This window comes from Microvirga sp. jy35 (genome assembly GCF_056148915.1).
In genome coordinates, this window is the sequence record NZ_JBWBEW010000002.1 from 278,853 (window position 1) to 326,837 (window position 47,985).

At 61.5% G+C, this 47,985-nt stretch carries 47 protein-coding genes and 2 pseudogenes (1 of these 49 cut by a window edge); 27 read left to right on the forward strand and 22 right to left on the reverse strand.

Annotated elements, in window-relative coordinates:
- The 4 genes in view from AC0QTX_RS03070 to lpdA are tightly spaced (at most 5 nt apart) and all read left to right on the forward strand, a layout consistent with a single transcriptional unit that may run on beyond the window.
- Window positions 1-42 carry the end of a thiamine pyrophosphate-dependent enzyme gene (locus AC0QTX_RS03070; RefSeq protein ID WP_474602351.1) on the forward strand. Its footprint begins 1,191 nt before the window's first position, so 42 of the gene's 1,233 nt are visible here — the last part of the coding sequence; its start codon lies beyond the left edge, outside the window; its stop codon occupies window positions 40-42.
- Between the two features lie 3 nt (window positions 43-45).
- Window positions 46-1,059 carry an alpha-ketoacid dehydrogenase subunit beta gene (locus tag AC0QTX_RS03075; protein WP_474602352.1) on the forward strand — a complete coding sequence of 338 codons (1,014 nt, stop codon included), beginning with the start codon at window positions 46-48 and terminating at the stop codon, window positions 1,057-1,059.
- Window position 1,060: 1 nt separating this feature from the next.
- Entirely contained in the window at window positions 1,061-2,389 is a 1,329-nt protein-coding gene (locus AC0QTX_RS03080) for a dihydrolipoamide acetyltransferase family protein (protein WP_474602353.1), read from the forward strand.
- A 5-nt stretch (window positions 2,390-2,394) separates the two neighbouring features.
- Window positions 2,395-3,792, forward strand: a complete 1,398-nt coding sequence (gene lpdA / locus AC0QTX_RS03085) for a dihydrolipoyl dehydrogenase (RefSeq protein WP_474602354.1) — start codon at window positions 2,395-2,397, stop codon at window positions 3,790-3,792.
- Between the two features lie 33 nt (window positions 3,793-3,825).
- On the opposite strand, the gene AC0QTX_RS03090 is transcribed toward lpdA, so the two are convergent.
- The 4 genes from AC0QTX_RS03090 to AC0QTX_RS03105 are packed head-to-tail and all read right to left on the reverse strand — an operon-like array spanning window position 3,826 to window position 9,568.
- Window positions 3,826-4,872, reverse strand: coding sequence for an adenylate/guanylate cyclase domain-containing protein (locus AC0QTX_RS03090; protein ID WP_474602355.1), 1,047 nt, complete (start codon window positions 4,870-4,872; stop codon window positions 3,826-3,828).
- On the reverse strand, window positions 4,869-5,246 hold the full coding sequence (locus tag AC0QTX_RS03095) for a response regulator (RefSeq protein WP_474602356.1): 378 nt from the start codon (window positions 5,244-5,246) through the stop codon (window positions 4,869-4,871). Before AC0QTX_RS03095 ends, AC0QTX_RS03090 begins: the two co-directional genes overlap by 4 nt.
- Entirely contained in the window at window positions 5,243-8,440 is a 3,198-nt protein-coding gene (locus AC0QTX_RS03100; protein ID WP_474602357.1) for a response regulator, read from the reverse strand. Before AC0QTX_RS03100 ends, AC0QTX_RS03095 begins: the two co-directional genes overlap by 4 nt.
- A 24-nt stretch (window positions 8,441-8,464) precedes the next feature.
- The gene (locus AC0QTX_RS03105) at window positions 8,465-9,568 is read right to left on the reverse strand and encodes a branched-chain amino acid ABC transporter substrate-binding protein (RefSeq protein ID WP_474602358.1); all 1,104 of its coding nucleotides are present in this window, start codon (window positions 9,566-9,568) and stop codon (window positions 8,465-8,467) included.
- 474 nt (window positions 9,569-10,042) lie between these two features.
- On the opposite strand from AC0QTX_RS03105, the gene AC0QTX_RS03110 reads away from it, so the two are divergent.
- A complete protein-coding gene (locus tag AC0QTX_RS03110; protein WP_474602359.1) occupies window positions 10,043-11,524 on the forward strand; it encodes a mannitol dehydrogenase family protein in 1,482 nt (493 codons plus the stop codon).
- A gap of 82 nt (window positions 11,525-11,606) precedes the next feature.
- Here the strand turns inward: AC0QTX_RS03110 and AC0QTX_RS03115 are convergent, their stop codons facing one another.
- Together AC0QTX_RS03115 and AC0QTX_RS03120 are read right to left on the reverse strand one after the other, a co-directional pair.
- Window positions 11,607-12,581: a S8 family serine peptidase gene (locus tag AC0QTX_RS03115; protein WP_474602360.1), complete on the reverse strand. Its 975-nt coding sequence runs from the start codon at window positions 12,579-12,581 to the stop codon at window positions 11,607-11,609.
- A gap of 449 nt (window positions 12,582-13,030) precedes the next feature.
- The gene (locus tag AC0QTX_RS03120; protein WP_474602361.1) at window positions 13,031-13,603 is read right to left on the reverse strand and encodes a hypothetical protein; all 573 of its coding nucleotides are present in this window, start codon (window positions 13,601-13,603) and stop codon (window positions 13,031-13,033) included.
- Window positions 13,604-14,087: 484 nt separating this feature from the next.
- Here AC0QTX_RS03120 and AC0QTX_RS03125 point away from each other — a divergent pair, with 484 nt between their 5' ends.
- From AC0QTX_RS03125 to AC0QTX_RS03145, 5 genes are all read left to right on the forward strand, one after another.
- A complete protein-coding gene (locus AC0QTX_RS03125; RefSeq protein WP_474602362.1) occupies window positions 14,088-14,495 on the forward strand; it encodes a DUF1236 domain-containing protein in 408 nt (135 codons plus the stop codon).
- A gap of 171 nt (window positions 14,496-14,666) precedes the next feature.
- On the forward strand, window positions 14,667-15,158 hold the full coding sequence (locus AC0QTX_RS03130) for an RNA polymerase sigma factor (RefSeq protein ID WP_474602363.1): 492 nt from the start codon (window positions 14,667-14,669) through the stop codon (window positions 15,156-15,158).
- A 30-nt stretch (window positions 15,159-15,188) separates the two neighbouring features.
- Window positions 15,189-15,938, forward strand: a complete 750-nt coding sequence (locus AC0QTX_RS03135; RefSeq protein ID WP_474602364.1) for an anti-sigma factor — start codon at window positions 15,189-15,191, stop codon at window positions 15,936-15,938.
- A gap of 106 nt (window positions 15,939-16,044) precedes the next feature.
- Window positions 16,045-16,401, forward strand: coding sequence for a DUF1236 domain-containing protein (locus tag AC0QTX_RS03140; RefSeq protein ID WP_474602365.1), 357 nt, complete (start codon window positions 16,045-16,047; stop codon window positions 16,399-16,401).
- A gap of 57 nt (window positions 16,402-16,458) precedes the next feature.
- Window positions 16,459-17,193 carry a LuxR C-terminal-related transcriptional regulator gene (locus AC0QTX_RS03145; RefSeq protein WP_474602366.1) on the forward strand — a complete coding sequence of 245 codons (735 nt, stop codon included), beginning with the start codon at window positions 16,459-16,461 and terminating at the stop codon, window positions 17,191-17,193.
- A 68-nt stretch (window positions 17,194-17,261) separates the two neighbouring features.
- On the opposite strand, the gene AC0QTX_RS03150 is transcribed toward AC0QTX_RS03145, so the two are convergent.
- From AC0QTX_RS03150 to AC0QTX_RS03170, 5 genes are all read right to left on the reverse strand, one after another.
- Window positions 17,262-18,092 (reverse strand): NAD(P)-dependent oxidoreductase, encoded by an 831-nt coding sequence (locus AC0QTX_RS03150; RefSeq protein ID WP_474602367.1) that lies wholly within the window; start codon window positions 18,090-18,092, stop codon window positions 17,262-17,264.
- A 39-nt stretch (window positions 18,093-18,131) separates the two neighbouring features.
- Window positions 18,132-18,815 carry a 4-carboxy-4-hydroxy-2-oxoadipate aldolase/oxaloacetate decarboxylase gene (locus tag AC0QTX_RS03155; RefSeq protein WP_474602404.1) on the reverse strand — a complete coding sequence of 228 codons (684 nt, stop codon included), beginning with the start codon at window positions 18,813-18,815 and terminating at the stop codon, window positions 18,132-18,134.
- Between the two features lie 5 nt (window positions 18,816-18,820).
- Window positions 18,821-19,543 (reverse strand): PIG-L deacetylase family protein, encoded by a 723-nt coding sequence (locus AC0QTX_RS03160; protein WP_474602368.1) that lies wholly within the window; start codon window positions 19,541-19,543, stop codon window positions 18,821-18,823.
- 30 nt (window positions 19,544-19,573) lie between these two features.
- Entirely contained in the window at window positions 19,574-20,662 is a 1,089-nt protein-coding gene (locus AC0QTX_RS03165; protein ID WP_474602369.1) for a 4-oxalomesaconate tautomerase, read from the reverse strand.
- A gap of 95 nt (window positions 20,663-20,757) precedes the next feature.
- Window positions 20,758-21,717 carry a LysR substrate-binding domain-containing protein gene (locus AC0QTX_RS03170; protein ID WP_474602370.1) on the reverse strand — a complete coding sequence of 320 codons (960 nt, stop codon included), beginning with the start codon at window positions 21,715-21,717 and terminating at the stop codon, window positions 20,758-20,760.
- Window positions 21,718-21,863: 146 nt separating this feature from the next.
- Between AC0QTX_RS03170 and AC0QTX_RS03175 the strand changes: the two genes are divergently transcribed.
- The 17 genes from AC0QTX_RS03175 (at window position 21,864) to AC0QTX_RS03255 (ending at window position 37,270) form a co-directional block, all read left to right on the forward strand.
- A complete protein-coding gene (locus tag AC0QTX_RS03175) occupies window positions 21,864-22,745 on the forward strand; it encodes an amidohydrolase family protein (RefSeq protein ID WP_474602371.1) in 882 nt (293 codons plus the stop codon).
- 33 nt (window positions 22,746-22,778) lie between these two features.
- Window positions 22,779-23,765 carry a Bug family tripartite tricarboxylate transporter substrate binding protein gene (locus AC0QTX_RS03180; protein WP_474602372.1) on the forward strand — a complete coding sequence of 329 codons (987 nt, stop codon included), beginning with the start codon at window positions 22,779-22,781 and terminating at the stop codon, window positions 23,763-23,765.
- A 48-nt stretch (window positions 23,766-23,813) separates the two neighbouring features.
- Window positions 23,814-24,572 carry an alpha/beta fold hydrolase gene (locus tag AC0QTX_RS03185; RefSeq protein WP_474602373.1) on the forward strand — a complete coding sequence of 253 codons (759 nt, stop codon included), beginning with the start codon at window positions 23,814-23,816 and terminating at the stop codon, window positions 24,570-24,572.
- A 4-nt stretch (window positions 24,573-24,576) separates the two neighbouring features.
- Window positions 24,577-24,930 (forward strand): extradiol ring-cleavage dioxygenase, encoded by a 354-nt coding sequence (locus tag AC0QTX_RS03190; protein ID WP_474602374.1) that lies wholly within the window; start codon window positions 24,577-24,579, stop codon window positions 24,928-24,930.
- On the forward strand, window positions 24,930-25,796 hold the full coding sequence (locus AC0QTX_RS03195) for a class III extradiol dioxygenase family protein (protein ID WP_474602375.1): 867 nt from the start codon (window positions 24,930-24,932) through the stop codon (window positions 25,794-25,796). The genes AC0QTX_RS03190 and AC0QTX_RS03195 overlap by 1 nt, the downstream gene beginning before the upstream one ends.
- 4 nt (window positions 25,797-25,800) lie before the next feature.
- On the forward strand, window positions 25,801-26,115 hold the full coding sequence (locus tag AC0QTX_RS03200) for a YciI family protein (RefSeq protein ID WP_474602376.1): 315 nt from the start codon (window positions 25,801-25,803) through the stop codon (window positions 26,113-26,115).
- Window positions 26,116-26,179: 64 nt separating this feature from the next.
- Window positions 26,180-27,355: an ABC transporter substrate-binding protein gene (locus AC0QTX_RS03205; RefSeq protein WP_474602377.1), complete on the forward strand. Its 1,176-nt coding sequence runs from the start codon at window positions 26,180-26,182 to the stop codon at window positions 27,353-27,355.
- A 175-nt stretch (window positions 27,356-27,530) separates the two neighbouring features.
- A complete protein-coding gene (locus tag AC0QTX_RS03210) occupies window positions 27,531-28,613 on the forward strand; it encodes an aromatic ring-hydroxylating dioxygenase subunit alpha (protein WP_474602378.1) in 1,083 nt (360 codons plus the stop codon).
- 8 nt (window positions 28,614-28,621) lie between these two features.
- Window positions 28,622-29,596 carry a PDR/VanB family oxidoreductase gene (locus tag AC0QTX_RS03215; RefSeq protein WP_474602379.1) on the forward strand — a complete coding sequence of 325 codons (975 nt, stop codon included), beginning with the start codon at window positions 28,622-28,624 and terminating at the stop codon, window positions 29,594-29,596.
- Window positions 29,597-29,634: 38 nt separating this feature from the next.
- Window positions 29,635-30,396: a GntR family transcriptional regulator gene (locus AC0QTX_RS03220; RefSeq protein WP_474602380.1), complete on the forward strand. Its 762-nt coding sequence runs from the start codon at window positions 29,635-29,637 to the stop codon at window positions 30,394-30,396.
- Window positions 30,397-30,438: 42 nt separating this feature from the next.
- Entirely contained in the window at window positions 30,439-31,614 is a 1,176-nt protein-coding gene (locus AC0QTX_RS03225; protein WP_474602381.1) for an ABC transporter substrate-binding protein, read from the forward strand.
- A gap of 70 nt (window positions 31,615-31,684) precedes the next feature.
- Window positions 31,685-32,539, forward strand: a complete 855-nt coding sequence (locus AC0QTX_RS03230) for a branched-chain amino acid ABC transporter permease (protein ID WP_474602382.1) — start codon at window positions 31,685-31,687, stop codon at window positions 32,537-32,539.
- A gap of 19 nt (window positions 32,540-32,558) precedes the next feature.
- A complete protein-coding gene (locus AC0QTX_RS03235; RefSeq protein ID WP_474602383.1) occupies window positions 32,559-33,593 on the forward strand; it encodes a branched-chain amino acid ABC transporter permease in 1,035 nt (344 codons plus the stop codon).
- A gap of 1 nt (window position 33,594) precedes the next feature.
- Window positions 33,595-34,347 carry an ABC transporter ATP-binding protein gene (locus AC0QTX_RS03240; protein ID WP_474602384.1) on the forward strand — a complete coding sequence of 251 codons (753 nt, stop codon included), beginning with the start codon at window positions 33,595-33,597 and terminating at the stop codon, window positions 34,345-34,347.
- Complete coding sequence (locus AC0QTX_RS03245) at window positions 34,340-35,074, forward strand: ABC transporter ATP-binding protein (protein ID WP_474602385.1); 735 nt, start codon at window positions 34,340-34,342, stop codon at window positions 35,072-35,074. The genes AC0QTX_RS03240 and AC0QTX_RS03245 overlap by 8 nt, the downstream gene beginning before the upstream one ends.
- Before the next feature lie 24 nt (window positions 35,075-35,098).
- The gene (locus AC0QTX_RS03250) at window positions 35,099-36,232 is read left to right on the forward strand and encodes a 5-methyltetrahydropteroyltriglutamate--homocysteine S-methyltransferase (RefSeq protein WP_474602386.1); all 1,134 of its coding nucleotides are present in this window, start codon (window positions 35,099-35,101) and stop codon (window positions 36,230-36,232) included.
- A 75-nt stretch (window positions 36,233-36,307) separates the two neighbouring features.
- Entirely contained in the window at window positions 36,308-37,270 is a 963-nt protein-coding gene (locus AC0QTX_RS03255; RefSeq protein ID WP_474602405.1) for a catechol 2,3-dioxygenase, read from the forward strand.
- Window positions 37,271-37,311: 41 nt separating this feature from the next.
- Here AC0QTX_RS03255 and AC0QTX_RS03260 read toward each other — a convergent pair whose 3' ends face one another.
- From AC0QTX_RS03260 to AC0QTX_RS03310, 11 genes and pseudogenes are all read right to left on the reverse strand, one after another.
- On the reverse strand, window positions 37,312-37,929 hold the full coding sequence (locus tag AC0QTX_RS03260) for a helix-turn-helix domain-containing protein (protein ID WP_474602387.1): 618 nt from the start codon (window positions 37,927-37,929) through the stop codon (window positions 37,312-37,314).
- 168 nt (window positions 37,930-38,097) lie between these two features.
- Window positions 38,098-39,027: a hydroxymethylglutaryl-CoA lyase gene (locus AC0QTX_RS03265; protein ID WP_474602388.1), complete on the reverse strand. Its 930-nt coding sequence runs from the start codon at window positions 39,025-39,027 to the stop codon at window positions 38,098-38,100.
- Window positions 39,028-39,030: 3 nt separating this feature from the next.
- Window positions 39,031-40,254 carry a CaiB/BaiF CoA transferase family protein gene (locus tag AC0QTX_RS03270; protein WP_474602389.1) on the reverse strand — a complete coding sequence of 408 codons (1,224 nt, stop codon included), beginning with the start codon at window positions 40,252-40,254 and terminating at the stop codon, window positions 39,031-39,033.
- Entirely contained in the window at window positions 40,251-41,246 is a 996-nt protein-coding gene (locus tag AC0QTX_RS03275; RefSeq protein ID WP_474602406.1) for a branched-chain amino acid ABC transporter permease, read from the reverse strand. Before AC0QTX_RS03275 ends, AC0QTX_RS03270 begins: the two co-directional genes overlap by 4 nt.
- A gap of 5 nt (window positions 41,247-41,251) precedes the next feature.
- Window positions 41,252-42,139 carry a branched-chain amino acid ABC transporter permease gene (locus AC0QTX_RS03280; protein ID WP_474602390.1) on the reverse strand — a complete coding sequence of 296 codons (888 nt, stop codon included), beginning with the start codon at window positions 42,137-42,139 and terminating at the stop codon, window positions 41,252-41,254.
- A gap of 3 nt (window positions 42,140-42,142) precedes the next feature.
- Window positions 42,143-42,850 carry an ABC transporter ATP-binding protein gene (locus AC0QTX_RS03285; RefSeq protein ID WP_474602391.1) on the reverse strand — a complete coding sequence of 236 codons (708 nt, stop codon included), beginning with the start codon at window positions 42,848-42,850 and terminating at the stop codon, window positions 42,143-42,145.
- A complete protein-coding gene (locus tag AC0QTX_RS03290) occupies window positions 42,840-43,592 on the reverse strand; it encodes an ABC transporter ATP-binding protein (RefSeq protein WP_474602392.1) in 753 nt (250 codons plus the stop codon). Before AC0QTX_RS03290 ends, AC0QTX_RS03285 begins: the two co-directional genes overlap by 11 nt.
- Entirely contained in the window at window positions 43,589-44,260 is a 672-nt protein-coding gene (locus tag AC0QTX_RS03295; protein WP_474602393.1) for a glutathione S-transferase family protein, read from the reverse strand. Before AC0QTX_RS03295 ends, AC0QTX_RS03290 begins: the two co-directional genes overlap by 4 nt.
- Before the next feature lie 86 nt (window positions 44,261-44,346).
- Window positions 44,347-45,534, reverse strand: a complete 1,188-nt coding sequence (locus AC0QTX_RS03300; RefSeq protein ID WP_474602394.1) for an ABC transporter substrate-binding protein — start codon at window positions 45,532-45,534, stop codon at window positions 44,347-44,349.
- A 120-nt stretch (window positions 45,535-45,654) separates the two neighbouring features.
- A pseudogene (locus tag AC0QTX_RS03305) lies at window positions 45,655-47,119 on the reverse strand (aldehyde dehydrogenase).
- 626 nt (window positions 47,120-47,745) lie between these two features.
- A pseudogene (locus AC0QTX_RS03310) lies at window positions 47,746-47,985 on the reverse strand (dihydrodipicolinate synthase family protein); the annotation flags it as partial.

Below are 47,985 nucleotides of genomic sequence, written 5' to 3' on the forward strand. Positions count from 1 at the left end.
CCGCCTCATTTGCGGCGTCAGCGTCAGCAGGCGGGGGTCTGATCCATGGCACGCATGACGATGATCGAAGCCATCCGGGATGCGATGGACGTGATGATGGTGCGCGACGAGCGTGTCGTGGTCTTCGGGGAGGATGTCGGCTATTTCGGCGGTGTCTTCCGCTGCACGGCAGGTCTCCAGCAGAAATACGGAAAGACCCGGTGTTTCGATGCCCCGATCAACGAGGCTGGCATCGTAGGAGCAGCCATCGGCATGGCGGCCTATGGACTTCATCCCTGCATCGAGATCCAGTTCGCCGATTACATGTACCCGGCCTATGATCAGATCGTGTCCGAGGCGGCCCGCCTGCGGTATCGTTCCAACGGCGAGTTCACCTGTCCGCTCGTCGTCCGCATGCCGACCGGTGGCGGTATCTTCGGCGGACAGACGCACAGTCAGAGCCCTGAAGCCCTGTTCACCCATGTGTCTGGATTGAAGACCGTCGTGCCGTCGAACCCCTATGATGCCAAAGGCCTCCTGATCGCAGCCATCGAAGATCCAGATCCGGTAATTTTTCTTGAGCCGAAGCGGCTTTACAATGGACCGTTCGACGGTCATCACGACCGCCCGATCACGCCCTGGTCCAAGCACGACCTCGGGGAGGTTCCGAGCGGTCATTTCGCATTGCCGCTCGGCAAGGCGTCCATCGTGCGTGAGGGGGCAGCTGTGACCGTTCTGGCCTACGGGACGATGGTCTACGTCGCCCAGGCAGCCGCGGCGGAGACGGGCGTCGACGCGGAGATCATCGATCTACGCACTCTGCTTCCTCTCGACATGGAGACGATCATTGCGTCCATCAGGAAGACAGGTCGCTGCGTGATCGTCCATGAGGCGACGCTCACGTCGGGCTTCGGAGCGGAGTTGGCGGCGCTCGTCCAAGAGGCCTGCTTCTTTCAGCTCGAGGCGCCGATTGCCCGCGTGACGGGATGGGACACGCCGTACCCGCATGCGCAGGAATGGGACTACTTCCCGGGGCCTGCCCGTGTCGGGCGCACGCTCGTCGAGACGGTGGAGGCCTGACATGAGTGAGCACCTGATCAAGATGCCCGATGTAGGCGAGGGAATCGCCGAGGCCGAACTCGTCGAATGGCACGTCAAGGTCGGCGATCTCGTGCGCGAGGATGCTCTGCTCGCAGCGGTGATGACGGACAAGGCGACGGTGGAGATTCCCTCCCCGGTCGATGGCGAGGTTCTGTGGCTCGGCGCGGAGATCGGCGATGTGGTGGCGATCGGATCTCCCCTGATCCGCCTGAAGACAGGAGACGCGGAAAGCGCTGCTTCCGGTCGTGATGCGGCCGAACAGGCGCCCGAAGCGCCTGTTCGGCCGAAGGATATCGAGGCACAGGCCGATGGCGCGGTCAGAACCTCGGATGCCATCGTCGAAAAGCAGGCGAGAGAAACTCCGCAGTCTCGGCCTGTCGAAGCCCCGCAGAGCCCGCCTGTGAGAGTACACCGCCCATCCGTCTCTCGCATGGAGGGCGACAGGCCGATCGCCTCCCCGGCTGTCCGACTGCGAGCCCGCGAAGCCGGGATCGACCTGAGGCAGGTTCCAGGATCTGGCCCCGCCGGCCGGATCACCCATGATGATCTTGATGCGTTCCTCACCCACGGTCCGCAAGTCGCCAGAGCCCAGGGTCTGGCTCAGGACACCTCGGTCCAGCACGTCAAGGTGATTGGATTGCGCCGCAAGATTGCGGCGAAGATGTCGATCGCAAAGTCGCGGATCCCACACATCACCTATGTGGAAGAGGTCGATGTGACTGCTCTCGAGGATTTGCGGACGACACTCAACGCGAGCAAACGATCCGACCGGCCGAAGCTGACCCTGCTGCCGTTCCTGATGCGCGCCATGGTCAGGGCCATCGCCGAGCAACCGAACCTCAACGCGATCTACGACGACGAGGCGGGAGTCGTCTACCAGCACGGCGGCGTTCATATTGGCATCGCCACGCAGACCGGTTCGGGCCTGATGGTGCCGGTCGTCAGGCACGCGGAGGCGCGGGACCTCTGGGAATGCGCCACGGAGTTGACCCGTCTGGCCGAAGCTGCCAAGGCCGGCCTCGCCACCCGTGAGGAGCTGAGCGGGTCGACGATCACCATCACGTCTCTTGGTGCTATGGGCGGCATCGTCACGACACCGGTGATCAATCATCCGGAGGTTGCCATCATCGGAGTTAACAAGATCATGGTACGCCCCGTCTGGGATGGTTCGACGTTCATTCCCCGCAAGATGATGAACCTGTCGTCCAGTTTCGATCACCGGATCATCGACGGCTGGGATGCGGCGGTTTTCGTGCAACGCATCAAGACGCTGCTGGAGACGCCTGCGATGATCTTCGTGGAGGCTTAAAGTCAATGAAGGATATTTCCTGCAAGCTCCTTGTCATCGGGGCCGGGCCAGGCGGCTATGTCTGCGCGATTCGTGCCGGACAGCTCGGCATTGACACAGTCATCGTCGAGGAGAGAAAGCCCGGCGGCACCTGCCTCAACGTGGGCTGCATTCCGTCCAAGGCTCTCATCCATGCGGCTGAGGAATACGACCGGATCGTGCATCTCGCATCGGGAAAGAACCCTCTCGGGATCAGAACGACGCGACCTGAACTCGATCTGTCCCAAACCATTGCCTGGAAGGACACCATTGTCGGCCGGCTGAACAGCGGCGTGTCGAGCCTCCTCAAGCGGTCCAAGGTCAAGATGGTCCAAGGCCGAGCACGCTTTCGCGACGGCAAGACGGTCGAGGTGGAAACAGAGACCGGTCGGCAGATCATCCGTGCTGAGAATGTTGTGATCGCAACAGGGTCGGCTCCCGTCGAGCTCCCCAACCTGCCATTCAGCGGGACGGTAATTTCCTCGACCGAAGCACTTTCGCTGACATCTGTTCCTGAGAAACTGCTGGTCGTCGGGGGCGGCTATATCGGCCTGGAACTTGGGACAGCCTTCGCCAAGATGGGCGCGAAGGTGACCGTCGTCGAGGCGCAGGCTCGCATTCTGCCGCAATATGATGCCGAACTTACCCGACCGGTATCCAAAAGGCTGCAGGCTCTTGGCATTGATGTCATGACGCGCGCAAAGGCCAGAGGGTTGGCCAAAGCCGGAAGCGTTCTCCTGGTCGAGACGGAGAGCGGATCGGAAGTGCCGCTTGCGGCCGACAAGATCCTCGTCACGGTGGGTCGGAGGCCAGTCATGCAAGGATGGGGGATGGAGGAGCTCGTTCTTGATGTGGATGGCCCCTTCATCCGGATCGACGAGCGGTGCCAGACCTCGATGCGCGGCATCTATGCCATCGGCGACGTGACGGGCGAGCCGATGCTGGCCCATCGCGCCATGGCACAAGGTGAGATGGTCGCCGAGATCATCGCGGGCCATAAGCGGATCTGGGATAAGCGAGCCATTCCGGCGGTGTGCTTCACCGATCCCGAAATCGTCGCGGTCGGCTTGACCTCGGAGGAGGCCCAGAAGACCGGTAGTGAAATCCGTGTTGGCCATTTTCCCTTTTCGGCCAACGGGCGCGCCATGACGAAGCTCGGCGAGGAAGGCTTCGTTCGCGTCGTGTCTCGGGCGGACAATCACTTGGTTCTCGGCATCCAGGCTGTCGGACAGGGCGTGTCCGAACTCTCCGCAGCCTTCGGTCTTGCCATCGAGATGGGGGCACGTCTTGAGGATATTGCCGGCACCATCCATGCGCACCCCACACAGGGCGAGGCTTTCCAGGAGAGCGCCCTGAAGTCTCTGGGACGTGAACTCCACGTCTGAGAGCGGCGGACGGTGCCTGACCGTCCGTCTCATCTACCCGGGAAGGGCAATCCTGTAGGCCTCGATATCGCCTTTGCCCTTGATGGGAACAGGTCCCAGCGGAGCAGCGTCGACCCGTGTCCGGACTCGCTCCCAGGCGTCGCTGCTAAGATTGATGCCGCTCTGTCGACCATATCCGGCGAGCCGTGCGGCGACGTTCACCGTATCGCCCCAGATGTCGAAGCTGAATTTCTGCCGGCCGACGACGCCAGCAACAACCGGACCGACGTGAATGCCCACTCGCACATCCCAAGGCAGAGGCAGCCTACGGGCAGAGGCGATGGTCGATATGGCGCATTCGATACTTGCCATCACCGGGTCCGGATTGGGCAGGAGCAGGCCGGCCGTGGCGAGAAATCCATCGCCGACGGTCTTGATCTTCTCGAGGCCATGCTGCGACGCGATGTCTTCGAAGGTCGAAGCGTAAACATGAAGATTTGCGACGATCTCCTCCGGTGCAAGGAGGTCGCAGTAGGCGGTGAAACCAACAATATCTGCGAAGAAAACGACAACATCCTCATGGCGGCGGGGCGTTACGGTTTGCGACTGCTCAAGCTCGTCCACAGCCTGTGAGGGCAGGATGGCATGGAGGAGCGCCTCGGCTCGGCGCCGCTGGCGATCGATCTCGGTAAGATAGTTGAGCTCTTGATCATGCAGTCTCTTCTTCTCCAGGCAGGCTCTCACGCGTGCTCTCAGGAGCGCCGGATTGAACGGCTTCGGGAGGTAGTCCTCGGCTCCGAGTTCGATGCAGCGGACGACGCTCTCGAACTCGGACAGGGCTGAAATCATCAGAATCGGGATATCACGCGTCGCCGAATCCGTCTTGAGCCGCTTGAGGACTTCGTAACCGTTGACCTCGGGCATCATGATGTCAAGAAGAACGAGATCGAAGCGCTCCCGGGCAATCAGGGCGAGAGCCTCGCGCCCGTTTTCGGCCGTCGCCAGATCCGTCCATCCCTCACGCTGCAGCCGCCGGGTCAACGTGTACCGGTTGTCCTCGTTGTCATCCACCACAAGGATGCGGACGCCGGCATCGGTCATGGAAGGCTCCGGCTCCGAATGAGAGCATCGATTTTCTCAAGCAGCCGCTCGAAGACGACCGGCTTAGCATCATACTCGTCGCAGCCGGCGTTCAGCGCCTTCTCCCGATCTCCCGGCATCGTATGCGCAGACAGTGCAAGAATGGGAATGTTCTTGGTATCAGGCACCTGTTTCAGCTGGCTTGCTGCCGTCCAGCCGTCGAGAGATGGAAGGCCGAGATCCATCAGGATCAGATCAGGCTTTTCCCGGAGCGCCATTTCGATCCCCTGCGCGCCATCGGACGCGATGCTGACCTCGAAGCCGTGTCTCATGAGACGCTGGGTCAGCATGTAAGCATTATCCTCGTTATCCTCGACGTAGAGAATCCTGGTCATGCCTGCTCCTGGTTCTCCGGTCGGCCGAGCCGCAGGCAATCGGCAATGACATCCCGCAAGGTGGCGAGAACCTCATCCCGGCCGCCCAGTCTCTTGCGCAGAATTCGTCGAATGCCGCCGCTCAGGCGGCGCTGAGCTTCCTCGTCGACGTCGGCAGCCGTCAGCACGATGAGAGGAAGATGCCGTGTTGCCTCGTTTCGATTGATCTCATCGACGAATTCGAAACCGTCCATTTCCGGCATCATCAGATCGAGGAGGATGATATCGGGCTTGACGAGCGGAAGCCGATCCAGGGCAACCCGCCCGTTCTCGGCCTCAGCCACCTCCCACCCATCCTCACGCAGGATCCGTGCAAGCCACCCCCGAGTGTGCGGGTCATCCTCAACCACCATGACCCGAGAGCTTGCGTGATCGGTCCGGCAGGCGGAAAGAGCCTTCAGCAGACACTCGCGGCTGACTGGCTTTGTCAGATAGGCGGCGGCCCCGAGGGCATATGCCTGATTCTCCTCGTCGACGATGGTGACCATGATGACAGGGATGTCCTGGAGTACCCGATCGCGCTTCAACTGCTGGAGGGTACTCCAGCCATCGAGGCCCGGCATCAGCACATCCAAGGTAATTACCGACGGCCGGATCTCACGGGCGATCTCAATCCCTCGCTGGCCGCTTTCCGCTGTTACTACTTCGAAGCCTTCACGCACCAGGATCTGGCGCAGGATCTCCCGCGATGTCGGCTCGTCGTCGATGATCAGCGCGCGTTGCCCCCGTCCGATAGGTTGTACTATCGCGGAAGAGTTTGCTGCGCTGGAACGCCTCCGGGGAGGGCCGCCCACTCCGCCCGCCGGTAGTGAAACGGTGAAAATGCTGCCGGCTCCCACAACGCTCTGCACGGTGATGTCCCCGCCCATGACACGGCAGAGACGACGGCTGATAGCGAGTCCGAGCCCGGTTCCTCCGAATTTCCGTGTCGTGGTACTGTCCGCCTGACTGAATTCCTGGAAGAGCTTGTCGCGTTGCTCCGCTGTCATGCCAATGCCCGTATCGTGAACCGCGATCTGGATCGTGTCTCCTCCTCGGTCCGTGATCCGAGAGGCCTTTAGTGTCACGGTTCCACCTTTGGTGAACTTGCAGGCATTGCTCAGCAGGTTGAGCAGAACCTGCCGCAGGCGCACAGCGTCTGTCTGCATCCGGCCGATATCCGAGGCGATCTCCACCTTGAGATGGTTGTTGTTCCTTCTCGCGAGAGGATCAGCCGTCATGGAAGCTTCTCCGATCAGGACGTGCAGATCGATCTCCTCCGGGTGGAGCTCCAGCTTGCCGGCCTCGATCTTGGCCAGGTCAAGAATCTCGTTGATCAGGGCCAGGAGATGCGTGCCAGCATGACGGATCCTGTTCAGGGGCTCCACCAGCGGCTCGTCGCCGGTCTCCTCAGCCTCCTCCTTGAGCATCTCGGTGATGCCGATGATGGCATTGAGCGGCGTCCTCAGCTCATGGCTCATGTTCGTAAGAAATTGGCTCTTTGCCCGCGTCGCCGCCATGGCCTCATCGCGGGCAAGCTCCAGCTGTGCCGCATGATGCTTGATTTCCGTGATATCGGTATAGACGACGACAGTCCCGCCTCCTGCGATCCTGCGCTCGCAGACCTGAATCCAGCGATTGCCATCGCGGTGCTGGATCTCGGCTGCTACCGGGTTTCTGTGCCGGGCCAATCTTTCAGCAACCCAAGGGTCGACTCTTCCTTTTGCCTCCAGAATAAGGCCGCGCTCCGCAGCGCGTCGGATCACCGTCTCGAACGGTGTTCCAGGCTCCATGGGAACGCCGGCTCCAGGATAGAGGAGTTCCTCGTAGCGGCTGTTACACAGGATAAGGCGATCGTCGGCGTCGTAGAGGGCAAAGCCCTCGTTGATGCTCTCGATTGCATCGATCAGCCGCTGCCGGGCATCGGCGACCTCGCGCAGGTTCTTCTCCTCGACCTCGATCGCCGTATCCCGGAAGACGGCGAGAGCCTTGGCCATCTGTCCGATCTCATCCCCTCCGTCCTTGGGCAGAGGAGCGCGCAGATTGCCCCCAGCGATCGCGAGCATGCTGTTGCTCAGGTTTTGCAGACGCGCGACGAGATTGCGATCGACGTAGAGCCAAACGATGAGCAGAGAGCTCAGAAGGCTGAGGGAGACGACACTCAGCAGAATATTTCGGCCGATGTGCTGAGCCATCAATGCCTCTCCGCTTGCCGCGCGAATGTCGCCGCGCGCCGTCGCGACAAGACCGTCGACTGCTTTCGTCAGCTGTGCGGAAAGGCCCGCATTCTCCACAAGAAGCCGTTCAGCATCCTCTACGAGAATGAGCTCCGTCCTCCGCGCGGACAGGATGCTGTCCTGCCCCTCGACCAATCTGGCGAAGTCCGAAATACGCTGATCGAAACGGGATCGTAGGCGTTGATCAGCCAGCTCGGAAGCGATCTGGCGCAAAGTCGACAGGGAGCGGTTGAGAGGAAAGCTCATCACGGCTATGTCGGCAGGCTTTTCGGCAAGAGAGGCCTTGAGCAAGCCGTCGCTGATCGAGGCGAATTCGAGCTGCGCCTTCTGCATGAGAAGGTTTTCGGCAATCTCCTGTACGATCACCGAAGGGGGTTGCGGAAAGCCGGCAGTCGTCTGCTCGCCACGGTCGATGCGACGTGAGGCTGCAAACTTGGAGTCCAGAACCACGAGGGCAGGAGCGATCAACCTTTGTGCTGCAACCGACGCATTTGAAAGACGCTGGACGAGCGCATCCTTGCGCGATGCTACTGCCAGGCGTCCTGCCACAAGGCCGGCAAGCGCCGTGAGGTTGCGCCGCAATCCCGCAACAGCGGGTTCCATGGCAGCGACCGCAGCGGGGTCAACCTCGCTGTGGATCTGGGCAAGCAGAGCTTCCAGGCGCTCGACCTCCGCCGTGATGGCGGCAGAGATGTCCTGGTACTGCGCCTGTGAGCGGGCTGTCAGAAGGGTCGGCGCCGCAGCGACGATGCGTTCAGCCTGTCGCGACAGGTCGAGAGCGGAAAGGGCCGAGGGGACGCGCTCTTCAGTGATGCGCTCAATGACCTGAGTCATTTGGCGGAATGCATAGGTCCCCGTCGCCGCAGCCAGCACGGCGAAGGCGCTGATGCCGAGAAAGGCGAGGAGTAGCCGCCAGCGGACGCTCAGATGGAAAGACATTTGAGCAGGGGGAAGCCCCCTTCCTCATTCCAGGGGCACATATTGGCCACTCCGCCAGATGAACCATTCGAAGCCAGGTTGCCGTACATCGCCCTTGGCATCGAAGCTGACCCGCCCAAGAATGGTGTCGAACTCGTTTGAGCGAAGAGACTTCATCACTGCTTGAGGCTCGATCGAGCCCGCCTTGGCGACCGCCTGAGCCCAGGCTTGGACGGCCCCATAGCTATAGAGCGTATATCCTTCCGGTTCGAAGCCCTGCTGACGAAAGCGCTCGATGAGAGAAGCAGCGCCAGGATTTCGGCGGGGATCGCGGAAGGAGGTGAATACCGTTCCTTCGCCAGCCTCACCCGTCACCTGTACGAAGGCTTCACTCGCGATGCTGTCGCCGGACACCAGCTGCAGATTGTAACCCTGCGCGCGGGCATTCCGGATCAGGATGGCGGCTTCCCGGTAATAGCCACCGAAATAGGCGATCCGGACTCCGGCAGCCTGCAGCTTTGCCACGAGAGGAGAGTAGTCGCTCAGGCCTGGTTCGAGTTCATCATAGAGCGTTTCCGCCCTGCCATGCCCTCGGAGTTGCCGCTGGATCTCCTCGGTGATCCCTTTGCCATAGATCGAACCATCGCTCAGGACAGCGATCTTTGCGTCCCGCCCTCGTTCGGCCAAATAGGCAGCTGCGATTGCGCCCTGCTGATCATCCCTTCCACAAATGCGGAAGACATTCGAGCGGCCCTCTTCCGTCAGTCGTGGATTGGTCGAGGCCGGGGTCATCTGGATGATGCCTGCTCTTTCATAAATACTGGCTGCTGGAATGGAAGCGCCCGAGCATTGGTGCCCGACGACAAAGGCTACCTTCTCGGCCACAAGCTTGTGAGCAGCCGCTATCGCTTGGCCGCTGTCGCAAGCATCGTCGACAGAAATGAGCCTCAGTTGCTGGCCGAGCACGCCGCCAGAAGCATTGATGTCAACAATGGCCATTTCTACGCCCTGCTGCTGCTGCTCGCCCTGATACGCATTGGGGCCCGTAAGAGCTCCAGCCATGCCGATGAGGATCTCAGCGCGGGACGAGCTGGCCCCCACCACCGCAAAGACGATGGCCGCAGCAAGACGCAACAGTTTTCGTTCCATGGCGAGCCTCCCGCCACTTGGCTGCATCAACGTCTTTGGAGCACTCGCCTGCCGCACAGAAGAGATCATGTTATAACGGAAAAGTCTTTTCGCAGCTGCTTTCAGCAGAACAGGGGTCTGCTGAAAGTCAAAACAAGTCTTCCGCCGCAGGTTATCTGCTCGCGCTCCGGGCCATATCCTAAACGATATGATAGCCAAGGTCGATGCGTGAAAAGTTCCGCAACAGGTCTGTGCGGGACTATAAGGGAATACGCCACAGGGAGGTGAAGCCGTCAGCGATCGGCCGGATCCAACCGCTCTGGGAATGGCTATGAAGGTCTCTATAGGAGGCCTGCGGAGATTCGACTCATCACACGGTACCAGCAGCGGCGCTCGGCTTCGAGGCTGAACTGTTGACAGTATTACGGTCAATGTTGGATGGATAAAAGCCAACCCTAGAGCATTTTTCCTGCAAGTTTAGCAAAAGCCATCATCATGAGCCGGATCCTGAACCTGACCCAACTCGCGGATTTTCAGCCAGCCATAGCTGCGCCAACCTATCGTCGTGCGCAGCTCCGTGCCGGCATCCTTCACATTGGCGTCGGCAACTTTCATCGCGCTCACCAGGCGGTGTATCTGGATCATCTCTTCAATGCTGGCAAAGACCTTGATTGGGCTCTCGTCGGCGCAGGCATTCGCGCCGGTGACAGAGCGATGCGACAGGCCCTGGAGCCGCAGGATTGGCTCACTACGGTGGTGGAGCTCGAGCCCGGAGCCAACCATGCCAGGGTGACGGGGGCCATGATAGACTTCGTTCCCGTGGGTGAGGATGGTCGAGCAATCGTCGATACCCTCAACGACCCTGCGCTCCGCATCGTGTCTCTCACCATCACGGAGGGAGGCTATTACATCGACCCGGGCACAGGAGCATTCAACCCCGAGCACCCGGACATCGTGCATGATGCAGCACACTTGCAGACGCCCAGAAGTGTTTTTGGCGTTATCTTGGCTGCCCTCAAGCGCCGGCGGGACGAAGGACTTGCGCCCTTCACGATCATGTCGTGCGACAACATTCCTCATAATGGCAGGGTCGCGAGGGAAGCCGTCGCGGGCCTGGCGGATCTGATCGACCCGTCTCTCGCGGCTCATGTGCGCGAGCAGGTTGCCTTTCCCAACAGCATGGTTGATCGCATCACGCCCGCGACCACGGACAGAGAGCGCGCTGTCCTGGCCGAGCGCTTCGGCGTGCAGGACAACTGGCCCGTTTTCTGCGAACCATTCCGTCAGTGGGTACTGGAGGATCACTTCCCCTCCGGTCGTCCGGCGCTGGAGGAAGTAGGCGTCACGTTCACGCCTCATGTGGCGGCGTTCGAACTGATGAAGCTGCGCATTCTCAACGGCGGACATGCGGCCATCGCTTACCCTGCCGGGCTTCTGGGCATTCATTTCGTCCATGAGGCCATGGCGGACCCGCTGGTGCGCGGCTTTCTCGACAAGCTGGAGATGGAAGAGATCATTCCCTGCGTGCCTTCCGTGCCAGGTGTCGACTTCCAGGATTATTATCGGCTGATCGCCCGCCGCTTCAGCAATCCCGACGTGGGGGACACGATCCCGCGTCTTGCCCAGGACGGTTCCAACCGCCAGCCCAAGTTCATTCTGCCCTCGACGAGGGACCGGTTGAAGATCGGCACGGACGTCACAGGGCTGGCCCTCGTATCCGCGCTCTGGTGCCGGTACTGCGCGGGCCTGAACGACCAGGGCCAACCGGTTGCTCTTGACGACCCGAATGCCACCCGCCTGCAGCCGGCCGCATTGGCTGCAAGGGATGATGCGTCCGCCTTCCTGAATCTGAGAGACATCTTCGGTGATGTTTCCGAAAGCCCGGTTTTCCGCTCCCGGTTTGAGGCTGCGCTGAACGGGCTCTGGCGTGAAGGCACTCGCGCAACCCTGCAGCGCTATATGGGCGGCTTGGTCTGAGAGTATCCGGCATGCACTGGGAGCAGGCTTCTCTCAATGCATGAGGTCGCCCTCGACACTATCGTCTTGCTCCCTGAGTTCCTCAAGGAACCGTTGCGTCAAATTCGACGTGAGTTTGTGCAACAGGCGTTTCGTCTGCATGAGGTGGACACAGGTTCGCCGCTTGTAAAAGCCCTTGCCCGTAGGTTTTGTCACGGCCCGGCTTGCCTAAATCCATTGTTTTGCTCTCGAGAGCAGACTGAAGACCGGCCGGGTTCATGGTTGTGCCCGCAGCTTGCAGGACTGCAGCGGCGGCGGAGATGAAGGGCACGGCATAAGACGTGCCGCTTTTTGTCGTTCCGCCTCCTCCCGGTGCGGCGACCCACAGATCCACTCCGGGCGCCGCGAGATCGATGTAATCGCCCTGAGTCGCGCGGCGGTAGACTTCGCGCTTCACGTCCACGGCCGTGACGGCGATCACTCCTGGATAGGCTGCTGGATAGGACGGCTCGGCGCCTGCCCCGTTGTTCCCAGCGGCTGCTATTATGGTCATGCCCTTCGCCTGGGCAGACGCGATCGCTCTTCTGAGCACTTCGTTGGGTGGGCCGGACAAGCTCATGTTGACGACACGTACGCTCCTCTCCGCCAGTGCCTCCAGTGCCATGACAAGTGTCGTCACATCCGTTCGATCTGCCGTTCCAGCGTCGCGATAGAAAGCATCTACCGCCAGAATGCGTGCTTCGGGCAGAAGGCCTGGAGCGCTGCTTCCGCTCCGACCCACGAGAAGGGCCGCAACAGCGGTGCCGTGGTCCCGCTGAGAAGGTTTGCCGCGGAGCTGCAGGCCAGAAATGATTTCAATCGACTGGCCCAGCAGGGCTTCGTGCTCTCGGTCGATGCCCGTATCGATGAGGCCAATCATCGGAGCCGGACCACATTGTTTGGCCGCTGGCAGATTCCAATCCACGAGGGAGACTGCCTCGCAGCCGGCTCCGGCACATCCCGAACCTTCAACCGAACCTTCATCTGTATAGTAGAAATGGTCGAAATCGGCGATAGCCCCCGCATCGGCCACGCGCACGACGCGCTGTGCCTGAGCAAGTGACATGCCACGGGGTGGGATAAGACGCACCACGCTCGCGAGAGTACCTTTGGTCTGCCGTTCAGCCTGGAACCCTTGGGTCCGCAACCGTGTAAGGCTTTCCGACGTGAGTCCGACCGCCACGATCGAGCGTGATGCCTGCCTAGGCTTAGGCAGAGTTTGATCCGCAGCCGAGATTGTTGTCTGGGCGCGAAGCTGAGGTGGATAAGCGTGCGAGCCAGAGGGCTTCCCAGACGGCTTCGCAGAGGCCGCCGCCCTATTGGAATTGGAGCCAGCTTTTCCTGTCTGGGCCGCTTTCTGCGATGACACTGGGTTGGATTTCACGGATCGAGCTGGGGCGCTTCTGTGAGGGCTCCTGGGAGCCAAAGCTTTCTCGATTGCCTTGACAGGGGCCGTTGCGACAGGGCGAAGGCTGTTTGTAATCGTCCCTAGAATGCCCGGCAGCCCTCCAGGTGCCGTAGGGCGGGAAGCGCGGCTGTTTGCTGAGGCATTTCCAGTATTCCTGCCTGAGGAATTTCCTTGGGCAGACGAATTTCCTCGGCCCGACGCACCCCCGGCATTTGACGATCCTCCGGAGTCCGAGGATCTGCCTTGACCGGCCCCGTCGTTTCCGGCACCCCTGCCGTTGCCGTTGCCGGAAGAGCCGCTGTTTCCAGAAGAGTTGCCGGTGCCGGAGTTTCCAGCGCCCCCGGCGCTGCCATTAGCGCTGCTGTTGCCGCTGTTGCCTGAACCTCCCGTATTTCCGCTGTTGCCGCGATCGCCCGCGTTCCCGCCATTTCCGCGGTCACCCGAATTGCCGCCATTCCCCCGGTCACCTGCATTGCCGCTGTTGCCAGAATTTCCTGGCGATCCGCCGTTGCCGTTTCCGGCCCCGTTCCCGCCGCCATTGCCAGCGTTGCCATTGCCACCGTTGCCCCCATTGCCGTTCCCTCCGTTGTTGCCAGACTGGGCAATGGCTCGAGTTTCAGTAAGGAAAGGGCTAATACCGTCGCCGATCTCAAATTGGATCTTGGCCGGACAGGCAATGGCAAGACAGGATGCCAGTACCAGCAAGGAGCGTCGTTTCGATGTCATCATCCCGGCTCGCCAATGCACCCTTAAGGGGCCCATGTTCTCGCAATGGGCTCTGAAGGCCCGGTGAACATAAAACAACGGTCAAGGCGCGAGCTTGTTTCAAAATTGCTCGAATTCCAAGGGTAATGGTAATGTCCAGTATGTGACCGCATTTCGCTGAAGGCAACATGCTTTTAACAGCTCAGACAAGTGACGTTGCGTAATATAGAGAGGCACTTACATTCACTGCTGCTGATACACTATCTGTGTAATGAGATGAATATTAGAATAAAATCATGTTCATCAGACGTTCATTATCGGCTTTGTCGGGGATAGCCGGCATAATGCAATACTTGCTTGGAAACTACTTCGACCATCATGCGTTATCGATCGCCGGGTGATGAACCCGAAGCATTATTCAGGAGTCAGATCATGTCGAAGAAGATTCTTCTCACCAGCGTCGTGCTCGCTGCTCTCGCCCCTGCCGCGGCCTATGCGCAGTCCGGTGGAGCCGCTGCGGGCGCAGCCACTGGTGCAGTCGGCGGCGCGATCGTCGGTGGCCCTGTTGGCGCGGCCGTGGGCGGTGTCACGGGCGCCATCGTGGGCGGTATTGCCGACCAGCAGCAGCCGGAATTCCGCCAGTACGTGACCACGCAGAGCGTGCCGTCCTATACCTATAAGGAAGAGGTGCGTGTCGGCGCTACCCTGCCAGAATCCGGCGTGACCTTCTATGAGGTCCCGGCCCAGTACAAGGTGAAGGGCTATCGCTATACCGTGGTAAATAACACCCCTGTTCTTGTCGAGCCGGGCTCCCGCAAGATCGTACAGGTCATCCGCTAACGATCATCGGCACTGGTGTTGAGCTTGGGGCGGCCTTCGGGCCGCCCTTCTTCATTTCGACGTGCCGAGCGAAAGTCCTGCAGGGCCCCTCGGTGAAGCCTCCTCCTCTTGAGGTTGGAATAAAACGACTAGCTTTCCCGTTATGGTTCTATCAGGTCACGTGGAGCAGGAATGGCAACAGCCATAGGACAGGAACTTGTGGCACTTCTACCGAGGCTCCGACGCTTTGCGCTGGTGCTCTGCCGCTCGCAACCCCTTGCAGACGATCTTGTCCAAGGAGCCTGCGAACGCGCCCTTGCAAAGGCGGACAGCTGGACGCCGGGCACTCGGTTCGATGCATGGATGTTTCGGATTCTGCGTAATCACTGGATCGATCACCTGAGACGGATGAGAGCCGAAGGTATGATGGAAGACGTGGAGTCGCAGACGCAGCTGGTTGGTGATCCGGGCGAGGGGCCGATCATGAGCAAGCTGGCTTTGGCAGAGGTTCAGCGGGCGATCGATAGCCTGCCTCAGGAACAGCGCGAGGTGCTTGCTTTGGTCTGTGGAGAGGATCTCAGCTACCGGGAGGCTGCAGAGGTGCTGCACGTTCCCGTCGGAACCGTAATGAGCCGTCTGGCTCGAGCCAGGAAGCGCCTAGTCGAAATGACGGCGGCTGCCTGAGGTCACATAAGATGAGGGTGGAGTAGAAGGATGTCGGAGCTACATCTCACCGATGAAATCTTGATGGCCTTTGCGGACGGAGAGCTCGACGAGACCGTCGCAGCCGCCGTCGCCAGAGTCATGGCACAGGATCCCGCAGTAGCAAGAAAGATCGTCGAGTTTCAGCAGAGCCGCCATCTGACGCGTTCGTTCTTTGCCAGCAACTTTTCTCCTGAGGTTCCAAGTGAGCTTCGCGCTGCCGTTTCGGCTCAGATCGAAGCCTATGAAGCTGCAACTAAAGCCGCTGGGAGACCTGAGCCCATAGAGACAAAGAGCGTAAGGTCGAGCAGAACATATCCCATGACGATGGCTCTGGCCGCCTCCCTTGCGGCTGTCGCGGTGGCTGCAGGCTTTTTCATCGGACGGCAGTCACAGCCGGAGGCAGGTCACCTCGCACAGCTGGAAGACCCCCTTGTCCGGCAGGAACTAAGCCGCATCGGATCCGGGCATGAGGTCGAGCTTCCATTTGGGCGGCTAAGGGTAATCTCGACATACCGGCTCGCAAATGAATCCTTATGTCGAGAGTTCAGGCTCCATTCGGTCGACAGCGCAACCAATGCGGTCGCTTGCCGAGCCGGTGATTGGAAAGTAACCTTTGCTGTATCCGCTCCTGCACGAGATGCTGGATACATGCCAAGCTCGGGTGGCGACCTCCTAGATGCCTATCTTGGTAATCTCGGCGCCGGAAGTCCTCTGGAGGGCGAAGCGGAGATCAAAGCCCTCGCTGAGTATGCCCGCTAGTCCGCAGTCTACCTCGGAAGAGGTAGACTCTTTTTTGTGGTGGATTGGAATAAACGTTAAGTCCGATCCGTTCTCTCCTCTAGCACGCTAGTGATAGAGGATAACCATGCGAGCCGTGTATCATCTGGCTATCGCCGTGTTCTCCGTGGGTATTATCGCCACGCCCACCTCAGCACCGAATGCAACTCATCAAGCTGGGTTGCCTGTGTCAGCGGACCAGCAGCACGCTGCTCTCGATGCAGCGGGCAACATCACCACGGACTTGCCGGTTCGGGGTGGCTCACGGCAGGATTCAAACTTGGCCTCTCACTTCAGCCGAGGCGCCCTTATCGGTGAGACCCTGCCTGAAGACGTCGACCTCCATCCGATACCGCGCCACGAAACTTATCGCTACGCCATCATCAACAGCCATCGGGTCATCGTGGACGCGGCTTCGCGGAGGATCGTCTACGTAGTTCGATAAAGTCCAATTCTTGATTGATGAGAGCAGATTACGCTCATAGGAACGACAGGTTTATTCATGTCATTGCACAACTTGATAGAAAGCCGGCGAGTCCCCCAACTGGAGGAGGGGCCATCAACGACAGTGTTCCCGGTCTGCGGCAATCCATTGCTGCGCATCGGCTTGGAAACGGTTCTGGCCGGTGGAAGATTCAAAGTCTGGCACGAAGCAATCGACGATGTGTCAGCCCTGCCGGAAGTTCAGGATGGAGTGCCTGTTCTCTTTATCATTGATGGTCAGAGCTACCGCGATGAGGCTGTGGCTGTGATCAATCGAATACGAGCGCACTTTCCCGATGCCAGAATCGTGATGCTAGCGGAAGCGTTTGAGCCGAGCGAAGTGTCGACAGCCTGGGAGGCGGGAGCACACGGCTTCTGTCTCTCCAACAGCCATCGCGAGATCCTCGTTACATCTTTCGAACTTGTCATGCTCGGCGAGATCGTCCTGCCATCAGCTTTCGTCCTGTCCATGACAGGGGCAGATGCGAATCGTTCTGCGCCTGAGCCCGGGGAGAGTTCGGGAAGAGGTGAAGATTATAGATTGACGGGCCGAAAGCTCTCCATTCGCGAGGCGCAAATCCTGAGCTACTTAAAGGAGGGGGCGCCGAACAAAGTCATCGCCCGTAATCTCAATTTGTCCGAATCGACGGTGAAAGTTCACGTTAAGGCAATCTTGAAGAAAGTGGGCGCCTGCAATCGGACCCAGGCTGCTCTTTGGGCGACGCGTCATGTCTCGATGGATGCGGAGGCGTGAATACGTCTAGCCACTCGCGACAGAACTGCCGATGCAGGAAGAGGGGCCTGAGGATCTCCTCATCGAATTCACTCGGTGTCCGGCGACACATGGGATCTGGCGAAACTCTCGTGTCTTTCAGCAATCGCTGCGGCCAATGATCCGTCCAGACCGAATTCATTGATCATGCGGCTCGCCTCGCGCATTTCCGCAGCACGCCGAATGCCGTGCTGCTTTACGCGAGACATCATAACCTTCGCGACAGTCTCCCAATCCATGCCGGGATAGGATGCTTTCAAGCTCGCCAGCACGGCCGGCATGACTCCGGCCTTCTCGGACGCGAGCGTGAAGTCCACCATGAGCGCCTCCATGCCCTTGATGACGATGCTGCGACACAGCTTCGTGGCAGAGGCCGTTCCGATCTCAGGGCTGACAGGTGTGATCCTCATGCCGAGTTCGTTGAGACGGGCTGAGATCGTTTCGGCCGTCTCGCCGCCGCTCAGGATGGGAACCTCAATCCCGACGCCACTCACCGGCGCCATGACGGCGAACTCGATGAAATCTGCACCTCCCTGCCGAACCTGATCGGCCACGTTTCGCTTCGTGGCAGGGGAGACGGAGTTCAGATCGACATAGGTCTGCTGGGCCTTGAGGTGAGGCGCGGCCTCTCGGGCAGCGGCTACGGCGGAGTCCGCCGTGACAGCCGAGATGATGATCTTCGCCATTTGACAGGCCTCGGCCGTGCTGCCGGCCGCACGAACCTTGTCATCTGACGCGCGCTGCTTCAGCTCAGGACCTTGGCCCGGGTCGTCGAAGAGAATGTCGTAGACGGTCACGCGGACACCTGGCTTGGACGCAAGCTGGCGCGAGAAGAGTTGGCCGACTTCCCCATAGCCAATGAAGGCGATCTCTAGGCTCATGTGTTCCCGCCATCCCGCAGAAGGAGAGGGGCTGCGCCCCTACTCCTCATCCTTGTATTCGACATAAGTGAGGCCCGCCTTTTCCAGGGACTCGCGCATCTTGTAGAGGTCGAGGCCCAGAACCCCGGAGGCGAGCTGCTCGCGCTTTAAGCCTTCGTTGGCAACACGCGCTTCGCCCGCGGCTGCCACGGCTTCTGCTTCCCGTCGCGGCACCACCAGAACGCCGTCGTCATCGGCGACGATCACGTCGCCGGGCTTCACCAGCGCCCCTGCGCAGACCACGGGAACGTTGACGGAACCTAGGGTTGCCTTCACCGTCCCCTTGGCCGAGATGGCGCGAGACCAGACGGGGAAACCCATCTCGGTCAAGGTGTTCACATCGCGTACGCCCGCGTCGATGACGAGGCCGACCACGCCACGCGCCTTGAGAGAGGTTGCCAGCAGATCGCCGAACATGCCGTCGGTGTTGTCGGTGGTCACGCCCACGACCAGAATATCGCCGGGCTTGCACTGCTCTACGGCCACATGGATCATCCAGTTGTCGCCGGGCTGCGCCAGCACCGTCACGGCGCTGCCGGCTACCTGGGCTCCCGGCCAGATCGGCCGCATATAGGGCTTCATGAGCCCTGAGCGGCCCATAGCCTCGTGGGCAGTCGCGACGCCGAGATCCGCTAGCCGGTCAACGACGTCTTGGCCGATGCGCGGCGTGTTGGTGACGACCATAGGTTTCATGCGAGTTCCTCGACCACCTGGGGGAAGATGCGCTGATAGGCTTCGCCATAGGTCATGGCACGCCCGGAGTTGCGCCCGCCCTGCATGCCGCGATTCAAAGCCACGCGGGTGTAGTATTCCCACAGGTGCTTCTGCGCTGCCAGGATCTCGAAGGCCTTGCGCTTGGTCTCCCACACATCGTCGATGTTGAGGATCACGTTGGGCTTGTAGTTGCACTGCTCTGGCTGGTGCGGCTCGAACAGGAAAACCGGCGGCGCATTGTAGGCCAAGTCCGGGGTCGGCTTATGCCCGGCCGCCTGGGCGATGATGCGCGCCTCCTGCGCAAAGCGGGTCGCCTCCGGATGGTCCACATTGTAGGGATCCTCCAGGGAGTGCGTGAGCACGAAGGAAGGCTTGAGCTCCCTGTAGACGTCGACCAGACGATCCAGCATCTCCGGAGTGGTGTGGAGCGGGTAGTCGCCTGCATCGAAGAATTCGATCTCGGCGCCGAGCACGTCGGCGGCGCGCTCGGCCTCCTCGCGCCGCTGAGCCTTCACCTCGGTGAGCGAGATGTCGCCTTTCTTCCAGGCCCACTGGCTTTCGCCGCGCTCACCAAACGAGAGGCAGACGATCTTCATGCGATAGCCCTTCTTCGCGTGAAGCGCGATGCCGCCGCCCGCACGCCACACGAAGTCACCAGGATGGGCAGTAACGACAAGTCCGGTCTTTCCAGCAGTCATAGTGGCCTCGGAAGGAAGTGTTCAAACAATCTAGACAGCATCACGCCCGGCTTCAGCGGGGTGTGCCAGAGTTTCATGCGCAAAAACATGGCCCTCGAAGAGCAGGCGGGCGGTGCGAAGGAGACCGGCCTTCTCGACGACAGGGTTCTCAACAGTCCCGCCCACCTCGATCACCACGCCGAACTCGCCGGTGGGGTGCTCCACCGAGAGGGTCTTCTCGCGTCCCGGCGGGATCTGAGCCACCCGGGATGCGGGTGAGCCCGGCAGCACGCAGGCCGTCGCGACCGTCACGGCAGCAAAGACCCCGATGGACGCGTGGCATTCGTGCGGAATGAAGCTGCGGGTGCAGACATGCCCTCCGGCGGCGGGAGGCGCCACCAGGGCCATCTTCGGGACGACCTTGGATGAGACGTCTCCGAGCCCCATGAGCTTGCCGGCCTCTAAGCGGATCTCCTCCAGGCGAGCTTTCAACTCTGTGTCCTTGTCGAGCACATCGCGCGGTTCGTACCCCGTGCGCCCGACGGCGGAGGCCTCGAGCACGACGACAGGCATGCCGTTGTCGATCAGGGTCACGTCCACACCGGCGACGCGATCCACCACATTGCCGGTCGGCAGCAGGGAGCCGCAAACGGAGCCGGCAGCATCGAGGAATTCGACTGCGATGGGTGCCGCGGTGCCCGGCACGCCGTCAATGCGGGCATCGCCGCCATAGATCACGTGGCCGTCGCGTGTCTGCACCGTGAGTTCAGCGATTGTTCCCGTGTTGACCGTATGCACCCGCACCCGTGTCACGGGATCGGCTGCCTTCACGAGGCCGCGTTCGATTGCGAAAGGCGCGACGCCCGCAAGGATGTTGCCGCAGTTGGGCGTGACATCCACCTTCGGCTTGTCAATCCCGACTTGGCCAAAAAGGAAGTCGATGTCGCAGTCTGAGCGCTTCGATTTGGACACGATGGCGATCTTGCTCGTCAGCGGGTGAGCGCCGCCGATACCGTCGATCTGGCGCGGATCGGGCGAACCCATCACCGACAGGAGCAGCGCATCGCGGCGCACCGGATCGGATGGGAGATCGTCAGCCAGGAAATAGGCGCCCTTGGAAGTGCCACCCCGAAGGATCATGCAAGGAATACGAGGCTGAATGGTCCTTCTCCCTGATATGACAGATGAGGTCCGGGGAGGGTGCATCAGGGAGCTTTATGCAGCAAATGGTTTGTTTATGGCTTTTGATGAATTTTTTTCACGCCCTGGGAAAGTTTCGTGGCGCGCTTTTGATTGATGCGCTCTTCCCCGGTGAAGACCTCAACGATGATCTTGCGGAGCTCGTCGGCCAGCGGCGAGAGGGGCGTTCCGCGCCGTGAAACGATGCCGAGCTGGCGGGTGATGCTCGGGTTGCGCAGGGGCACGAGCTTGAGGCCGCGCTCGTCGACGGAATCGAAGGCCCGGCTGGGGATCACGGTCAGCGCGACTCCAGCCTTGACCAGGGCAACGGCCGTCTGGATGTGCTGAACCTCGAAACGCCAGGTCAGGCCTTCCCGGCGGCTTCCCAGGGCATCGTCGATGATCATGCGATTACCTGTCTGCGGGCTGATCCTGATCAAGGGCTCTTCCGTGAGATCCGACCAGCTCACGGCAGGTTGAGAGGCCAGGGGGTGATCCTCAGGGCAGACGAGGGTGAAGGGGTCCTTGATCAGCATCTCGATGTCGAAGTCCCACCTGTGAGCGGCAACCAGGGTGATTCCGAATGCGATGGTTTCGTCCTGAACCAGGTTGCTGATCTCGGTGGCTGAGTTGTCGTAAATCCGGAGAACCACGTCCGGGTGCCTTTCTTGGAAGCGCCGCAGAGCGAAAGGAAGCCGGCCGGACGCGATCGTGGGCAGACATCCAATGGAGAGCGTTTCCTGACGACTGCGCCCCTCGTGACGGAGCGTATCCAGGGAGCCCGACAGGCTTTCGATGGTTCCTTTCACCTTGGGCAGAAGATTGAGGCCGGCCTGAGTGAGCGACACCTCTCGCGTGGTGCGGGACAGGAGTTTTACCCCGAGGTCTTCCTCCAGCTTGCGGATCCGGTGGCTGAGCGCCGTCTGCGACAGGTTGAGATGCGCCGCCGCCAGCTGAAAGCTGCCGCGTTCCGCGATGGCAACGAAGGCGTGGAGCCCAAGGAAATCGATGCGCATGGAGAATCCATGATGAGAGGTCGTCTGCCACTTATGAAGTATATTCATCAATGGCCAAAAACAATCCATTTGCTTCATTTCGGCTCTATTGCCTTTCTTATGGTCCAGCACCTGCTCCCAATTCGTGACGAGGGCCGATCCGCCGCATGACGTCAGGGCCTACGATCCCGCCGCCGCATCCCGACCCGCGGGTCCCTTCGTTCAAGCTTCCGCCCGGAAGCTGCGATACCCATTGCCATATCTTCGGACCCGACCGCAGCTATCCCTATGTTCCGGAACGGCCCTATACGCCGCCGGATGCGCCGCTGGAGATGTTCCGCGCTTTGCACGACCGTCTCGGCGTCGAACGGGCGGTGATCGTCAATGCTACGCCCCATGGACGCGACAACCGGGTCGTCACCGATGCCATTGCACAGAGCGGGGGACGGTACAAAGGCATTGCCAATGTGGATGAGACGTTCGGCGACCGGCACTTGAGGGATCTGGCGGAGGCTGGGATTGAGGGGTGCCGGTTCACCTTCCTGCCGCGGCTCGGAACGATGCCCGACATGAGCGCCTTCGATCGGATTGTGGAGCGCATTGCGGGTCTCGGATGGCACGTCGATCTCTATCTCCCGGCAACCCTGATCCCTGAGTTCCGGCCCCGGCTGATGAGCCTTCCGGTGCCCTATGTGATCGACCATATGGGCGTCGTTGATGCGAGCCAGGGCCTCGACCAGCCCGGGTTCGTCGCTCTGCTCGATCTCCTGCGGGATGACGAGAAGTGCTGGGTGAAGGTCTCCTGTCCGGAGCGCATCTCGCGCGCAGGCCCGCCGTTCCACGACGTGGCTCCTTTCGGCCGTGCTTTCGTCGAGGCCGCCCCGGATCGCGTTCTTTGGGGGACAGACTGGCCCCATCCGAATGTGCCCGTCATGCCCGATGACGGCGACCTTGTGGATCTCGTGCCGCTGTACGCGCCGGAACCCGCACTCCGGCAGAAGCTTCTCGTCGACAACCCGACGCGCCTGTTCCGCTTCGGGCAGGGATAGAAAAAGATCAAGAGCTAAAGAGGAAACACACGCATGTTCGCAACGGCCACCAGACGATCGATGCTGCTGGGACTGGCGATGGCCATGGGGCTGACACTGTCCGGGCCAGCCCAGGCACAGGCCGATTACCCCACGCGGCCGGTCAAGATCATCGTGCCTTTCGGCGCCGGCGGCGTGGCCGACGTCACGATCCGGATCGTTGCCGAGAAGCTCAGCGAGAAGATGGGCCAGCGCTTCATCGTCGAGAACATGCCGGGTGCCGGCGGCATCACCGCAGCGCGCGCGGCTCTGTCGAGCGCGCCCGACGGGCAGACCCTGACGATGCTCACGAACGGAACGGCCGTGAGCGTGCCGCTCTTCGCCAACCTGCCGTTCGACCCGTTGAACGATTTCGTTCCGATCTCGACGCTTGGCACCTTCGATTTTCTGTTCGTGGTGAACGCGAACTCCGAGTACAAGGCCTTCAAGGATCTGATCCAGGCCGCCAAGGACAAGCCGGGCACTCTGAACGTTTCGACCATTGCGGTCGGCAGTACCCAGCATCTCACTTCGGTCCTTTTTAAGGGCGAGGCGGGTGTCGATTTCCGGCACGTCCCGTTCCGCAACACGCCGGACGCAATCGTGTCGTTGATCCGGAATGATACGCATCTGCTGATCGACTCCCAGGCCGCGCTGAAATCGGCCTTGGAAGGGCAGCAGGTAAGGGCCCTGGCCACATCTGGGCCCCGCCGGTCCCCCGCGATGCCTGACGTTCCGACCGTTCAGGAAGCAGGCATCTCAGCCTTCGACGTCACGTCCTGGAATGCTCTTTTCGCCCCGAAGGGAACGCCCGAGTCGATCCTTCAGAAGCTGAACGCCGCTCTGAAGGAGATCCTTGCGACGCAGGAGATCAAGGCGCGGCTGCTGGAACTCGGCATCGAGGCGCGCAGTGAGACGCCTGCGGAACTGAAGCAGCGTCTCCAGTCCGATATCGACAAGTGGCGGGCGGTGATCGAGAAAGCCGGTATTCCGAAGCAGTGAGGACAGGCCGTTGATCAGGGTTCAGTCAAGCACGGTCTCTGGAGCGCAATGATGACGGCATCGAACGAGGGTCCGACGATCATTCTCCTGCCGGGGCTCCTGTGCGATGCGAGTGTCTGGACGGCGCAGATCGAGGCTCTTAGCCCCCATGCGCATGTTCTCGTCGCCGACTTTTCCGAGCACGATTCTCTCGAAGCCATGGCGCTTTCGGCGCTGGCAATGGTGGAGGGTCCGATCATTGCCGTCGGCCATTCCATGGGCGCCCGGGTGGCCATGGAGATGGTGCATCTTGCGCCAGAGCGAATCCGGAAACTCGCCCTCATCGACACCGGTGTCGACTCCCGTCGGGAAGGCGAAGAAGCCAAGCGGCAGGTGCTGGTGGATCTGGCCTTTGCAGAGGGTATGGGGGCTCTCGCCGACCGATGGCTCCCGCCCATGGTCCATGCAGATCGCGTGGAGGATCAGGCGCTTCTTGCTCCTCTCAAGGAAATGGTGAAGCGGGCAACTCCCGAGCAGCATCAGCGGCAGATCCTGGCGCTCCTCAATCGTCCGAACCTGGTGCCTCGTCTTGCGAGCATCACGTGCCCGACCCTCGTCATGGTTGGGCGCCAGGACCGGTGGAGCCCTCTCGCGCAACACGAGGAATTGGCAGCCCACATTCCAAATGCCGAACTGGTCGTCATCGAAGACAGCGGTCACATGACCCTGCTCGAGCAGCCGGAGCAAGTGTCCGACGCCTTGTTGCGCTGGCTGGGCTTTGAGAGCAAGCTCGCGGGCACGCACGCCGCCGCAGCGATGGAGAAATGACATCATGGACGAGAAGTCAGGGCAGGATCAGATCCCCGACACGCCGCTCTTCGACCGGAAGCGATCGCTGGGCGGGTATCGCATCAACAAGATGGCCATGGGCCTGAGCAGGCCCGAGAGTCGCGAGGCGTTCAAGCAGGATGAGAGTGCCTATCTCGACCGCTTCGGCCTGACGGCGGAGGAGAAGGAGGCCGTCATGACGCGCAACTGGCGCGAGATGGTGCGGCTCGGCGGCAACCTGTTCTTCATCCTCAAGATCTCCGCCGTCGATCCAGTTCGCATCACCGAGATCGGCGCCCATCAGGCGGGCATGGAGCACGACGATTTTCTGCGCAACCGTTTAGGGAAGAAAGTATAATGGCGAAGCTCATCGGAGGATTGGGAACGTCCCACGTTCCCTCGATCGGCGCAGCAATCGACAAAGGCCTGCGCGACACGCCGGACTGGAAGCCGTTCTTCGACGGGTACATTCCAGGGCAGGAATGGGTGAAGGAGCATAAGCCCGATGTGGCGGTCGTGATCTTCAACGACCACGGTAATTCCTTCTTCCTCGACAAGGTGCCGACCTTTGCGGTGGGCTGTGCCGAGGAGTACCGTCCGGTCGACGAGGGCTGGGGCCCCCGAGCCATCCCGCCGTTCAAGGGTGCAGTCGATTTCTCCTGGCATTTCATCGATACCCTGATCGAGAACCGGTTCGACCCCATGATCTGCCAGGAGATCGAGGTGGACCACGGTATTCAGGTTCCCATGGAGCTGTTCTGGGGCCGCCCCGCCGAGTGGCCGGTGCGCGTGGTGCCGATCTTCGTCAACGTGATCCAGTATCCGATCCCGCTTCCGAGCCGGTGCTACGAGATGGGCCACGTCCTGCGCCAAGCCATCGAGAGCTATCCCGGCAACGAACGCGTCGTCGTTCTCGGCACAGGCGGCCTGTCCCACCAATTGCAGGGAGCTCGTGCGGGGTTCGTGAACCCGCAGGCAGACCAAGCTTTCCTGAACGACATCGCTACCGATCCAGACAGGCTCGCGGGCATGTCCCGGGAGCAATATGTGGAGATGTTCGGCAGCGAGGGGGCGGAGCTGATGATGTGGCTCGTCATGCGCGGAGCCATGGATCGCGATGTGGTCGTCCGGCACAAGCACTACTTCGTTCCCGCGTCCATGACAGGCGCCGGCATGATCGTGATGGAAAACGAGGCGACGGCTTCTCCGGCCGTGGCGGCATGACACCATGTATTGGCTCATGATCTGCCGCCATAAACCGGGCATGGCGGACCTGCGCGAGCAGCACAGGGACGCGCATCGCCATCATGTCGCTACAGGGGGAGGCGGCCTCGCCAGGGTGCTGATCGGCAGTGCCCTTACTGAGGATGACGCCGAGGCGCCGCTGGGTAATTTCGGGATTCTGGAGGCTCCCACGCGGGAGGCCGCACAGGCTTTCGCGGAGAACGATCCGTTTGCCCGCACGGGCCTTGTGGAATCCATTGAGATTACGGCTCTCGCCTCACGGTTCCAGGCTCACCGGATCGATCCCATGACACGGTAGGAGCGGAAACAGAAGGTCGGGCCGTCCAAGAGCCCAGGCCATAACAATCATCAGGAGGAAGCGAATGAAACGTCGGACATTCTTGAGGGCTGCGGGAGCAGCGGCTGTGACGCTGGCCCTGAGCGGGGCAGCTCTGGCGCAGGAGACGGTGAAGATCGGTTTGATCCTGCCGATGACGGGGCCGTTCGCCTCGACGGGGCGGCAGATCGAGGCGGCAGCCAAGCTGTACATGCAGCAGAAGGGCGACACGGTGGCGGGCCGGAAGATCCAGCTGATCGTCAAGGACGACACGGGCGTGGCGGACGTGACCAAGCGCCTGGCCCAGGAGCTGATCGTCAACGACAAGATCAGCGTCATGGCGGGCTTCGGCCTCACCCCTCTGGCCCTCGCCTCGGGTCCATTGGCGACGCAGGGCAAGGTTCCTGCCGTCGTCATGGCTGCGGCGACCTCGACGATCACGGAGGCTTCGCCCTTCATCGTTCGCACCAGCTTCACGGCGGCCCAAGCCACTGTTCCTCTTGCCGATTGGGCTGCCAAGAACGGTCTCAAGAAAGTCGTGACGCTGGTTTCGGACTATGGCCCGGGCATCGACGTGGAGAAGGCCTTCACGGAAGTCTTCACCAAGGCGGGCGGCCAAGTGGAGAACCTGCGGGTGCCGCTGGCAAACCCCGACTTCTCGCCCTTCCTGCAGAAGGTGGCCGACGCCAAGCCCGACGCGCTTCTGGCCTTCGTACCCTCCGGCGTGGGTGCGCAGTTCATGAAGCAGTTCGTGGAGCGCGGCCTCGACAAGAGCGGCATACGACTCCTGGCTGAAGGAAGCGTGACGGACGACGATCTGCTCAACAACATCGGGGATGTAGCACTGGGCGCCATAACCACACACCACTACTCCGCGTCTCACGACAGCCCTGAGAACAAGGCTTTCGTAGAGGCCTTCAAGAAGATCAGCAATGGGGCGCGCCCGAACTTCATGGCGGTGGGCGGCTATGACGGCATGCACCTGATCTACGAGGGCCTGAAGAAGACCAACGGCCAGGGCGGCCAGGCGCTGATCGACGCCATGAAAGGCATGAGCTGGACCAGCCCGCGCGGTCCGGTGTCGATCGATCCGCAGACCCGCGACATCATCCAGAACATCTATGTGCGGAAAGTGGAGCGCAAGGACGGGGAGCTCTACAACGTGGAGTTTGCCACGATCCCCAACGTCAAGGACCCGGTCAAAGCCGCCAAGGCCAACTGATCCCGCCACGTCACGAGAAGCGCCGCACCCCTCATGCGGCGCTTCTTACTGTATACACCATACTGTAAATTTTCTGGTTTGCTGCTCTGCAACATCGAAATTCGGCCATAATAGCCCTTCGTATAATTGTTCCAAGCAAGTGCCTGTATACATTCTGCATCCGTGGAGGAAGACCATGACAGATGCCCGACCGTTTCCGCTAAACGCGTGGTACGCCGCAGCCTGGAGCCATGAAATCAAGCACGAGCTGGCGGCGCGGACGATCTGCAACAAGGATATGGTGCTCTACCGCCGCTCGGACGGCCAAGTCGCCGTCCTGGAGGATGCGTGCTGGCACCGGCTGCTGCCCCTCTCCATGGGCCATCTCAAGGGTGACGAGGTGGTCTGCGGTTATCATGGCCTCGTCTTCAACGCTGCCGGCCGCTGCACTTACATGCCCGCACAGAAGACCATCAATCCATCGGCCTGCGTGCGCGCCTATCCTGTGGTCGAACGCCATCGACTTGTCTGGGTATGGCCCGGCGATCCCGCGCTTGCCGACCCGAACAAGATTCCCGACTTCCACTGGAACGACGGCACCGAATGGGTTGGCGAGGGCGGCACCTTTTACAATCTGAAATGCGACTACCGCCTCGTGATCGATAACCTCATGGACCTGACGCACGAGACTTATGTTCATGCAGGCAGCATCGGCGATGAGGCGATCACCAGTGCGCCCTTCGACGTTACCCATACGGATCGCACGGCAACCGTGACCCGCTGGATGACCAATATCGAGCCGCCGCCCTTCTGGGCCAAGCAGCTCGACAGGCCGGGCGAGCATGTAGACCGGTGGCAGATCATCTACTTCCAGGCGCCCTCGACAGTAGTTGGCGACGTGGGTGTGGCCGTGGCCGGAACCGGTGCGCCGCAGGGTGATCGCTCGCAGGGTGTCAATGGCGCGTTCCTGGCTGCCATCACGCCGGAAACCGACAAGAGCTGCCACTATTTCTGGAACTTCGTGCGGACCTTCCGCACGGATGACGAGCAGCTCACGAAGGATATCAACAAGGCCCACGTCAACGAAGGCAAGGGCGTGTACGATCAGGACCACGTGGTGCTCGAAGCCCAGCAGATCGCTATCGACAAGAACCCGCGCCTGCCATTCTACAACCTCAACATCGATGCTGGCGCCCTCTGGGCCCGCAAGCTGATCGACACGATGCTGGAAGCCGAGCACGGGCAGCCGGTTCCCGTGCCCAGCGAGGCGGCCGAGTAGGTTCGACGATGAGCAAGCAGGTCGAATGGCGAAAAGGAACCTTGCGATCGGTGCGGGATCTCACCCCGGATATCCGGCTCTTCGAGATCGAGCCGGAGGGAGAGTTCGTCGCACCGACGCCGGGAAGCCATATCAATGTGGGGGTGCAGATCGGGGAGCGGCCGGATGTGCGCTCCTATTCTGTCGTCGGCCCGTGCACGGACGGGCTTTACCGGATTGCCGTGAAGCGCTTGCCTGACAGCCGCGGCGGGTCGCTCTACATGTGGAGCCTCTCGCCCGGCGCTCAGCTCAGCATCTCGACCCCTGGCAATCACTTTGATCTCAGCTTAGGGCGGCCGGAATATCTCCTGCTTGCGGGCGGCATCGGCATCACGCCGATCTTCAGTATGGCGCTGGCTCTCGCACATGCCGGCGCGAACTTCCGCGTGCTCTACGCCTGCCGGAGCCGGCAGGACATGGCTCTCGCCGAGGAGATGCGGGAGCAGATCGGAGACCGGCTGCAGGTGTTTCTCGACGAAGAGGGAGCCCGCGTGGATCTGGACGCGGAGATAGTCCGGCTTACACCCGGCGGGGAGCTCTATGTCTGCGGTCCCATCGGGATGCTGGAGGCAGCCAAGCGCGCATGGCAGAGGAGCGGCCGGGCCGTGGACCAGCTTCGCTTCGAGACCTTCGGCAACAGCGGCCGCTATGCCACCGAGGCCTTCAAGGTGAAGATCCCGCGGCTCGGGATGGAAGTCGATGTTCCGCACAACAAGACCATGCTCGAAGCCCTGGAGGGTGCCGGAGTCGCGATGATTTCCGATTGCCGCCGGGGCGAGTGCGGTCTCTGCGCCCTCTACATTGTCGAGACGACCGGCACGGTCGATCACCGGGACGTGTTCTTCAGCGACGAGGAGAAGGCCGAGAACAGGAAGCTATGTACCTGCGTGTCCAGGGTCGCCGGCGGAGATATCATCATCGACACGGCTGACAGGGCCGCATGAACGGCCTAGCTTGAGCACGGAAAGAAATTGAGGGGACCATGATCAAGGCCGGGGAGAATGGCAACGACCGCTCGGTGACGCAGACCGTGAGGGCGCAACTCGCCCTACGCGAACTCGTCCTGCGCGGCGAGCTCAATCCCGGCGAGCGGGTTTCCGAGCTGCAGATGGTCGAGCGCCTCGGTGTCTCCCGGACGCCGGTCCGCATGGCGCTCGTGCGGCTGGAAGAGGAGGGATTGCTGGAAGCGATTCCCTCCGGCGGCTTCTCCGTCAAGACCTTCTCCGAGAAAGAGGTCTTCGAGGCAATCGAGATCCGAGGGACGCTCGAGGGCCTTGCAGCGCGTCTGGCAGCGGAGCGCGGCGTCGGTCGAACGGAGCTCCGCAATGCGGCCGGCTGCCTCGAGGCGATCGACGACGTCATGCGTCGCGGCAAGGCTGAAATCGATCTGTTGCGCTACGTCGAGCTGAACGCCCGCTTCCACGACATTCTGATCGGCATGGCCGACAGCCAGGCGCTCGCCCGGCAGCTCGAACGGGTCAATGCATTGCCGTTCGCCTCGCCCAGCGCCCTGGTGCCTGTCCAGTCGCGCTCCCCGGAGATGAATTACATCCTCAGCGTGGCCCAGGACCAGCATCACTGCGTTCTTGCGGCCATCGAGCGACGGGAGGGCGCCCGCGCTGAAGCCATCATGCGCGAACACGCCCGCATTGCTCATCGCAATCTGGAGCGTGCACTGACAAACCAAAGGGACATGGATCTCGTGCCGGGTTCGGTGCTCATCAAGAGGCGCATCCGTGCCTGAGCTGCAAAGGCGAATACGCCAAAGAGAAAGAGGGAGAAGCACATGCGACGTCGGACATTCTTGAGGGCTGCGGGAGCGGCGGCTGTGACGCTGGCCCTGAGCGGGGCAGCTCTGGCGCAGGAGACGGTGAAGATCGGTTTGATCCTGCCGATGACGGGGCCGTTCGCCTCGACGGGGCGGCAGATCGAGGCGGCAGCCAAGCTGTACATGCAGCAGAAGGGCGACACGGTGGCGGGCCGGAAGATCCAGCTGATCGTCAAGGACGACACGGGCGTGGCGGACGTGACCAAGCGCCTGGCCCAGGAGCTGATCGTCAACGACAAGATCAGCGTCATGGCGGGCTTCGGCCTGACGCCACTCGCCCTTGCCCCAGCCCCGCTTGCCACCCAGGCAAAAGTGCCGGCCGTCGTCATGGCTGCGGCGACCTCGACGATCACGGAGGCCTCGCCCTTCATCGTTCGCACCAGCTTCACCCTTCCCCAGGCCACCGTGCCGATGGCGGAGTGGGCTGCGCAAAACGGCATCAAGAAGGTGACGACGCTGGTGTCCGATTACGGCCCCGGCATCGACGCCGAGAAGGCGTTTACCGGCGCGTTTGCGGCCAAGGGCGGTCAGGTTGAGAACCTGCGGGTGCCGCTGGCAAACCCGGACTTCTCGCCCTTCCTGCAGAAGGTGGCCGACGCCAAGCCCGACGCGCTCTTCGTCTTCGTGCCGTCAGGCATCGGCGCGCAGTTCATGAAGCAGTTCGTGGAGCGCGGCCTCGACAAGAGCGGCGTCAAGCTGATCGGACCCGGCGACGTGACCGATGATGACATCCTGAACGGCATGGGCGATGTGGCACTGGGCGCCATCACGACCCAGCACTACTCCGCCTCTCATGACAGCCCCGAGAACAAGGCCTTCGTGGAAGCGTTCAAGAAGGCCAATCCCAGCATGCGCCCGAACTTCATGGCGGTGGGCGGCTATGACGGCATGCACCTGATCTACGAGGGCCTGAAGAAGACCAACGGCCAGGGCGGCCAGGCGCTGATCGACGCCATGAAAGGCATGAGCTGGACCAGCCCGCGCGGTCCGGTGTCGATCGATCCGCAGACCCGCGACATCATCCAGAACATCTATGTGCGGAAAGTGGAGCGCAAGGACGGGGAGCTCTACAACGTGGAGTTTGCCACGATCCCCAACGTCAAGGACCCGGTCAAAGCCGCCAAGGCCAACTGATTGACGATACCAACAAGAGGGGCGCCGTTCAGCGCGGCGCCCCTCGGGAACGAGTTTTGCGGAGAACGCGGTGCTGACCATTCTCTTCGATGGCATTGCCTACGGCATGCTTCTGTTCGTGCTGGCCTGCGGCTTGGCCGTCACGCTCGGCCTGATGAATTTCGTCAATCTCGCCCATGGCGCCTTCGCCATGGCCGGCGGTTACGTCACGGCCGTGCTGATGAACCGGATCGGCGTGCCTTTCCTGGCAACCCTGCCGCTTGCCTTCATTGTCCCGGCAATCCTCGGTCTTGTGCTTGAGAGAACCCTTTACAAGCGGCTCTATACCCGCAGCCACCTGGATCAGGTGCTGTTCTCCATTGGGCTTGTCTTCATGGCGGTCGCTGCCGTCGACTACAGCTTCGGCTCGCAGCAGCAGCTGATCCAGCTTCCCACATGGCTCCAGGGCCGCATCGATATTCTCGGCGTTCAGGTCGGCCTCTATCGCAGCTTCATCATCGCCATCTGCGGTGCGCTCGTGGTTGCTCTTCAGCTTATCCTCACCAAGACCCGCTTCGGCAGCCGCCTGAGGGCTGCGGTGGACGATCCCCGCGTCGCGCGCGGGCTCGGCATCAACGTGAGCCTGATCTTCGCTACGACTTTCGCGTTCGGCTCCGGGCTTGCCGGGCTGGGCGGGGCACTCGGCGCGGAGATCCTCGGCCTCGACCCGACATTTCCGCTCAAGTTCATGATCTACTTCCTGATCGTCGTCACGGTCGGCGGGACGACCAGCATCACCGGGCCGTTTCTGGCCTCGCTCCTCCTCGGCATCGCCGATGTGGCCGGCAAGTACTACGTGCCGAGCGTCGGCGCCTTCGTCATCTACACGCTGATGATCGTCGTTCTCGTTCTGCGCCCGCAGGGGCTCTTCGAACGTGCGCGCTGATCCAACAGGAACTGAACCTATGTCGACGAGCATCGCCGATCACGTCAGAACAACCCTGGTCCGAAGGGGGCGATGGGGAATTGGCGAAATTCTCTTCTGGCTCATCGCCGCCGCGACCCTGTACTTCCTGCCCGAGCGGCATCTCATCCTGAACGAGATCGCGATCATTGGTCTCTTCGCGCTCTCCCTCGACCTCATTCTCGGCTATGCCGGCATCGTGTCGCTCGGCCATGCAGCATTCTTCGGGCTGGGGGCGTACACGGCCGGAATTCTGGCGAGGGACGGGATCGCAGATCCGTTGCTTGGGTTGGGAGCAGCGGCGATAGCCGCTGCGATCCTGGGCTTCGTGACCAGCTTTCTCGTGCTGCGGGGCTCCGATCTGACCAAGCTGATGGTGACGCTAGGGGTTGCACTCGTTCTGGGCGAGGTCGCTAACCAGGCCTCCTGGCTCACGGGTGGCGCGGACGGTCTTCAGGGGATCACCATGGGACCCATCCTCGGTCTGTTCGAGTTCGACATCTTCGGCACAACGGCCTATGCGTACAGCCTCACTGTTACCTTCCTGCTCTTCATCGTCGCGCGCAGGATCGTCGTTTCACCCTATGGCCTCTCGCTGCGCTCGATCCGTGACAATCCCCTGAAGGCCCGCGCTGTCGGCATCCCGGTCAACCGTCGCCTGGTCGCCGTCTATACGCTCGCGGCCGCTTATGCAGGCGTAGCGGGGGCCCTGCTGGCGCAGACCACGCAGTTCGTGTCGCTCGACGTCCTCGCCTTCCATCGCTCTGCCGACGTGATGCTCGTGCTCGTGATCGGCGGCGTCGGATATCTCTATGGCGGTCTCATCGGGGCCATCGTCTTCAAGGTACTGCAGGACATCATCTCGGCCTGGACGCCGCAATATTGGCAGTTCTGGATCGGACTGATCCTGGTCATCATCGTGCTCGCGGGTCGCGAGCGCCTGACCGAGCGCGTGAGGACGCTCTGGAAGGGACTGGCCGGCCGTACGGTCAAACGTCCTGAGACGCTGCCGAAAACGTCTGCCCGGGAGGTGTGACATGACGATCGCGCTCGAAACCAGAGGCCTCGTCAAACGTTTCGGCGGCCTCGTAGCAACGGACAACGTGTCGTTCAAGCTGGAGCAGGGCGCGCGTCATGCCCTGATCGGCCCCAATGGCGCCGGCAAGACCACTTTCATCAACCTGCTCACCGGCGTTATCAAGCCGACAGCCGGACAGATCTTCCTCGAAGGTCAGGAGATTTCAGGACTGCGCCCCGAGTTGCGGGTGCAGCGCGGGCTTGCGCGCACCTTCCAGATCAACCAGCTCTTTCCGGCCATGACCCCGCTTGAAACCATCGGCCTTGCGGTGTCCGAGCGCACCGGGGGTGGGCGAGACTGGTGGCGCGTGACAGGGAGCAGGCGGGAGATCATCGGCGAGATCGTCGACATTGCGCAGCGCTTCCGTCTCACCGATGTGCTCGATGAGCGAACCTCCAATCTGGCATACGGCAAGCAACGGCTTCTGGAGATCGCCGTGGCTTTCGCCTGCAGGCCGCGGGTGCTCCTGCTGGACGAGCCGGCTGCCGGCGTACCGGAGGCGGAGCGGCACGAACTGCTGGCAACAGTGGCGGCGCTCCCGCGCGATGTCTCCGTTCTCCTGATCGAGCATGACATGGATCTGGTCTTCAGCTTTGCGGACCGAATCTCTGTTTTGGTCAACGGAGCGCTCTTCACGGAAGGTACGGTCGAGGAGGTCTCGACCGATCCAAGGGTCCGGGCCGTCTATCTCGGGGAGAGCATCGATGAGTGAGCTTCTTACCCTGCGGCAGGTCTCCGCCGGCTATGGCGACGCCATCGTCATTTCGAGCATCGACCTGCGTCTCAAGTCCGGCGAGTCCCTCGCCGTGCTCGGTCGCAACGGAACAGGCAAGACAACGCTCCTCAACACCATCATCGGCGTCACCCGACACCGCGGCGGCTCCATCATTCTTGATGGCCAGAACCTGACGACCACACGCCCCGACAAGCGCGCTCATGCGGGCATCGGCTGGGTTCCGCAGGAGCGCAATATCTTCAAGTCCCTCACGGTGGAGGAGAACCTGACGGCGGTGGCCCGCCCTGGACCCTGGACCGTGAACCGCGTCTACGAGATGTTCCCCCGCCTCAAGGAGCGCCGGACCAATCTCGGCAACCAACTCTCGGGCGGCGAGCAGCAGATGCTGGCGGTTGCCCGCGCGCTCGTTCTCAATCCCAAGCTCCTGTTGCTGGATGAGCCAACCGAGGGTCTCGCGCCCATCATCATCGAGGAGCTGCTTGCGGCCCTGACACGGATCATCCGCGGGGAGGGCATGTCGGCAATCATCGTCGAGCAGCATGCCCAGAAGATTCTCGGCGTGACCGACAACGCGCTCATTCTCGATCGGGGCGCCATCGTTCATGCGAGCTCGAGCCGGGTCCTGATCGAGGACCCGGCGGCTCTCGAACAGCACCTGGGCGTGACGGCAAAGAAGAAGCCGATCCGCGCCATATCTCACTGAAACGACACATTGGAGGATTGACCCATGCAACGCACCAACCCGCCCTTCCGCGCCGACATGGTCGGCAGCCTTCTGCGCACTGCGGCACTGAAGGACGCTCGCCACAGGCATCACGCCGGGGAGATCTCGGATGAGGCCCTGAAGGAGGTCGAGAATCGTGAGATCCGCGCTCTCATCAAGCGTCAGGAGGAAATCGGCCTGCAGGCTGTAACGGACGGCGAGTTCCGGCGCGCCTACTGGCATTTCGACTTCCTGGAGCATCTCGACGGTGTCACCTCGGTCGAAGCCGATTCCGGCATGAACTTCAAGGGCGGCGTCGGCATTGCCAAAGCGCTGCGCGTAACCGGCAAGGTCGGCTTCTCCGGTCATCATCCGATGATCGACCATTTCCGGTTCGTGAAGGACAACACGGATCGCGTCGCGAAGATGACGATCCCTGGCCCGAGCATGCTGCACTACCGCGGCGGCCGGAAGATGATGAACATGGGCGTCTATCCGAACATGGACGACTTCTATGCCGATGTCGGTCAAGCCTACAACAAGGCCGTTCATTCCTTCTACGACGCGGGTTGCCGCTATCTCCAGCTCGATGACATCTCCTTCGCCTACCTCTGCGATCCAGACCAGCGCGAGATGCTGCGCCAGCGGGGGGACGACCCTGAGAAGCAGCCCGAGATCTATGCCGGCATGGTGCGCGAGGCGCTCAAGGACAAGCCGAGCGATCTGGCCATCACGATGCACCTGTGCCGTGGCAACTTCCGCTCCACCTTCATCGCATCCGGCGGCTATGAGCCCGTGGCCGATGTGCTCTTCAACCGCATGCCGGTTGATGGCTACTTCATGGAATGGGACACGGATCGCGCCGGTGGATTCGAGCCCCTGCGTTTCCTGCCGAAGGGCAAGTCCGTCGTCCTCGGTCTCGTGACCTCCAAGACCGGCGTTCTCGAGAAGAAGGACGATATCAAGCGCCGCATCGACGAAGCTGCCAAGTATGTGGACCTCGACCAGCTCTGCCTCTCGCCACAATGCGGCTTCGCCTCCACGGAGGAGGGTAACACGCTCGCCGAGGAGGAGCAGTGGGCGAAGCTGCGCATGATCGTCGAGATCGCCGAGGAAGTCTGGGGTAGTCCCGGCTCCGGGGCCAAGAAGGCGGCCTGACCGTCAGCCGGGAGCCCGGATGCCAAACGCTCCGGGCTCCCGCCCTACAGGTTCACAGAAGCGATAGACATGGCGATGCAACATGAACCTGTGCTCGACTTGGCTCACCTGGGGCATCTCGAGTTGCTCACGCCGAAGCCGGACGAGAGCCTGCATTTCTTCGTCGACGTGCTCGGCATGACTGAAAGCGGCCGGCAGGGCGACTCGGTCTATCTTCGTGGCTGGGACGATTATGAGCGCTACTCCCTCAAGCTGACCGCTTCGAAACAGCCCGGGATGGGCCACATGGCTTTCCGGGCCAGGAGCCAGCAGGCGCTGGAGCGGCGGGTCGCTGCTCTTAAAGGTTCCGGCTATGACATCGGCTGGACGGATGGCGATGTCGGTCACGGGCCGGCCTTCCTGTGCCGCGATCCTGACGGACATATGCTCGAGCTCTATTTCGAGACCGAATGGTATGTCGCTCCGCCCGAATTGAGACCTGCGCTGAAGAACCAGGCTCAACGCTTTCCGGCCCGCGGCGTGAACGTGCGGCGCCTCGACCACCTGAACTGCCTGGCGTCCGACATTCGCGCGAACCGAATCTTTTTCGAAGATTATCTCGGATGCCGGCTGACCGAGCAGATCATCCAGAATGACGGGGTCGAGGCCGGCATGTGGATGACCCTCACGAACAAGAGCTACGACTTCGCCTTCACCCGTGACCACACGGGGGGCAAGGGGCGCTTCCACCACCTGACCTATGCCCTCGACAGCCGTGAGGATGTTCTCCGGGCTGCCGACATCTTCCTCGAAGCAGGTGTGCCCATCGAATCCGGGCCGCACAAGCACGCAGTCCAGCAAACGTTCTTCCTCTACGTCTACGAACCCGGAGGCAATCGGGTCGAGGTCTGCAATGCGGGCGCCCGACTCATCCTCGCGCCTGACTGGAAGCCTATCGTCTGGACCGAGGAAGAGCGCAAGAAGGGGCAGGCTTGGGGGATGAAGACAGTCGAGTCGTTCCATACCTACGGAACACCACCTGTCGGAGACGCTGGCTGAGCCTTATTCTCTTGAATGTGGGCCTGCTGCTGCAAAGAATTCTACAGAGCAGGTCTCACGGCGTTTCCATGCCGCGACATGAACAAATAGTAGCTGACCGGGATCGCCTCTGGATTGGAGAAGCTGTAGGCGGTCGTCACATCGAAGCGCAGCGCGTCACCGGGCTCCATGCAGAACGTCTCATCTCCGATCTTGACGACGAGCGGCCCGTTTGGCGAGAAAACGAGCTTGCGAGTCGGAACGGGATAGGGGGAGAGCAGACCGGTCGATTGAAGCCCGGGCAGGATGTGTCGAACGACCTCAATGCCATCACCTTCCGCAGGGGAGAAAACGGCTTCTCTTTCCAGACCAGTCGAGGGATCGCGAAAACGGCTTCGACGGTTGGCGCGCTGCAGCTGAATAGAGGCAGACTGGGCTTGTTCTCCAAGCAGTGCAGAAAGACTCACATTGAGCCCGGTAGCAATGCGCACCAGGATCCCTACGGTGGGCATCTTCTCGCCGCGCTCAATTTTCGAGATCATGGCCCGGCTGACTTGGGCCCGCTGGGCCAGCATCGCCAGAGTCAGGTTCTGTGCCCGTCGGAGTTCACGTAGATGCAGTCCGAGAACCGACAGCAACTCTTCAGCAGATTCACTGCTACCCTCAGCATCTTGGATCACGGGAGGGGGTGTATGCATTGGATCAAGCTCGAACGAGATAATATGAAGTGAGAGACCCTGAACCGCGTGAGAACTTGCACACGCGCCGAGGCATCGCAGGGCAGCGTCGCTGACGCTCATTCCAGTCGAGACAACGATCAGATGCCGCTTGCAGGCGCCGGCGACGCATCACTCTCGCCCATCGCGATCAAGAGGAGGGAGGCGCGGACCTGCCTTCATGACTTGCCCGTCGAGCGTGCGGCCCACCAGTTGCTCGGCCAATCGTGCCGCTTTCATCAGTCTCGTGAGGTCCAGGCCCGTTGCAATGCCCATTTCGTGAAGCATATGAACCATGTCCTCCGTACAGACGTTTCCGGCGGCGTTAGGGGCGAACGGGCATCCTCCGAGGCCGCCCACACTGCTTTCGAAGCGTACGATCCCCTCCTGTAGCGCAACCAATACTCCCACCAAACCGAGCCCGCGCGTGTTGTGAAAATGGAATGCCGGATCGATTTCAGGCAGCTTCTCCATCAAGGTTCCGGCGAGCATCTGGACCTGGCGCGGCGTGGCCATTCCGGTCGTGTCGCAGAATGTGATGCGCTGGACTCCTATCCTTTGGATTTCGCCTGCCAGATCGATCACCTGCTCGACCGGTACATCGCCTTCGAAGGGACAGCCGAACGCGACGGAGAGCGAAACGTCGACGCGGACTCTGGCTGCAGTGGCCAGTGTGACGATCTCGTGCAACTCGGTCAGAGACTGATGAGAAACTCGGTTGAGGTTGCGTATCCCATGGGAGTCGGTGGCCGAGAGAACGAACACCAGCAGATCGGCCTGGGCAGCCATAGCGCGCTCGGCACCGCGGACATTAGGAACCAACGCCTTGAGCTCAACATCCCTGATATGGCGAAATGCAGCAAAAACCTCCTCAGCATCCGCGAGCTGAGGTACGCGTGCGGGAGAGACGAAGGATGTCAGCTCTAGGCTGGTGTGGCCGGCATCAATCAACAGGCGGGCCAATGCCAGCTTCTCGTCCGTGGACAGAATGCGTTTCTCTATCTGCAAGCCGTCGCGCAGGCCTACTTCGGTGATTGACACGCGATCGGGCAAGCGGGTCACGGCTCAGATGGTCCCGTTTCGGGAAAGTCGATCCAACTGAGCCTCATCCATCTTCAGAAGATCGCCGTAGACTTCCCTGTTGTGCGCTCCCACGCCGGGGCCAGCCCAGCGGATCTGGCGGGAGGCGGGACCAAACATCGGCACGGTTCCTGGATGAAGCACGCGGCCCAGCCGTGGATCCTCGACCCACTGCACCATCCTGCGAGCGTTGTACTGGGAATCCTCGGCGATGTCGGCGGCCGTATAGACGCGGCTGGACGGGATATCAGCCTCCGCCAGCCTGTGTTCGAGAGACCGCGCATCTTGCTGGCGGGTCCATGTGGCAATTTCGGCCTCAAGGGCGTCGACATTCCGGCAGCGAGCCGGATTGTCGTGGTAACGGGAGTCTTCCGCCAGTTCCGGCCGTCCCATCAAACTGCACAGGGTTCGGAACAGCGCATCGGAGTTGGCCGCAATCAGGACCCAGCCGCCGTCAGCCGTTGGGAATGCATTCGTCGGTGCAGCGGTGCTGATGCGGCCGCCCGATGGCTCGCGCACGACGCCGGTGGCGCCATATTCCGGCAGCACGCCCTCCATGACGCTCAGAACAGCCTCGGTCAGGGCCACATCCGCTACTCTGCCGGTGGGCGCTTTGGACCAGAGGCCCGCCAAGACCGCTATCGCGGCATAGAGGCCGGCAAGTGAATCGCCGATGCTGATGCCCACCCGCACGGGGGGCAGATCCGTGGTACCGGGCGTGTGGTTCGAAAGATGGCGCAACCCGCCCAATGCTTCGCCGATGGCGCCGAAACATGCCCTCTCGGCCAAGGGCCCTGTCAACCCATACCCGGAGACGTGGCATATCACCAGATCCGGACGGATCTCGTGCAGCCGTGCGTCATCGAAGCCAAGCCGCGCCAGCTGCCGGGGACGCAGGTTCTCGACGAGAGCGTCGGATTGCGCCACCAGCTGCTCCAAGAGGGAGCGGCCCTCATCCGACTTCAGGTCGAGGGTGACGCATTTCTTGTTCCGGCCATGAACGGACCACCAATAGCTGTATCCGTCACGCGCCGCTCCCCATCTGCGCACGGGGTCACCTGAAACCGGAGGCTCCACCTTGATCACCTCCGCGCCAAGATCAGCCAGGAGTCTGGTGGCGAAGGGTGCGGCAATGTAGTGTCCGATCTCGAGAACCCTCAGGCCCTCCAGCGGCAGGCTCTCGGAAGCGATGGGCTGCGCGGCTGTCATTGCGGCTCCACCTTCTGACGGTCCGGGTCGTTCAACCATCGGCCGGTAAGATATGCGATGATTTCGCCCACGATCCCTTTGCGGAAGAGCATGACGCAGATGATGAAGGCGGCCCCGATGAAGATCGTGACCGGCACCGCGGTCGAGGCCAGATAGTTCTGGATGGTCAACACGAGAGCGGCGCCGATAACCGGGCCGAGGAAGGTGCCGACACCTCCCAGAAGCGTCATGAGGATCACTTCCCCCGACATCTGCCAGGCGACGTCGGTGAGCGTCGCAATCTGGAAGACGAGAACCTTGAGTGATCCGGCAAGCCCCGAGAGCGCGGCCGAGATGACGAAGACGGTCAGCTTGTAGCGGTTGGTATGATAGCCCAGGGACAAGGCACGGGGCTCGTTCTCGCGAATGGCGGTCAAGGAGGCGCCGAAAGGCGAGTGAACGACCCTCCAGATCACCGCCATGCCGATCAGGAACACGGCCAGGACAAAGTAGTAGAGCCTCGTGTTGTCTGTAAGTGACACGAGGCCGAGGAAGTCGGGTCGCGGCACACGCTGGATGCCGTCCTCGGCATTCGTAAACGGCGCCTGGAAAAAGGCGAAATAGGCCATCTGCGAGAGCGCAAGCGTCGTCATGGCGAAGTAGAAGCCCTGTCGCCGAATTGCGATGATGCCCATGAGAAAGCCGGTTACGAGCCCGAAGGCGACACCGATCATGAGACCGGATCCCGCTCCGAAGCCCCATTCCTTGATGGCATGGGCCGTGATGTAGGCGGCTCCCCCAAAGAAGGTTGCATGCCCGAAGGCCACCATGCCGCCGTAGCCCAAGACGAGATTCAATGCCGATGCGAAGAGGCCGAAGCACAACAGCTTCATCAGAAAGACGGGATAAAGAAACAATGGGGCTACGGCCATGAGCGCCAAGCCCGCAAGCAGCAGACCGATGTTGAGGTGCTTGCGCCGTTGCAGAGGAAGAGAGGGCGATGCGGAGACCATGGTGATCATTCCCCTTTTCCGAACAGTCCGCGCGGGCGCAGGAAGAGCACCACAGCCATGATGAGGAATGGCACGAGGTTTGCGGACGGCGGCCAGTAGACTTTAGCCAGTGCCTCCAGCGTGCCCAGCATCAATCCGCTGACGATGGCGCCGGTAATCGACCCGAGGCCGCCGATGATGACCACCGCAAACACAACGATGATGAGGTTGGCGCCCATGAGCGGGCTGACCTGGAAAACCGGCGCTGCGACAACGCCTGCAAAGCCGGCCAGAGCTCCGCCGAAGGCGTAGGTGCATGTCAGAAGGAGAGGGACGTTGACGCCGAAGACTTCGAGCAGGCGGCTGTTCTCAGTCGCGGCGCGGAGTTTTGCGCCGAGCGAGGTATATTCGATAATCAGCCAGGTGAGCAGGCAAAGCAGAAGTGAGATCCCGATGGCGAAAGCGCGGTAGTGCGGCAGATACATGAATCCGAGATTGCTCGTGCCGCTGAGGATGGCTGGCACCTGATACGGCTGCCCGGCCACGCCGAAGTAGAACTGGAGCAGGCCTTCGATGAGCAAGGCGATGCCGAATGTCAGTAGAAGTCCGTAGAGCGCATCGAGACCGTAGAGCTTCCTCAGGAGTGATCGCTCCAGCACGGCTGCCAGTACGGCAACGATGAGGGGAGCGATGACAAGGCAGGCCCAAAAACTGAAGCCTGCGTGGCTGGTCAGAAGGAAAGCCGCGAAGGCTCCTACGGTGTAGAATGCGCCATGGGTGAAATTGACAACCCGAAGCAAGCCGAAGATCACCCCGAGGCCGAGGCTGAGGAGAGCGTAGAAAGCGCCATTGAACAGGCCGATCACGAGCTGGGAGGCCAGCGCAACGAGAGGAACGCCGAAGATCATTGTCACGGCCTATATTCCGATCAGGCTGGAGATAGTGTCGAGACGCGCGTCGAGGTCGCGGGCAGGGAAGTCATCAACTACTTGCCCTTCCTCCATGAGGTAGAAATGATCCGCCAGGTGACGCGCGAAGTGAAAGTTCTGCTCGACCAGCAGCATGGTCAGGCCATCCTTTTTCAGCCCGTTGAGGACGCGGCCGATATGCTGGACGAGGACGGGCGACAGACCTTCGGTCGGCTCATCGAGGATGAGAAGCTCAGGCCCTGCCCGTAGCACGCGCGCGATGGACAGCATCTGCTGCTCGCCTCCCGAGAGGGTCCCTCCGGCAGCGCGCCGTCGCTCCTTGAGATTGGGAAAGAGATCGAAGATCCGCTCCAGGCTCATCCCGCGATCGCTGATCCTGGGCAGCAGATCGAGGTTCTCCTGAACAGATAGCGACGCATAGATGCCACGTTCCTCGGGAACGTAACCGATGCCCGTACAGGCGATGCGGTGACGTGGCATGCCAATCAGTTCCGTGCCGTTCATGCGGACGGAACCCGTGGCTCGCGACAGAAGCCCCACGATGCCGCGCAGCGTAGAGGTCTTTCCCACGCCGTTTCGCCCCAGAATTGCAACGGTCTGAGCGCGCGGCACCGACAGATTGACCCCATGGAGAATATGGCTTTCGCCATACCAGCCCTCGAGGTTCTCGATCCAAAGCAGGGGCTCATACCTCATAGCCGGCTCCGATGTAGGCCTGGCGCACGGAGGCGTTGTCACGGATCTCGCCGTAGGTGCCTTCCGCCATGACTTCGCCGCGCACCAGAACGGTGACCCTGTCGCAGAGGCTTTCGACAACCGAGAGATTGTGCTCGACCATCACCACGGTGCGGTCCTGTGCGACGCTGCGGATCAGCTCCACGATCATCGGGATGTCTCCTGCCGCCATTCCGGCAATCGGTTCGTCAAGCAGCAGAACTTTCGGCTCCATGGCCAGGGTGGTGGCAATCTCAAGGGCGCGTTTGCGTCCGTAGGAGACTTCCGAACAAAGCCGGTTTGCCAGCGCGGCCAGCCCGACGCGATGGAGCAGTCGGTCGGCCTCTTCGTCGAAGCGGCGCAGAGCGCGCGAAGGCTGCCAGAACTGATGGCTGGACCCATGGCGGCGTTGCAGAGCGACACGTATATTCTCGCGCAGCGTCAGGCCCGGAAAGATCGAGGAGATCTGAAAGGAGCGGCAAAGACCCCGCAAGGCAACATCGGCAGGTCCTTTGCCGGTGATGTCCTCGCCCCGTAAGAAGATGCTGCCTGATGTTGCAGAGTGGAACCGCGTGAGCAGACCGAAGAGCGTGGTCTTGCCCGCGCCGTTCGGGCCGATCAGGGCATGGATGCTGCCTTCCCGCACCTTGAGATCCACGCCCTTGACGGCAAGGAAGCCACCGAAACTCTTGCTGACCTGCCGCGCTTCGAGAACGATGCTCATCGGGTCGCCGCTCCGTCGAGTGGGGTGAACTTGGTGAAGAGGGGCCGGGTGCTGGCGAGCGAAGGGCGATCCTTCAGCATGGACACCACAGCAGACAGCTGCGGACGGCTTGGGGAGTCGAAGGCACCGCCAAACCGCATTTGCAGGTACTCAACGACGATCACCGGAAGAAAGGCTGCGATCCCGGGCCGGGCCAACAATGGATCCCGCTGCTCGATGATCAACTGCTCCAGCCGATCCAGGCTGCGGTGAGTCGCGTTTTGCCGACGGCGGGCGACAGAGGAGGAGTCGAACGCCGTATCGCTGACCGATCCCGATGTGACCATGCGTCCTGCCATGATCGCAGCGGCAGCGTCGATGATGCCGAGACAGATCCCGCCAAGCTGGCTCTGAGCATCGGATTGAAACCACAGCCGCCCTGCCTCGCCCGAGCGGCGCGCCGCATAATCCGCGATCAGGAGCGATTCCGTGATCGTTTGCGCGTCATCGTCATCGCCCGAGCCTACAACCAGAGCCGGAACCCGACCGGCCGGATTATGCTCCACCAAGTCGGGAGGATTCTGCCAGGGATCCAGGATGATGATCTCCAGTTCTCCGAGGCGAGCCTCGAGGCACATGACGCACGCCAGACGCGCGTAGGGAGATGTCGGGCTGACATAGAGTCTCATGGGAGATCTCCGCTATCGAGGACCTGCTCTGTCGAGCAGGTCCAAGCGGTTCTAGAGGGCTGGAGTAGACGATCCCGCCTGGGGGATCACTTCACGTGCGGGCAGCCGCTTTCCTTGGCGGTGCGGAACAGACCTTCAGCCGGGATCTTGGCGACGATCTTGTAGAGGTCGTTCGGCCCCTTCGATTCCGCAGGAGTCTTCACCTCGACCAGCAGCATGTCGTAGGTTACGCGGCCGTTGGCCTGAATGCGCGGGTTTTCCCAGATGCCGGTGGTGATGGGGAACTCCCGCATCTTTGCCGCCACCTTGTCCGGATCATCCGTGCCGGCTGCCTTCACCGCTTCCAGATAGTGCGTGACCGCGCCATAAGCGCCCATGTGGCCCATGGTCGGGGTCTTGCCGCCGTTCTTCGCCATCATTCTCTTGGCTAGAGCGCGCGTCTTGTCGTTCAGGTCCCAGTAGGTCGAGACCGACATGCGCATGCCCTTTGAGGCCGCGAGGGTCAGGGCCTCGATGTTGTTCTCGTAGACCATCATGGCGGCGAGCTTGCCGCCGACGCCGAACTGCCCGGCCTGCTTCACTGTGGTCTCGAGATCGGTGCCCGCATTGGCAAGGCCGATGACGTCGGCACCCGAGCCCTGCGCCGTCAGCAGGGCCGAGGCCATGTCGTTCGAATTGAGCGGATGCAGGGTCTGCCCAAGCACCTTGCCGCCGGCAGCCTGGATCGACTTGCTTGCGTCAGCGATCAGGGTGTGACCGAAGACGTAATCCGCCGCGATCAGATACCAAGTCTTCTTGCCTTCTCCGACGATGCGCGAGGTCACAGCGCGCGACAGTTCCTGCGTCGAGGGCGCGAACTGGAAGCCGTAGGGTGAGCATTGCGCTTCCGAGAAGTTGGGCGCATAGGCGCCGCTGGCAAGGGTGAAGACCTTCGCCTCGGCTGCACGCGCCTGTGCGGCAAGGCCGACTGCGCTCGATCCACCAAGGGTCATGGCGCGGATCTTGTGCTCCTCGATGTAGCGCTGAGCCTGAGCCGAGCCGACGTCAGGCTTGTTCTGGTGGTCCGCATGCACGATTTCGATAGGGCGGCCCAGCACCTTGCCGCCTGCATCTTCAACTGCCAGCAGCGTGCCGGGGCCTCCGTTTGCCGCGAAGATGCCGGACATGTCGTCGAGCACCAGGATCTTCACCGGGCCGCCTTGAGCGAGGGCAGCCAGGGGCAGGGCAGTCGATAGAAGAGCGGCGCTTAGCAGTGTCTTCCATTTGTTGTTCATGTTTTCCTCCCTCTCACTTCGGCAGGCTCTGCGGATGTTCTCTCCGCGCGACGATGGGACTGCCTGCCAAGTCCCTCCAGATTTCCGATCCTTCGACCTGCACTGAGCGGTTCGCTGCCTCTATTGCAGGGTGAAAGGGTTGGAAATTCTCGACTTCGGATTGATGAAGACGCTCTTCGCCTCAAGGTATTCGTAGATCGCCGCCTTGCCGTTCTCTCGCCCGATTCCCGAGGATTTTGAAGCCTCCGAAGGGCGCCATGTAGCTGACGACGCGATAGGCATTCACCCAGACAGTGCCTGCCCGCAGCCTGCGCGGCATCGTGATCGCCCGCTCCAGGCTTTGGCTCCACAATCCTGCGGCCAGCCCGTAGGGCGTATCGTTGGCAAGCGCCACCGCTTCGTCGTCGGTGCTAAACTTGAGAACGGAGAGAACCGGGCCGAACACCTCTTCCCTTGCGATGTGCATGGTGTTGTCGACACCCGTGAAGATGGTGGGTTCGACGAACCAGCCTTCCTTCAGGCCCTCGGCCTCAGGCCGCTTGCCGCCGAGCGCGCAAACCGCTCCCTCAGACCGGGCGATGTCGATGAATTCGAGCGTCTTCGTCAATTGCGGCTCGGTCGCGATGGGGCCGACGTCGGTGGTGTCGCTGCGCGGGTCGCCAAGGCGCGCCTGCCGCATCCGCTCCACCAGCTTTTCGACGAAGCTGTCGTGAATGCTCTCGTGAACGATGAGGCGGGAGCCCGCCATGCAGGTCTGCCCCGCCGCTGCAAAGATGCCAGAAATGACGCCCTTCACCGCCGCGTCGAGATCAGCGTCCTCGAAGATGATGTGAGGCGACTTGCCGCCAAGCTCCAGCGACACGCGCTTGAAGCTTTCCGCTGCCGCGCGCGAAACCAGCCGGCCCCCGACGTCAGACCCGGTGAAAGCGATACGGTCCACCAGCGGATGCTCCGCCAGAGCCGCGCCAGCCTCATGCCCGAAGCCGGTGACCACATTCACCACACCGGGAGGGAAGCCCGCCTGCTCGAAGAGCTCGAGAAAGGCCAGCATCGATACGGAAGCATGTTCCGACGGCTTGATGACGACGGTGTTGCCGGCCGCAAGGGCGGGCGCGAGCTTCCACACGGTCAGGAGCAGCGGCGAGTTCCAGGGTGTGATCGCCCCGACGACGCCCACGGGCTCGTAGCGGATGTAGTGGAGCATGTCCCCTTTATCGATCGGCGTCACTGCGCCTTCGATCTTGTCCGCGAGGCCGCCATAGTACTGGAACCAGCGCGGGATGTAGCGCATCTGCCCCAGCATCTCGACCATGAGCTTGCCGTTGTCCCGCACCTCAAGCTCGGCCAAGCGCTGTGCGTTCTTCTCAATGAGATCGGCCAAACGATACAGGAGCATCCCGCGATCGCTGGCGAGCATCTTCGACCACGGGCCCGATGTGAACGCCGTATGGGCGGCGCGCACGGCGCGGTCAACATCATCGGCATTGCTGCGGGGCAGTCGCGCCCATGGCTTGCCGCTGTAGGGATCCTTCGTCTCGAACCAGCGTCCTGATGAGGACTCGCACCACTCGCCTCCGATCAGCATCCGGAAGTCCTGGAGAGGCGATGTTCCGACGATTGAGGATCCCACGATACTCTCCCATTCAGGCAGCGGTGGGATGATCTGATAACTGCGAGCCTTGCCCCACCGGCCTAGATTTCATTATAACGTTGCTTTGTCTACCATGGTAGAAATCAGCTGGGCAATAGAGAAAATCTCCTATAGTGGATTTTGTAACTTGAGGAGACCCGCGGCAGGCTTCTCATAACCAAGGGTTGTAACCATGGTTCGTATGAAACCGATGCTTACCGCGACCCATGTTCAGGCAATCACGCCAAGTTGAGGTCCGCTGCTCAATGATGCGGGTCTCGTTTGAGCCTGCCTGGGGAATCTCACCCAGTTCTCAAATTCGATTTTTGTGATGGCGTCGGATCAGCAAGACGGCACCCTTGTCCCGTCCTGGTATTTGGGTCGGGCGTGGCCAAGGGAGGCGTTGAACTCTCGATGATGCCCAAATCCTGCGTTTCCTGAGGCCGACCCATCTCTCACGCAGGATGAGCCCGTGAAGGAGTGTCAGACCTCAGGGGCTATGTTGGACAAAACCACAACCATAAGCTGGCGCTGCCGCCGAAGAGCATGGACTCCTGCGAAGGACAGGCTGCTACGGGGCCTTACCGGCCCCAGCGCAGGACGAGCGGATCGAGGCGCTGGGCGATCTCGATGAGGCCCCTTCTGGTCTCCGGGTGTAGCGGCTGCAGCGGGTGGCGCACCGCCTCCGAGCGGATCACGCCGCCTTCCTTCATCAACACCTTGGCGGCCGAGAGCCCGCATTGCCGGTTCTCATAGTTGATCAGCGGCAGCCAGCGTTCGTAGGCCGCTGCTGCCCCCTCGCGGTCGCCGGCAAAGTAAGG

Bases quoted from the DNA above. Each gene is read 5' to 3' on its own strand.
- AC0QTX_RS03075 (WP_474602352.1), top strand. From the start codon at position 46: ATGGCACGCATGACGATGATCGAAGCCATCCGGGATGCGATGGACGTG.
- AC0QTX_RS03080 (WP_474602353.1), top strand. From the start codon at position 1,061: ATGAGTGAGCACCTGATCAAGATGCCCGATGTAGGCGAGGGAATCGCC.
- lpdA (WP_474602354.1), top strand. From the start codon at position 2,395: ATGAAGGATATTTCCTGCAAGCTCCTTGTCATCGGGGCCGGGCCAGGC.
- AC0QTX_RS03090 (WP_474602355.1), bottom strand. From the start codon at position 4,872: ATGACCGATGCCGGCGTCCGCATCCTTGTGGTGGATGACAACGAGGAC.
- AC0QTX_RS03095 (WP_474602356.1), bottom strand. From the start codon at position 5,246: ATGACCAGGATTCTCTACGTCGAGGATAACGAGGATAATGCTTACATG.
- AC0QTX_RS03100 (WP_474602357.1), bottom strand. From the start codon at position 8,440: ATGTCTTTCCATCTGAGCGTCCGCTGGCGGCTACTCCTCGCCTTTCTC.
- AC0QTX_RS03105 (WP_474602358.1), bottom strand. From the start codon at position 9,568: ATGGAACGAAAACTGTTGCGTCTTGCTGCGGCCATCGTCTTTGCGGTG.
- AC0QTX_RS03110 (WP_474602359.1), top strand. From the start codon at position 10,043: ATGAGCCGGATCCTGAACCTGACCCAACTCGCGGATTTTCAGCCAGCC.
- AC0QTX_RS03125 (WP_474602362.1), top strand. From the start codon at position 14,088: ATGTCGAAGAAGATTCTTCTCACCAGCGTCGTGCTCGCTGCTCTCGCC.
- AC0QTX_RS03130 (WP_474602363.1), top strand. From the start codon at position 14,667: ATGGCAACAGCCATAGGACAGGAACTTGTGGCACTTCTACCGAGGCTC.
- AC0QTX_RS03135 (WP_474602364.1), top strand. From the start codon at position 15,189: ATGTCGGAGCTACATCTCACCGATGAAATCTTGATGGCCTTTGCGGAC.
- AC0QTX_RS03140 (WP_474602365.1), top strand. From the start codon at position 16,045: ATGCGAGCCGTGTATCATCTGGCTATCGCCGTGTTCTCCGTGGGTATT.
- AC0QTX_RS03145 (WP_474602366.1), top strand. From the start codon at position 16,459: ATGTCATTGCACAACTTGATAGAAAGCCGGCGAGTCCCCCAACTGGAG.
- AC0QTX_RS03150 (WP_474602367.1), bottom strand. From the start codon at position 18,092: ATGAGCCTAGAGATCGCCTTCATTGGCTATGGGGAAGTCGGCCAACTC.
- AC0QTX_RS03155 (WP_474602404.1), bottom strand. From the start codon at position 18,815: ATGGTCGTCACCAACACGCCGCGCATCGGCCAAGACGTCGTTGACCGG.
- AC0QTX_RS03160 (WP_474602368.1), bottom strand. From the start codon at position 19,543: ATGACTGCTGGAAAGACCGGACTTGTCGTTACTGCCCATCCTGGTGAC.
- AC0QTX_RS03165 (WP_474602369.1), bottom strand. From the start codon at position 20,662: ATGATCCTTCGGGGTGGCACTTCCAAGGGCGCCTATTTCCTGGCTGAC.
- AC0QTX_RS03170 (WP_474602370.1), bottom strand. From the start codon at position 21,717: ATGCGCATCGATTTCCTTGGGCTCCACGCCTTCGTTGCCATCGCGGAA.
- AC0QTX_RS03175 (WP_474602371.1), top strand. From the start codon at position 21,864: ATGACGTCAGGGCCTACGATCCCGCCGCCGCATCCCGACCCGCGGGTC.
- AC0QTX_RS03180 (WP_474602372.1), top strand. From the start codon at position 22,779: ATGTTCGCAACGGCCACCAGACGATCGATGCTGCTGGGACTGGCGATG.
- AC0QTX_RS03185 (WP_474602373.1), top strand. From the start codon at position 23,814: ATGATGACGGCATCGAACGAGGGTCCGACGATCATTCTCCTGCCGGGG.
- AC0QTX_RS03190 (WP_474602374.1), top strand. From the start codon at position 24,577: ATGGACGAGAAGTCAGGGCAGGATCAGATCCCCGACACGCCGCTCTTC.
- AC0QTX_RS03195 (WP_474602375.1), top strand. From the start codon at position 24,930: ATGGCGAAGCTCATCGGAGGATTGGGAACGTCCCACGTTCCCTCGATC.
- AC0QTX_RS03200 (WP_474602376.1), top strand. From the start codon at position 25,801: ATGTATTGGCTCATGATCTGCCGCCATAAACCGGGCATGGCGGACCTG.
- AC0QTX_RS03205 (WP_474602377.1), top strand. From the start codon at position 26,180: ATGAAACGTCGGACATTCTTGAGGGCTGCGGGAGCAGCGGCTGTGACG.
- AC0QTX_RS03210 (WP_474602378.1), top strand. From the start codon at position 27,531: ATGACAGATGCCCGACCGTTTCCGCTAAACGCGTGGTACGCCGCAGCC.
- AC0QTX_RS03215 (WP_474602379.1), top strand. From the start codon at position 28,622: ATGAGCAAGCAGGTCGAATGGCGAAAAGGAACCTTGCGATCGGTGCGG.
- AC0QTX_RS03220 (WP_474602380.1), top strand. From the start codon at position 29,635: ATGATCAAGGCCGGGGAGAATGGCAACGACCGCTCGGTGACGCAGACC.
- AC0QTX_RS03225 (WP_474602381.1), top strand. From the start codon at position 30,439: ATGCGACGTCGGACATTCTTGAGGGCTGCGGGAGCGGCGGCTGTGACG.
- AC0QTX_RS03235 (WP_474602383.1), top strand. From the start codon at position 32,559: ATGTCGACGAGCATCGCCGATCACGTCAGAACAACCCTGGTCCGAAGG.
- AC0QTX_RS03240 (WP_474602384.1), top strand. From the start codon at position 33,595: ATGACGATCGCGCTCGAAACCAGAGGCCTCGTCAAACGTTTCGGCGGC.
- AC0QTX_RS03245 (WP_474602385.1), top strand. From the start codon at position 34,340: ATGAGTGAGCTTCTTACCCTGCGGCAGGTCTCCGCCGGCTATGGCGAC.
- AC0QTX_RS03250 (WP_474602386.1), top strand. From the start codon at position 35,099: ATGCAACGCACCAACCCGCCCTTCCGCGCCGACATGGTCGGCAGCCTT.
- AC0QTX_RS03255 (WP_474602405.1), top strand. From the start codon at position 36,308: ATGCAACATGAACCTGTGCTCGACTTGGCTCACCTGGGGCATCTCGAG.
- AC0QTX_RS03270 (WP_474602389.1), bottom strand. From the start codon at position 40,254: ATGACAGCCGCGCAGCCCATCGCTTCCGAGAGCCTGCCGCTGGAGGGC.
- AC0QTX_RS03275 (WP_474602406.1), bottom strand. From the start codon at position 41,246: ATGGTCTCCGCATCGCCCTCTCTTCCTCTGCAACGGCGCAAGCACCTC.
- AC0QTX_RS03285 (WP_474602391.1), bottom strand. From the start codon at position 42,850: ATGAGGTATGAGCCCCTGCTTTGGATCGAGAACCTCGAGGGCTGGTAT.
- AC0QTX_RS03290 (WP_474602392.1), bottom strand. From the start codon at position 43,592: ATGAGCATCGTTCTCGAAGCGCGGCAGGTCAGCAAGAGTTTCGGTGGC.
- AC0QTX_RS03295 (WP_474602393.1), bottom strand. From the start codon at position 44,260: ATGAGACTCTATGTCAGCCCGACATCTCCCTACGCGCGTCTGGCGTGC.
- AC0QTX_RS03300 (WP_474602394.1), bottom strand. From the start codon at position 45,534: ATGAACAACAAATGGAAGACACTGCTAAGCGCCGCTCTTCTATCGACT.